Genomic DNA, 57,671 nt, shown 5'->3' with positions numbered 1-57,671 from the left:
CTAAACTCCCTGTAAAACCCATTCGGCCCATACACCCTTAAATGATATCTGCCATTCTCCAGTCCCCACTCATCCTGCAAGGTATCTCCTGCCGCCACCGTATATGCCCATGACTGCGCATCTGCCGGTCTATATACATTAAAAGGTACCCCCACTCCTTTTCCACTGCCAAAGCTAATCTCAAACTTTTGCTTATCCTTACTCAACATCCCATCCACATGCATATCATAAGGCAATGGCGAAGACAATTTCGTTCCCTTCTCCTGCTTCGCCATATATGGGGCATTCACAGGATCTGCATTAATCGCCGCAATTTCCTCCTTCGTCAGCAACTTAAAGCCAGCCGGAATCCCTTTGAATTTCGCCATGTGAATCGTTTGAATATATTCATCACGTACTATCGGCGTTAACCCGGTTGGTTTATCACCCGTAAACGGCTGAAACACGGAAGAAAGGTCTCCACACACCGTACGCCTCCAGTTACTGATATTCGTCTCTATCACCTTCTTCCCCGTCTTATGCGCCAGGAATTTCTCTAAGAACTGCAGGGTAGATGTATGATCAAACACCTGTGAATTCACCACCCCACCCCTGCTCCAGGGCGATGCAACGACCAGGGGTACACGATAACCTAAACCAATTACGCTCTCCCGAATATCATCCTCTTCCCAGCCCTTCTTCTTCATCTCCTGCTCACGGGTCACGAACTCCGCTGCCAGGTCAATTCCCTCAGAAGCCTTACCGTGCCCCTTTCCATGTGGTGGCACAAAGGGTGGTATGTGATCGAAATCGCCATCATTCTCATCATAGGCCAGAATGAAAACCGTCTTCTTCCATACTTCCGGATTCTGTGTCAGTATATCCATCACCTCTGAAATGTACCAGGCTCCATACCATGGTGAACCCGGATGATCTGAAAATGCTTCAGGTGCTACCAACCATGATACTGTCGGTAAAGCCCCTGTTTTCACATCTTCGCGGAACTGGTACAACACATCTCCCTTGGGCACTTTCACTTCTCTTTCTACATTGCCATCATGATACCGCAATGGTGTGAGCTGATGATAATCCGGATCTTTCTTATTCGTTACAAACGCTTTTTCATGCAGGTTCTTCTCGCGTTGTGACAATGCTGCAAATACCTTTTCATTATATTGTTCATGATGTTTTTTCAGCGCTGCCAGTTTCTCTTCGCGATCAGCTCTCTCATCATGTGGCAATGATTTATCTTCTAATTCTTTTTGATAACGTGCTATCTCATGCTGCACATACTTCAAATGCGCTGCTGATAATTGCGGTTTGTATTGAGTAAAGAACTCCAGTGGATTGTCCGTAAAGTTCGCCAGCCAGGCATCTTCCTCCCCATCAAAACCTACGCCCACACTCAGTTCATTCTGATACACTTTCCATGAAATGCCCGCATCTTCCAGTCGCTCAGGATAAGTGGTCCAGCTACCTGGTTGGGGATAATCACATTCATTGTTACGCACCGCCGGAATCCCCTCCTGGTTTCGCAAAGTACCCGTCCAGAAATACAGGCGATTTGGTGTAGTTCCCGTCAATGATGAACAGAAGTTCTGGTCACAAATAGTGAAAGCATCGGCCAGTGCATAATAGAACGGAATATCCTCACGGGTATAATATCCCATCGTCATAGGCAGGTGTGCATATTCCTTATTCCCGGAGCGTTTTACATCCAGCCACCTGTCATACTTTCCACCATTACGCGCATCTACCTGGTTCTCCCAGCTATGCGGCAAAGAGCTCATCCAGGTTGCTTTAGAATCCTTCAGATCCAAACGGAACGGTGCATAAGTCTCTCCTTCTTTATTCGACTGCAACCATACCAGGTTTTTATTCGCCAGCTGAATAGCACGCGGATCATTGAAACCACGTACACCACGCAGTGTACCATAGCAGTGATCAAAGGACCTGTTTTCCTGCATGAGGATCACCACATGCTCAGCATCCAGATAAGTGCTGCCCGGCGCAGGGTCAATGGCCAATGCTCTTTGAATGGCAGGTGGTAATACGCCCGCCAGTCCGGCGCTGCCTGATAATATCGCAGCTTTTTTAAGAAAGTCTCTCCTGGTATCCATATGCTAGACAAGTTATTGTAGAAGTTACAAACTACTAATAGGATTTGAAAAGATTCATACTTTTTTAATACAGGATAATGATGAAAGAGGACCAGCAGTTTATTTACAGGCAAACAGCTGAAAGCCTTTATTCAGCGGGATTATTTCATTACATGCATCTAAACACAAAACACCTCGATATGACATTCTCAATGGAATCTTTCATTGCTTCCTGCTACAGCAGCCTTATTGAGCGATTATAGCAGCACCTGCAGTGCGGTAGCAATTAAAGATTATTATTATCTTTCGTGTGGCAGACTTGTTGTTTGACCAATAAAAATTGTGACTATGCGAAAGAAACTGTTGTTATACCCTGCCATCATCGGCGTATTCGGAGGCCTTACCTGGCTTGTGATCAGACAGGGCAACCATCTGCCCCTGAAAACGGGTGCAGCCCGTATTGTCAGCAACGCTACGGCCCCAGCCGCTCATGGTGCCGTTTCCGGTAGCGGGATTGGCGCTACCTTACTCCACAATATGCAACAGCCTCTTTCCTTATTATTATTCCAGGTACTCATTATCGTACTCGTAGCAAGAATATTTGGATGGCTGGCCAATCGTATCGGCCAACCTTCAGTAGTAGGTGAAATTATAGCAGGTGTTTGCCTGGGCCCCTCCCTCCTGGGCATGCTGTGGCCCGAAGGGAAAGATTTCCTGTTTCCGCCTGACAGTTTTAAAAACCTGCAGTTCCTGAGCCAGATCGGCCTGGCCTTCTTCATGTTTGTAGTGGGTATGGAACTGGATGTAGCCAAGGTAAAAAATAAAGCACACGATGCCGTCATGATCAGTCACGCCAGTATTGTACTGCCTTTCTTCCTGGGTGTATTACTGGCCTATAACCTGTATACACAATTTTCCATGCCGAATGTGAGTTTTCTTTCCTTTGCATTGTTCATGGGTATTGCCATGAGCATCACTGCATTTCCGGTACTCGCCCGTATTGTGCAGGAACGGAAGCTGAGTGGTACTCCACTGGGTATATTAGCTATTACCTGTGCTGCGGCGGACGATGTGACGGCCTGGTGTATACTGGCAGTAGTCATTACTGTAGTAAAAGCCGGTTCTATCTGGAGCGCTTTGATTACACTGGTAATGGCGATGGCATTCCTGGGTGTAATGCTTTATGCAATCAAACCTTTGCTGGCAAAAAAGATCCCACAACTGATGGCAGCAGGAAAAGAAAAAGCAACCGTAGCAGTGGCATTTTTCCTGATGCTGCTGAGTGCATTTGTAGCTGAGACCATTGGCATTCATGCTTTGTTTGGTGCATTCCTGGCTGGTGTGATCATTCCTGCTGAAGCATCGGTACAAAAGCTACTGACTGATAAACTGGAAGATGTAAGTGTACTTTTGTTATTGCCTATTTTCTTTGCTTTTACCGGTTTACGTACACAGATCGGATTGTTAGGTCAGGGCCATCTCTGGGCAGCATTCGGCCTGATCATGCTGGTGGCTGTAGGTGGTAAGCTGGGTGGTAGTGCTTTGACGGCAAAACTGATGGGACAACCCTGGGCAGAGTCACTGGCCATTGGGGCATTAATGAATACAAGAGGATTGATGGAGCTGGTGGTGCTGAATATTGGTTACGACCTGGGCATCCTTTCGCCTGTAGTATTTGCGATGCTGGTATTGATGGCACTGGCTACTACGTTTATGACAGGACCACTGCTGGATCTGGTCAAGAAGATAACAGCCAATAAGTTGCAGGTAAGCAACGCATAATATTGAAAAGGGTTTCTGTTAAACAGAAACCCTTTTTTTATACAACCAATAAGAATAGATCATGGCATAAGCGGTACAGGATAGCGGAATAATGTACAATAAGCGATGTACCCATGAAATAGGAGCTACCATACTCAATACAAAGCCTGTCAATCCTCCTGCAAAAAACCATTTTGAACAGACCCGATGGGTCTTTCTCCACACATCTTCATCAGCCAGCGTCCAGGGAGTACGAATACCTATAAAATGATTAGGTTTTACATTGTGCGTCAGGTTCGAAATAACAGCGATGAAAAGGAAAACAGCCTGTGGTATGGTCCGTTCACTTACCCAGTGCTGGGAAGCAAAGATGCCTAATACCAATGGCAGGGAAGTAATGAAGTGTGTGCCTGCCCAGATGATATTGTAGTATTTTTCGGAGATGGGTTGTTTCCCCAATTTCTTCCCTGCTTTGAAACTCCAGTATACAAATCCATTTATAGTCAGGCAAAGCGCAAACATGGTAAGATTTGAAAAAGTATCTGTCCCCATGTCTATACCGGTGAGTGTAGAGATGACCATGATATCAAAGAAGATAATCAGCGCCAGTTTGAAATAATACAGCCAGGCGAAGGGGGCCTTAGCCACTAATGCGGGCAGGGTCATGACCAAATAGATAAATCCACTCATAAGGGTGAACATAATGACAAAGGCGAGCGGGCTCATATAGCTGTCTATTACCCAGCCGTGGTCAGTAATAGAGTAGTGAGAAGGTACCTGTGCAGGCAAGCTATCACGTAATGTGAAAAATACGATCCAGGGGAGGGCAATGAGCAGCACAAAAGGCAGCTCTTTCCACCAGTTATTTGTTTTCATATGCGGGATTTTGATTGAATGATGGCGTGAATTGCAATACCCATTTCAACAGCTCATCCACAACAGTAGTATTAAGGGAATAATAGATATACTGTCCCTTTTTCTCACTGGTGAGGAGCTCAGCCTGCCTGAGCAGATCCAGGTGGTGCGAAATGGTGGGTTTCGAGAATTGAAAATGATCGGCAATGTCCCCGGCGGTTTTATCCCCGTCTTTGAGGAGTTCAAGAATGTCCCGACGGGTTTTGTCGTTGAGCGCTTTGAAGACGGTATTCATGTGTTAAATATTTAGACAAATATCTAAATACTTAAGGAGAAAACAAAAAAAAGCCGCTCGGTATGAGCGGCTTTTTTTAAAATTAATATCTTATTTCTTGTGCGTTGTCTTCTTTTTTGCGGCAGCGGTCTTTTTAGTAGTTGTTGTTTTCTTAACCGTAGCTTTCTTTTTCGCTGCAACTGATCCTTTCTTAGCAACTGGTCCTTTTGCTTTTGTAGCGGTGCCTGAAGTTGCTTTGGTTTTAGCAGCCTTTGCTTCTGGTGTCGGCACTAATCTGGCCGGCGGTGGAAACTTAGACTTGTCAACCCCTGTTGCTTTATCATCCAGCATGAGGGCCAGCGATTCTTTCAGGATCTCTTCTTTCTCTGCCTGGAACTGCTTCATTTTATCTTTCGGAATACGCAGGTCATAACTGTTTTCCGGCCCTGCCATCATTCTTGCGAAATCAGGGTTCAGGTGTTCCAGTTGTGCCTGTTCGATATTCAGTTTTTTCGCAATTGCTTCGAGGCGATATTTTCCGCTGATGTTGAATTCTACAGTATTGTACATTTCTTCTTCTGACAGTTCAGTTGAAGCGTAGTTTACTGAAGAAGCCGGTACATTGATAGTGGTTACGCCGGGATTGTCATTGGTGACATCATTCCCCACACCGAAGAAGGTATTGAACCTATCGAGGATGTAACCGGTCGCGATGAATTTGTACACATGGTTCCTGGATTCAGCAGGCAGAAAATATTGCATGCCCCAGAAATCGCTGCGACCACTTGCTGCCATAGCGCGTTGAACGCCACCAGGGCCGCAGTTGTAAGCTGCTACAACCAGTAACCAGTCGCCGAACTGGTTGTACAGTTCATTGAGGAACTTGGCTGCTGCTACAGTGGATTTGTAGAAGTCTTTACGCTCATCTACTTTCTTACCTACGCTCAGACCGAAGATGCGTGCAGTACCGGACATGAACTGCCAGGCTCCTACAGCGCCCACGCGGGAACGGGCGTTGGTGTTAAAACTAGACTCAATAACTGCCAGGTATTTCATCTCTTCAGGAATACCATGTTCCCTGAAGATCTTTTCTACCATTACAAAGTAGGGCTGACCTCTGGAGATCATTACCTGCAGGTGTTGACTATACCTGCTGGCAAAGTTATTGATGTATCCAGCTACAATGTTGTTGTTGATCTGTTCATAGACCTTCGGACTGCTGATGCTGGACGGCAGGCTCTGTGCATTTTGACGCACGGCCTGAGAGGTTACGGAAGGAACAACTGTAGTGTCCTTAGGTAACCGAACTTTGTGGTTCAATACCGTAGTATCTGGGCCTCCTATGGGAGTAACCACCTTCTTAGGTACGCCGTTGCCACCAACCGCTTCAAAATGCCATGCACCCAAAGTTGGTAACAGCAGTAGTAAAAAGATTTTCCTCATACACATATTTATTTTAAACAGGAGTGACCTGCCTCAATTGCATGACTTGTGCTGCAATGTCTAACAGGAGCGCTTCGCTAAATTGCTTTGTGATGATCTGTACACCATATGGCATCCCGTTTGAATGCCGTTGCAAAGGTACTGAAATTGCCGGAACTCCGGCCAGATTTGCCAGGACCGTGTAGATATCTGCAAGGTACATAGCAATGGGGTCATCTGTTTTTTCCCCTATTTTAAATGCTGTGGAAGGTGCCGTTGGCATCAAAATCGCATCATAAGTTGATAGGATTTCTGATAATTTGTTAACTACCAGTCTTCTCACTTGCTGCGCTTTCGTGAAGTAAGCATCGTAATATCCTGCGCTTAGCACGAAAGTGCCCAGTAATATACGCCGTTTTACTTCTATACCGAAACCTTCCGATCTGCTTTTCTTATAAAAATCTGTTAAATCTAAATTTTGAAGCGGTGTCCGGTGTCCATATTTGACCCCATCAAAGCGGGAAAGATTGGAGGATGCCTCTGCTGTAGTCAATACATAATATGCTGGAACTACATAGTCAAGGTAAGCGAAATCCACCGCTGTAACTGAATTCCCTGCGGCTTCCAGTTCTTCAAAAAAGATTTGGTACTCATCCTTCATTTCCGGATCCAGGCCCGGGTGAAACAATGCGTCCTTTAAATACGCTATTTTAAAGGATTTATTGTGTGCCCGTGTCTGATAATCAGGAACTTCCTGGGAAGATGCTGTGCTATCGTAGGCATCGGGCCCTGCTATTTGCTGAAGTACTCCAGCCACATCCGCAACATTCCTGCCAAAGACACCGATCTGATCAAAAGAGGACGCATAGGCGATCAGTCCGTAACGGGAGATCCGCCCATAAGTCGGTTTTAAACCAACGATTCCGCAGAAGTCAGCAGGCTGACGTACAGATCCACCGGTATCACTACCCAGGCTCACCATACATAAATCTGCCTGCACAGCTACTGCCGATCCGCCTGATGATCCACCAGGTACACGGCTGGTATCCAATGCATTGAGTACTGGTCCATAGGCCGAATTTTCATTGGTAGACCCCATGGCGAATTCATCGCAATTGAGATTACCGATCAAAATGGCATCTGCCTCCAGTAATCTTTCGACTGCGGTGGCAGAATACATGGATGTAAACCCTCCCAGCATCTTCGATGCCGCACTTATTTTATGGCCTTTGTAGCAGATCACATCTTTGATCCCGATCACAACGCCCCCCAGCGGCCCCAGCTTTTCCCCATTTTGTAGACGGGTATCCAGCTCGCGCGCTTTTTGAAGGGCTTCCTCTTCCCAAACCTCCAGGTACGCATTCAGATGTTTTGTCTTTGCTATACGGTCCAGGTAATATTGCACCACTCCCGTACAGGTTGTTCTGCCGGCGTATAATGCTTCATGAAAAGCCGATATACTGCTGAATTCAGACAAAGCCAAACCAGTTAATTGCTTGAAAAAATAAAATATCAGGTCAAACTTGTAAGCCGGATACAAAAGTGTCGCATCCAGGTTGTGGCATACTTTAGGTTCAATGACGTGGAAATGCTAGTCTATGACTATCATAGGCACACGACTTCTCCTTGCGTTTGAATCTCTTAGTTCGTAATATACAGGGAAGGAATTAAGCTCCTTTCTGATCTGTAGTAGAAGGTGTTTCTTTCATACCTTCTTCGATCTCCTTGCGTACATTGTTTTTGGCATCGTTGAACTCACGGATACCTTTACCCAGTCCGCGCATGAGCTCAGGGATTTTTTTACCACCAAACAACAGTAATACAACCAGGGCGATCAGCAGCAGTTCGCTCATACCCAGATCCTGGAACAATAACAGTGGTGATTTCACAATAACGGCAGTCATTTTCTCTGTTTTAGAATGTTAAGCTAACAAAGATAGGTAATAAAATCCGGGATTCAATTGTACTGCCTGAAGATCGGGGAAACTTTAATTTTATTTTAAGAGGGGGGCAAACGGGGTCGGCAAGGGGCTTTTCCCTGCAGCAGGCACATTATGGTGGGTAGAGGTTGGTAGTATCGGGAAGTGACAAAAAAAACGGGAACCGGAACGGTCCCCGTTATCACTAATTTCCCTGTATTTATACTAAACCCTTTTCTCTTTAATACGAGCAGCTTTACCAGCACGTTCACGCAGGTAGAACAGTCTTGCTCTTCTTACTTTACCAACTTTGTTCAGTACGATACCATCGATGTTTGGTGAGTACAGAGGGAAAACTCTCTCTACACCAACTCCATCGGAGATCTTTCTTACTGTGAATGATGCAGTGAAACCAGTACCCTGGATCTTGATTACATCACCTTTGAAGGACTGGATTCTTTCCTTGTTACCTTCAACAATTTTATAGTTTACAGTGACATTGTCACCGGCTTTAAACTTAGGGTAGTTTTTTGTATTACCTGTCAGTTGCTCGTGAACAAAAGAAATCGCGTTCATCTTTCAAATTTATTTATCGGACTGCAAAGGTAGGTGAGAATTCCACAACTTCCAAATAACAGTGACCTTTATTAAGGAATAATTTTTTAACTAATTGATAATGAAGTTAAATTTTGACTTATTATTTTAATGGATGAAGTTGCCGCAGGTAGCAAATAGTTTTAAATCCTAATGTTTGTCCAGTAAATCCGGCCTGCGCTCCCTGGTTCGCTCAAGCGCCATTTCATGCCGCCAGTTGTCTATCTTCTTATGATCCCCGCTCATGAGTACCTCCGGTACCTTCCAGCCCCTGAACTCTTCAGGACGGGTATACACCGGTGGTGCCAGCAGGTTATCCTGGAATGAATCCAGCAAGGCAGATTGCTCATCATTCAGTACTCCCGGAATCAATCTCCCTATCGCATCTACCAGTACCGCTGCCGCCAACTCGCCGCCGGAGAGTACATAATCACCAATAGAAATCTCTTTCGTTACGAAATGCTGACGAATCCGCTCATCGATACCTTTATAATGTCCACACAACATGAGCAGGTTCCCCTTCAGTGACAGCTGATTGGCAATTCCCTGGTTCAGGGTCTCACCATCCGGTGTCAGGTAAATCACCTCATCGTAGGTGATCTTCTCCTGCAGGGTTTCTATTGCTCTTACTACAGGCTCCAGCATCATAACCATACCTGCCCCTCCCCCAAACTGGTAATCATCTACCTGCTTTTGCTTCTGGGTAGAATAATCCCGGAGATTATGGGTGTGTATTTCCAGCAATCCCTTCGTCTGCGCCCGCTTTAAGATCGAGTGAGAAAAAGGGCTTTCCAGTAACCCTGGCTGTACGGTAATAATATCGATCCTCATGTGTTGTTAATTCTTTGGTTGTGAATTCTTTCTGATTTTTAAAACTGGTAAAATTCAAATTGAATCACGCCCTCATTCATACTACAGATAAATGTCCATCAATCCTTCAGGCAGGTCTACATGGACGATCTGTCCTTTCTTATCCACCTTTACCAGTGATTGTTCATTCAATGGCAACAGTACCTCTGTTTCCTTATACATGATCTTCACCAGCACCTGCATCGGCATTTCGATCACCTCTTCGATCACACCCAGTTCCCCCAGCTCCTTGTCATGCACGGTAAAACCCAGCATGGCCAGTGGAGCTGATGATGCTGCATGTAACTTGAAATCGGCCTCTCCCAGGTAGACCGGTGTTTGCACCAGTTTACGGGCAGCCTCCTTGGTATCAATGCCTTCCAGCTTCACAAAGGTATGTTCATGATCCTTCACACTGGCTTTCTGCACGAAATAAGGGATAAAGCTGTTCTTACGTTCTTCCAGGAAGATGGCTTCCACCCCCTGCAGGGAGGTCCTTTTTCCCAGGCTGTGCTTCAGAACAAACTCGCCCTGTAATCCGAATACAGATACCAGTTTACCTATGCTAAAGTAGTTATTCATTATCTGACGACTAATAAGTAAAAAGGGAAATACCCTTGAGTATTTCCCTTTCAGTATGTTATGTGAAAGCTGGATTAAGCTTCGCCACCTTCCTGAGGAGCAGAAGCGTCTTCAACTCTTCTTACCACCGGAGTAGCAATTCTTGCTTTCTTGTGGCTATCACGACGTGCAGCAACTTTCTGCTCGTGTTCAGCCTGCCATTGTTCGAATTTCTGGAAAGCGGTAGGCTCATCAAACAGACCGAGCTTCACACCTCTCAACAGGTGTTTCAGGTACAGTACACCTTTGAAAGAAAGGATTCTTCTAACGGTATCTGTTGGCTGAGCACCTTTCTGTAACCAACGCAGTGCCTTTTCAGTATCAATGTTGATAGAAGCAGGAACTGTCAGTGGATTGTAAGTACCGATCTTCTGGATGAATTTACCATCTCTTGGCGCGCGAGCATCGGCAACTACGATAAAATAAAAAGGTCTCTTCTTAGCGCCATGACGTTGTAATCTGATCTTGACTGGCATAAATAATTCGAATTATTTTTTTGCGAGTTGTTAAAAAATATTATTCAATTGGGGCAGCAAAAGTAATCTTAAAAAGAATTAGTTCAAAATATTTTCTGTTAAAAATTTCCTTTGCTGCAAAATCTTTGTTTTCCAGTTTATCTGGCTTTGTATTGAAAGCTGGTTTTTACAGGCTAAAATGAGCGTTCCTGCTATAGAAAACGCCACTTTTCCTATCTGCCCATTGCTCTCAGTCCTCTGCCTCCTGCGCCAAATTTATTCATTTGTTTCATCATCTGACGCATTTGTTCAAATTGTTTCATAAACTGATTCACATCCTGGATGTCCTTACCGGCACCTTTCGCAATACGGCGACGGCGGCTGCCATCAATCAGGTCTGGATTGCTACGTTCCGCAGGAGTCATAGAGCCTATGATCGCTTCTATACCCTTGAATGCGTCGTCGCTGATATCAATATCCTTGATAGCCTTTCCGATACCCGGGATCATACCCATCAGGTCCTTCAGGTTACCCATTTTCTTAATCTGGTTCAGCTGCTCACGGAAGTCATCAAAATCAAACTGGTTCTGACGGATCTTCTTTTCCAGCTTTTTCGCCTGCTCCTCGTTGAACTGTGCCTGTGCACGTTCTACCAGGGTAGTGATATCACCCATACCCAGGATACGCTGTGCCATACGCTCAGGGTAGAACACATCCAGGGTATCCAGCTTTTCACCCATGCTCACGAACTTGATGGGCTTCTCAACTGTGTATTTGATAGTTAAGGCAGCACCACCACGGGTATCACCATCCAGTTTTGTGAGTACTACCCCACTGAAGTCCAGCCGCTCATTGAACGCTTTGGCAGTGTTCACAGCATCCTGCCCCGTCATGGAGTCCACAACAAAGAGGATTTCGTTTGGTTTTACAGCAGCCTTTACATTGGCTACCTCGGTCATCATGGCTTCATCGACTGCCAGACGACCGGCGGTATCGATGATCACGACTGTATTACCATTCTGTTTAGCCTGTGCAATCGCATTCTGGGCGATTTTTACAGCATCCTTGTTCTCAGGTTCGCTATACACTTCTACACCAATCTGCTCACCCAGTACTTTCAACTGATCGATCGCCGCAGGGCGGTAGATGTCAGCTGCCACCAGCAGGGGCTTTTTACCCTTTTTAGTTTTGAGGAAGTTGGCCAGTTTACCGGAGAAAGTGGTTTTACCGGAACCCTGCAGACCCGCTATCAGGATGACAGAAGGGTTCGCCTTAATATCCAGTTCTGCTTCGGTACCACCCATCAGTTCCGCCAGCTCGTCCTTTACGATTTTCACCATGAGCTGACCGGGAGAAATGGCAGTGATCACCTTTTCGCCCAGCGCTTTTTCCCTTACCCTGTCGGTAAAGTCCTTCGCGATTTTGTAGTTAACGTCCGCGTCTACCAGTGCACGGCGGATTTCCTTTACAGTACTGGCAACATTTATTTCACTGATACGGCCTTCACCTTTCAATTGCTTGAAGGCGGAGTCGAGCCGCTCTGATAATGATTCAAACATCAGAAACCTGTTTTTAATTAAGCCGGGAAATAGCTTAAGGGTTGCAAAAATAATAAAAAGGTAGCGAAAAGAAATGGGTGTAAGCCTTCCGGTAGAGGAAAAATAGTCTGCCAGGGATACAAAGATTGGAATAACCCCTGGGTATTCCGAACATAAGCCGCCAATATCCCGCCTCTTTTAGAATACGGCTTATGGGCGGATTACATGCGGGTTATCTGCGGGTTATCTGCGGAATATCTCCCTTAGAAGCCAGGCGGAGCCATGATTTCAGGTGCCAAATACAACCTGATTTGATAGGCGGACGCTTACATTTGCAGGCTGCCGGCCAAAAAGACCCATACTGGCATAAAAAAAGGATAATACCAGGCGGTATTATCCTTTTTTCAATATGATGAAGGGAAAATCTTAGTTACCCAAATAGTTCCTTAACAGTTTGCTACGGCTGGTAGTTCTCAGTTTGGTAATCGCCTTATCCTTGATCTGGCGAACCCTTTCGCGGGTCAGACCGAACTTCTCCCCTATATCTTCCAGGGACATCGGATGCTCTACTGCGATACCGAAGTACAGCATGATCACATCTTTCTGACGATCTGTGAGAGTGGATAAGGAACGTTCTATTTCGCGACGCAGTGAATCGTGGTGATCCAGTTCCTCATCTGCGCTGCTTGCATTTGGATTCTCCAGTACATCCAGGAGAGAGTTGTCTTCTCCGTCGATGAAAGGCGCATCCATAGATACGTGACGTGCTGCAACACCTAAAGTGGCTTCTACTTCCTCTGTATTGATTTCGAGAATAGTCGCCAGTTCGTCGGGCGATGGCTCTCTTTCAAATTCCTGTTCGAGTTGGGAGTATGCTTTACTGATCTTATTGCTCAAACCTACTTTGTTCAGCGGGAGACGAACGATGCGGCTTTGTTCTGCCAATGCCTGCAGAATAGATTGACGAATCCACCATACGGCATAAGAGATAAATTTAAAACCACGTGTTTCATCGAAACGCTGTGCAGCCTTGATAAGACCGAGGTTGCCCTCATTAATCAGATCACTGAGGGATAAACCCTGATTCTGATATTGCTTGGCAACAGATACCACGAAGCGCAGGTTGGCTTTTGTAAGCTTTTCCAGTGCTCTCTGATCTCCTTGCTTAATGCGGATAGCCAGGTTCACTTCTTCCTCCGGCGTGATTAAGTCTACTTTCCCAATTTCCTGCAAATATTTTTCCAGTGATTGGGACTCACGGTTAGTGATGGACTTAGTGATTTTGAGTTGGCGCATTGACATAAAGACTCGGAACAGTTACAGGTGAATAAAACGTTACCTTTTTGATGAATGCCAGACAAAAATAAGTTTTTTTAGATAGTAGCCAAAATAAATGTTTACTTATTGAATCATTTTTAAGCAAAAACGTTTCACCATTCACAACGTACATATCAAAAGGCTGAAATGCTCATCTGACAATAAATTGCTGTGAAAGAAGTGCTGCGAAACGCTAATGTATCGTTAATTTTCATAATAGAATTGTTATTTATAAAGTGTGAAAAGATTTGGGCAATTATTAAAAAAAAATGCAAAATAATTTTGACAGAATAAATATTTTTCTATAATTGCAGCCAGATGATATTGATTTACTAATTACTTTGAGCGATGTCTAAGAAAGTGCAATATGAGTTGGAATACCCCGTACGGTGCTCACCCAGTATCTTATATGAATTCCTATCTACACCTGCAGGATTACAGGAGTGGTTTGCGGATAAAGTAGATTACAGGGACAACGTATTTTCCTTCTCCTGGAATGGATCTGTTGAAGAAGCAGAAGTGCTGGAACAGGAAGAAGATGAATTTATCCGTTTACATTGGAAACATGCGCCCAAAGAAGAATTCTTTGAATTTCGCATTGCCATTTCCGAAGTGACAAACGAAACAATCCTGGTTGTAAAGGATTTTGCTGAGAAAAAAGAAATAGCTGATCAGAGCCAACTTTGGGACTACCAGGTGAAAGACCTGTTCCACCGCATTGGCAACTAAACACACCAACCGTTTCAAAAGCCGCACAATAACTGTAGTAGTCGTGTGTAATCTTCCACTACGCCAGGTATTAGTCCTTCCCAATCCTCCAATGGCCAGGGCTTTGCGATCTTAATAAATGGAAGCCGGTGTATAAGCATTTCAAATTCCGATGCCGGCAAAGCTGATATTAATCTGAAATTCCCGTTTTCAAAGTCGTGATGCCAGGGATCGTCCTCTCGTACATAGATCTGAAACTGTGCGGCAGCTAGTGCCTCCCAGCCAGCAATGATTGTCTGCGAATACCGCTGCTTCAACTCTCCTCCGAGATGCAGCGTGGCGATAAAATAATGCCCCCACCAGAACATGGTCCGGAATGCAAAAATATCATCACGGTTGAAGTAGCGTGGATAATCCAGCATGATATAAGGCAAATCTTTGTAACGCTCTCCCTTGCTTAGCTTACCTGACCCATCTCCGGGAAATGAAATTTCCTGAAGAGGAAGTGCTGCCCCTAAGGCAGTATGCAGGTCTCCCAGCAGGCTCATCACCTTCTGCAAAATATTGTTTTTAAGATATATCCAGTCAGGATTGGTTACAAGTGCCTGTTCCTCAACAGTCAGGATTGCTTTGTTCATAGGTACAAAGATAAATTTAACCTTATTTTATACGCTGATATTCGGCGCTTTCATAAATCATGTTAAATTTGCCAATCCTATAGGCCTGCCTGGTAATTACAAATTATTGAGCAGGTTCATTTTAGCAGTGAAAAAGGAGGATTTCCCTTTCACTGTATGGCATAAAAAAGCAGGAACAGTACTAATAAACAGCACCTTAACGTTAGAGCAGGAGTGAAAAAACTGGATAAGCTAATTATAAAAACCTTTCTGGGGCCCTTCGTGGCTACCTTCTTTGTCACCTTGTTCGTGCTGGTCATGCAATTCCTCTGGAAGTATATTGATGACCTGGTGGGCAAGGGACTGGATACACCCGTGATCATCGAACTGATCACTTATACCAGCGCCAACCTGGTATCACTGGCTCTCCCGCTGGCGGTACTCCTGTCTTCCATCATGACCTTCGGTAACCTGGGCGAAAGCTTCGAACTCGTTGCCATCAAATCGTCCGGGATCTCCCTCCTCCGCTTCATGCGCCCCGTACTCTACTGCTGTATTACCATTGCCGTACTGGCTTTCCTCTTTAACAACTACGTGATGCCGGTAGCGAACCTTCGCGCCAAATCACTCCTCTACGATATTACGAACTCAAAACCTGCCTTCAATATCAAGGCTGGCGTGTTCTATACAGATATTCCTGATTATACCATCAAAGTAGCCGAGAAGGAAAAGGATAACAAAACCATCCACCAGGTTATGATCGTCGATCATAGCCCCGGCGGTGGTGACAAACTGATCCTTGCCAAAAAAGGTGAAATGATCCTGTCTAACGACAAACGCTTCTTATATTTCATCCTGGAAGATGGCTGGCGCTATGAAGAACGTGGCAACCGCAACTTTAACCAACCAGGAGACCTGATCAGACTAGGTTTCAGCCAGTATAAGAAAGCCTTTGACCTCAGCTCTTTCGCCTTCAGCCGCCTGGATATGGGCCTCTTTGCCTCTAATCAGCAGATGCTGAACGTAAGACAACTGGATAAAGCCATCGATTCACTGCGGGAACAGGAAAAACTCTTTTCCCGTACCGTAAATGTATATATCACCAGCCGCTTCCCGTTCGGACAATGGAAAGATACCGGCTGGCTGGCCACTGCACCTCCTGCCAAAGTACAGCACTTCAAAGACATGATTCCTGAAGATGCCAAACGCTTTGTGATTGAGAGGACCGAACAGAGCATCCGCGATGGACAGAGCAACCTGGAAGGCCCCTCCAAAGAGTTCCAGGATAAACACAATACCCTGATCCTGCACAAGGTGGAATGGCAGCGTAAATTTACCCTCGCTTTCTCCTGTATTGTCATGTTCCTGATCGGGGCACCGCTGGGTTCCATCATCCGTAAGGGCGGTCTGGGCACCCCGCTCATCTTTGCCGTAGCATTCTTTGTGATCTTCAATATATTCTTTATGACGGGCGAGAAAATGGCCCGCAAGGACGTAATGGCCACCTGGAGTGGCATGTGGCTGTCAAACATCGTGTTGATGCCTATTGCCGTATTCCTGATCGTAAAAGCTATGAACGACTCCAACCTGTTCAATAAGGAATTCTATGTGAGGATCTTCAACAGAATAAAAAAGTTCTTTCAGAGATATATAATCAAACCTACAACCTGAGTAGTTACACTTTCCCGTAGCCTGCGAACTATAGGTATCCAATGCCAGCTGACAAGATGAGCATATGAATAAACATATGCCAACAGGTGTCGTGGGGATACTATGTCAAAAAGCAATCGCAGGCTGCTACATGCTGCACCTACTCAGCATACCTACAACGTTAAAATCACGAAAATTGAAAACGATTGTTACACTGTCCGGCAAGAACGCATGGTTCTTTGTGCCATTCCTGTTATGGGTTATAACAGGCGCTATCCTACAAGTATTTTTCTTCTCCCATGAAGAACTCTTTCTGGCCATCAATAGCTTTCACGCTCCCTGGGCGGATGTTATTATGACCGGCCTCACCTATGTCGGCGATGGTATCACCTTCGGCATTATGCTGGCCGTGATCCTGGCCATGCGTAAGTACCGGATGTTCCTGAATGCAGGATGTATTCTCCTGCTGGTAACCATCCTGGTGCAAACAGCTAAACATTTTTTCAACGCTCCCAGACCTATTAAATACTTCGAAAATCCAGCCATCATCCACACCGTAAAATGGGTAACCGTTCACGGAGGATGCAGCTTCCCTTCCGGTCATACGACAACTGCCTTTGCTATGTTCTGTTTCCTGGCCCTCATCACCCGCAATAAGATGATGGGACTGGTATACGTTCTGCTGGCATTTGTGGCAGCCTGGTCCAGGATTTACCTGGCGCAGCACTTCTTTATTGATGTGTATGTAGGAAGTATTATTGGCACATCCAGCAGCCTGCTACTTTACATGGTATTCGACAAAAGAAAGAGAAGTACACCTGCCGAAATTATTCCCGAAGCGGCTATTGGTCTAAGTTGATTTAGTTATTTTTGTTGATTTGTTAATCAGGGAGAATAAAGGAATCTCAACAGATCAATCTAAATTACGGAATGAAATACCTGCTTATCGCCATTGCGGCCGCTATCCTGTTCGTCCCGTTTCTGGGGCATGTGCACCTGTTTGATTGGGACGAGATCAACTTTGCGGAAGCAGCAAGGGAGATGCTGGTAACACATAACTACTCTCAGGTACAGATCGACTTTGCCCCTTTCTGGCAAAAGCCGCCTTTATTCATATGGCTGCAGGCTATTAGTATGGCCATCTTTGGGATCAATGAATTTGCTGCACGTTTTCCTAATGCTATCATTGGTATCGCTACACTCGTGACCCTTTTCGGAATCGGGAAAAAGTTGGCTGATGAGAAGCTGGGATTATGGTGGGCACTGGCATATGCCGGCTCCTGGTTACCACATTTCTATTTCAAGTCAGGAATTATTGACCCGACTTTCAACTATTTTATATTCCTGGCTATCTATTGCGTGTTTCGCATACCTTATGCTGCGAAACCAAACCGGGTGGCCATCCTGGCGGGTATATGCCTGGGATTGGCAGTGCTGACCAAAGGCCCGGTAGCCATATTGGTGAGTTTGCTCAGCTTTATAGTGTATTGGGTAGTGAAGAAAGGGAAAACAGGGATCAAATTGCCACAGCTGGGACTAATCACCTTGTTTGCCTTTATTACCACCGCCCTGTGGTTTGGATATGAAGTGCTGGCCCATGGCTGGTGGTTCTTCAATGAATTTGTCACTTATCAGATCCGTTTGCTCACCACGCCTGATGCAGGGCATGGGGGCAATTTCTTTTATCACTGGATCGTACTGCTGGTAGGTTGCTTTCCTGCCAGTATCTTCCTGTTTGCGTATTTCAGGGGCAGGAAGGAGCGATCTATTTATGGGGGTGCACAGGGTGCTGAGGTAAAGGATTTCAGGATCTGGATGTGGGTATTGTTTGGGGTAGTATTGATCCTGTTCTCAATTGTGGAAACCAAGATTGTTCATTACTCTTCCCTGTGTTACTTCCCGCTGAGCTTTTTGGCTGCCTGGCAGATCTATAGAGTGGCGGAGGCTAAGGTGGTCCTAAGGGCATGGAATATTGTGCTGATGCTGCTGATTGGAATGCTGATCGCTACGGCGATTATGCTATTGCCTGTGGTAGGTGTGTATAAACAACAGTTGATTGCTGCTATCGGAGATAAATTTGCAAAGGCGAATTTGCAGGCGGATATACCGTTTTCATTGTGGGAGAGTGCGTATGGAGCAACGTATTTGTTGCTCGTGATAATGAGTGCAATCTTGCTGTTTAATAAGAAGGTGAAGGCCGGGATGGTGATGTTGTTTGTGAGTACCATCTGTGCGATACAGATTACGGTTGTACATTTTACGCCGAAAATTGAAGGGTTTTCACAGCGGGCGGCGATTGAGTTTTTTGAGTCGTTTCAGGGGAAGGATGATTATGTGCAGGTGCTAAGTTATCATAGCTATGCGCATTTGTTTTATACAAGGAAATTGCCGGCGGCTAATAAGAATTATTATAACCAGGAGTGGTTGTTGAATGGCCCGGTGGATAAGCCGACGTATTTTGTTTGCAGGATTACGGATAGTGAGAAGTGGAGAGCGAATCCGCATTTGGAGGTGATTGGAGAGAAAAATGGATTTGTCTTTTTTAAGAGAAAATAATAAGCAACATAAAAGGGTCTGCCTCCGGCAGACCCTTTTATGTTGCGGCCAATGATTGAGGCGGACAATTGTCCGCCTCAATCATGGGCAGGTGTATGTAGTTATTTTATTGCCGCAGCATACAATTTATCCACTTCATTCCAGTTGATCACATTCCAGAAAGCAGCGATATAATCAGGACGTACGTTATGATACTTCAGGTAGTATGCATGCTCCCATACATCCAGCGCCAGCACCGGCTTACCTGTTTCCTTCACAATCCCTTTCATTAACGGGTTGTCCTGATTGGGTGTCGATATTACCTGCAGCTTCCCGGCAGGTGTAACAATGAGCCATGCCCAACCGGAACCGAATACTGTTTTTGCAGCAGTATTAAACGCATCCTGGAATTTCTCCCATGATCCGAAAGATGCAGTCACTGCAGCTTTCAGCTTGTCGGACGGAGTTGTTTTGGTCGGTGACAGCAGTGTCCAGAACAGTGAGTGGTTATAGTGTCCACCACCATTGTTACGGATCGCTTTATCATCTGCTTTTACTGAAGCCAGGATCTCATCCAGCGTCAGGCTTTCGTACTTAGTACCTTTTACAGCATCGTTCAGATTTTTCACATAGGCACCATGGTGTTTGTCATGGTGGATCTCCATTGTTGTCTTGTCAATGTGTGGTTCAAGCGCATCAAAAGCATAAGGCAACGCAGGCACAGTAAAAGGAGCTTTTGGACTATTTCCGTTCGTATCGTTTTTCCCTTTCAATGAAGCAGCACTCACCATGCCGGCAGGATTCCCTACAGCAGCAGCTACGCTGGCAAGGCCGGCTAACTTAATAAATTCTCTTTTATTCATATACCAGGTATTAAAAATTATGATGAAGAATGAATTCAATTTACGAAGACATTGGGGAATGCCACAAATACTACACCAATTATTAAAATTTTTTAATTAATGACTGCGTACTGGCAACTACGTATTTCACGGTTTATTCCTAAAATAACGGCTATAAATCACATTCTTTTGAAATTAATTGTTATTTTACCATAGCTTTCATGTGAAACTTTAACAAATTTTTTTATTTGAACATAAAAACTATTTGTCCCGAAACTACATGATGACGAACTAATATATGTAGTGCGCTAACTAACTTGGCCTTTAAAGGGCTTCAACCTTATGCCGATACATATCTCTACACTAAGGGGCGGGTGCTGATACAGTATTATATTTTTTAATTATACAATTAATATTCCAATTTACCATTCATTGTTCATACATTTTTTTTATGCCAGGCAAAATGAGAGAATTAGAAGAACATATTAAAAAACAACAACCAGAAACAAACAACTATACACCATCCTTCTACAGGCTGGAAAAAGCAGAAGAGTATAAAGCCCTTACCAGCTTATTAAGCAGCAACCCGCATATACGCATTCATGATCACATCGAATCCCAGTTAAAAGAACTCATCAAAATCAGTAACCCGACCAGGCGTTTGACTCCCGAAGAATATGAGCAGCATTTAGCCGCTTACGTTGGAGATAAAGCGCTGGAAGAAATCGGAGTATGGGTTTACTATCCATGGGCTGACAGAGTTGTGCATATTGTGGATGAGGAAGATTTTATTGCATTGCGCACAAGCCGCAACCAGCATAAGATCATGAAGGATGAAATTGAAAAACTGCGTACAAAGAAGATCGGTATTATTGGTCTCTCAGTGGGTGGTAGTATAGCACTGACCATTGCAATGGAAAGAGTATGTGGAGAGTTGAGACTGGCCGACTTTGACAAAATTGAACTAACCAATATGAACCGTATTCGTACGGGGATACATAATATACAGGTATCCAAGGCTGTGGTAGCAGCCAGGGAAATAGCAGAACTGGATCCTTTCATCAAAGTAAAATGTTACCTGGATGGTGCTACAGAGCAGAATCTGGACGACTTCTTTACTGGTGGGGGTAACCTGGATGTGCTGGTAGAAGAATGTGATGGCATAGATATCAAAATACTAAGCCGGGTAAAGGCAAAAGCTTTACAGATCCCGGTAGTAATGGACACCAATGACAGAGGGATGGTAGATGTAGAGCGTTTTGACCTCGAACCTGAAAGGCCCCTGCTGCATGGTTTTATCCCTGCCGACCTGGATCTGGAAAAGTTAAAAGGGCTGACTGACGCTGAGAAACTCCCTATCTTCCGCCCCATGGTTGCCCTGGATGATATGTCTGCCAGGATGAAATACTCCCTGAGCGAAATTGGTAAAACAATTACCACCTGGCCCCAGCTTGCTTCCTCTGTCGTACTCGGAGGTGCTGCTGTCACTGACACCTGCAGGCGTATATTGCTGGATCAATACAAGAGCTCCGGCAGGTATTATGTAGACTTCGAGCAGATATTTGTTTAAATCAAGCTGGTTAGAACTGGCTTACACCACATTCTTTGCAACCGAATGCGATGCCGGTCTGTTCATACCACTCCCCCGTACCAATGCTATTATTAAAGAGTATCCACATGCAAAATCATGATTACAGTAAGGGCATTTAGAGCACCAGACGATCCTGAAGCCTGCCTGAGGTTTTACAACGGCCACCTTAGGTTGTTGGAGATCTATTTTGGGATCGCCAAGATCACGTCCGGCAACGCGGACTGGATGCAACATGAGAATAGTATTGTAATTATTGTTGAAGATGAATCCCGCACCAAAACTTATGGGGGAGCCAGAGTACAGCTGGCAGACGGTGTCATCCCTCTGCCTATTGAAACGGCGATCGGTAAGTACGACAGCAAAATCTACGACATGGTAAAACCCGGCAGTGCTGAGATTTGCGCCATGTGGAACTCTAAAGAAGTAGCTGGTATGGGTATCGGCAGCCAGGTACTGGCCAGGGCTGGTGTAGTACTTGCCGCACAACTGCCCATCGACAATTTCCACGTTTTATGCGCCCCCATTACCACCCGTATCGGGAAGCGGGTAGGATTTATGATTGACGAATCCCTCGGCGATAAAGGCACCTTTTTCTATCCTAAAGACGATTTCGTAGCCACTGCTATGGTGATCAACGATGTCAATTCCCTGGAATATGCGGATCCAAAAGAACGGGAGCTCATCTATGATCTGAGGGAAACACTCATTCAAACTAAAACAGAAGTTGGTCCTAAAGGTTCCTACGAAGTCAGCTATCACCTGGAAATACCCGATTACCAATATACCAAAGTGCAGAGTGAACGGTGAATTTTCTCTAAATTTATCGCATGTTCCGGATCATTACCTTATGGTTACTCGCCCTATTATGCTATGTGCATACACAGGCTGCAGCTCCCTTTGTATATGAGGAGGGTATGCCCCTCACACGCATTGGCAGGTACCTTGAATTATTTACTGACAAGTCAAACAAGCTTGGCATAAAAGAAATACAAAACGTTTCTTTCACCTCTCCAGGCGAAAATGTACCTAACCTGCAGATCACGCCTTATACCCACTGGGCAAGGTTTAGCATCGAAAATCCCGGTGCTGCCCGCAAACTGCTACTGGAAGTAGAATATCCCACTATCGACGATATTACCCTCTTTGAACTCTTGCCCGATGGCACATTCAAAGAAACCAGGCTGGGGGAATTCACCCAGTACCACAACAGGATTTTCGATCATCAGAACTATATCTTCCCCCTCGTATTCCAGGCACACAGTACTCATCTGTACTACCTGCGCATCAAGGCCGGGGAACAATTGCAACTACCTATTTATGTGGGCACCAAAGAGCAGGTAACGACCAAGAACAGCTCCCGGGGCCTCATCTTCGGACTGTATGTGGGGGTTATCCTCGCCATGTCCTTTTACAACCTCTTTATCTTCCTGTCTACAAAGGATAACAGTTACCTGATCTACGTATCGTACAACATCTTTGTAGGGCTTACACAGGCGACCCTGCAGGGCTTTGCCTTCCGCTTCCTATGGCCATCCTGGCCATGGCTGGCCATGCATGCCTCCGTGCTGGTACCTATCTTCAACGGGCTAACAGCTTTGATGTTTGTACAGCAATTCCTGCAGACGAAGCAACATTATCAGCTTGGACACCGCCTCATCAACTATCTCATTTATGCATACCTGGTAGCCTTTATTCCTGCCCTGCTGAACTGGTATACCATTGCCCAGATCTGGGTACAGCTGGTAGTGAGTGCTGCAGCTGTGATCGTATTCATTGTACCGCTGAAAATGAGCCGGATGGGTTATAGCTCTGCCCGTTTCTTCCTGCTGGCATGGTCCGTATTCCTGCTCAGTGTGATCGTATTTGTAATGCGCAATATGAACCTGCTGCCATACAATGATTTTACCTATTACGCTTTGCAGATAGGATCAGGTATGGAAGCCCTGCTCCTCTCCTTCGCACTGGCACATAAGATCAATGTATTCAGAGCCGAGGCCCTGCAGGCATCACAGGAGAATGAACGCCTGGTGAGAGAGCAGAATATCATCCTGGAAGACAAAGTGCATAAACGTACTGAAGAGCTGCAAACCACCAACGAAGAGCTGAACATAGCCATGAAGAACCTGAAGGATGCACAGACCCAGCTGGTAGAAAGAGAGAAGATGGCTTCTCTCGGTCAGCTCACGGCAGGTATCGCTCATGAGATCAATAACCCGATCAACTTTGTCACTTCCAATATTAAGCCACTCAAACTGGATATTGCAGATATCAGAACCCTGCTCAATAAGTACGATGGACTGGCAACAGCGACCGATGTGAAGTCGGAACTGCAGGAAATCGCTGCTTACAAACAGGAGATAGACATCGATTATATACACGAAGAAATCGCTTCCCTGATCAAAGGTATTGAAGATGGTGCCTCCCGTACAGCAGAGATTGTCAAAGGATTGCGTACCTTCAGCCGCCTGGATGAAAGTGATGTGAAATCCGTAGACCTGCACGAAGGGCTGGATAGTACACTCGTACTGCTTAAGAATAGTATTCCGCCAAATGTAAAAGTGGAGAAACACTATGGCACCCTGCCCAAGATTGAATGCTATGCCGGTAAGATGAACCAGGTATTCATGAACATCCTGACCAATGCCTTCAATGCAATTAAAACCCATTCTGATGGCCGCGAAGAACGTGTTATCATCAGTACCTGGCAGGAAGATGAAATGGCAGTGATCAGTATCAAAGATACCGGCCCGGGCATGACTGAAAAGGTAAAAGAAAAGATCTTTGATCCGTTTTTTACCACCAAGGACGTTGGCGAAGGTACTGGTCTGGGCCTTTCTATCGTATTCAGTATCATAGAAAAGCATCAGGGACGCATATTGGTAAATACTGCCCCGGGGGAAGGTGCAGAATTTATTATATATTTACCATTGAAGATAGCCGTTATGGCCTAGTGCCATACTCCAATCGTGGCCCCAGACAGGAACAGCGCCCTACAAAATGAACATTATCGTTTTTTGTATAAAACATTAGTGAATGAAAGAAAACCGTATCAGGATTCTCTACATTGACGACGAAGTACACAACCTAAATGCTTTTAAAGCCAGCTTCCGCCGCAGTTATGAAATTTATACTGCAAACTCCGCCCAGGAAGGAAAGCAGTTACTAAAGAGCATCGATGTACATATTATCATTGCAGACCAGAAGATGCCCGTATCAACCGGTGTTGAATTCTTTAATGAGATTAAAGATACCCTGCCGGACCCTATGCGTATCCTGCTCACCGGCTATACCGATGTAGAAGACATTATAGACGCTATTAACAAGGGGCACATCTTTTCATATATCAAGAAGCCATGGGATGAGCATGAACTGCACAGAACCATTCAGAATGCTTACGAAATATATGCTACCCGCAAACAGCTGAAGGAAAAGATCGTCGAACTGGAAAAGATTAATGACGAACTGAATCGCTTTATCTATTCCACTTCCCATGACCTTCGCTCTCCACTCATGTCTGTACTGGGCATCATTAACCTGAGCAGGCTGGATAACTCTGTGACTGACCCTAATGGCTACCTGAATATGATCGAAGTATGTATTCAGAAACTGGATGGCTTTATCCAGAAGATTATTGAATACTACCGTAATTCAAGATTGGACGTGGAGTATGAGAAGATTAACTTTGACCACCTGCTGAATGAATGTATCTCACAGTTCAAGCACCAGAATACAGCAATTGAATTCCAGGTAACGGTAGATCAGCCGGTGGATTTCAAAGGCGATACTTTCCGTATCAGTGTCATACTGAACAACCTTATATCAAACGCTGTTAAATACCAGAAGCCCGATGAAGTACATCCAAAAGTAAACATGGCGGTGAAAGTAGAGCCGCACAAGGCAACACTGTTGATATCGGATAATGGTATTGGTATATTGAGTGAACACCTGAACAACATCTTCAAGATGTTCTTCAGATCTAAGAATAACAACAAGCCGGGTAGTGGTATTGGCCTTTATATAGTGAAAGAAGCGCTGAATAAAATTGGCGGTACAATCAATGTAGAATCCAAGTATGGAGAAGGTACACAATTTGAAATAAGCATTCCGAACAGAAATGATTTCGATTCCTGATTTACGTGTGATTTTGATAGATGACAATGAAGTGGACCTTCTATTGCACGAAAAGCTGATTGCAATACAGCAAATCAGCCGGACTGTGCTTGCTTTTAATAATGCCAATAAAGCGCTTGAGTTTCTATCGTCGAATATAACCTTACCTCGTATACCTCCTACCGTTATCCTGCTGGATATACAGATGCCGGAGATGGATGGATTTGATTTCCTGGAAGCCTTTGACAGCTATCCTGCCAGGATTAAATCGCAGTGCCATGTAATCATGGTATCCTCTTCGCTTGATTATAGTGATATTAGCCGTACCTATGCTAATCCAATGGTTGTGAAACTGCTGAAAAAGCCTTTGCTGGCCAAGGAGCTGACAGCAGCGGTGACTGAGATTTTCAGGGATTTTTCCTGAGCCCGGGTCTTACTTATCCATTATCAATTTCCTATGGGCGCGGCCCCAGTTACCCAGCTCCGAAATCACAGCAAACAGTGACTCTCCATGTGGCGTAATCTTGTATTCTACCACCGGTGGAAAGGCATCGTATTCGGTGCGGGTAATCACCTTGTTGGCTTCCAGGCTTTTGAGTTCCCTGGAAAGGGTTCTGTCTGTAATAGGACTCAGCTCTTTTGCAAGCTGGCTGAAACGGCGTGGACCAAAGGAAAGATGAATCAGGAGCTGGAGTTTCCACCTGCCGCCTAATACCTCAAGCGCATCCCTGACAGGGATGATGTGTTTATTGCATGTTTCTTTGGTTCTTACACTCATGGTACAAAAATACGACATATTACTATCCTGAAGGATAGCGCTATCCGGGAATATAGTATCGCCAGCTGCGTGGGTATTCTGGATAATTTTGGGCTAAAACTTAAAATAAGCATCATGAGAATATTGCATTTGATCACCAGCCCAAGAAGATCCCAGTCGTATAGCGCACAATTAGGAAATGCCATTGTAGATAAACTGACCGCTGCTCACCCCGGTAGTACAGTGGTAGTTCGTGACCTGGCAGCAGCTCCCTTCCCTCACCTGGAAGAAGCGCATATCCAATCTTTCTTTACTCCCGATGAAAACAGATCTCCTGAGCAGGTAAGTGCAATCGCACACTCTGACGAGGCTATTGCAGAACTGCAGGCTGCCGATGTGATCGTAATCGGTGCGCCCATGTATAATTTTGGTATCACGTCTAACCTGAAGTCATGGCTGGACCATATTGCGCGGAGAGGAAAGACTTTCAGTTATGGTGCAAACGGTCCTGAAGGCCTGATCAAAGGGAAGAAAGTATACCTGGCTATTTCCACAGGAGGTATTTACTCCGAAGGGGCCATGAAGATCTATGACTATACAGAAAATTATATGAGGGCCGTATTAGGCTTTATGGGTATGACTGATGTGACCGTCGTAAGAGCAGAAGGACTGGCCGTACCAGGTGTACAGGATACAGCCATGGAAAAAGCATATGAATCGATTACAGTGTAATTCATCCTCTCAACTATATTTTTGCCAACCGCACTCCTTTTAGGGTGCGGTTGCTTTTTTTTCAGTCAAAATACGAAATACGGTAAATTATCGATTCCCTGGAACCTAGTCAACTAATTGATTTTCAAATACTTTAAAGAGCGGCATACAGATTGGCAATCCTGTGAAAAAACGTCACAACATGAAACCATCCTCCAATCTGCTCGCACCTGACAACCACGCCCTCGTCCTCATCGACTTCGAAGGACAAATGGGATTCGCTACCAAAAGCATTGCCCTGAGCGAATTAAGAACCAATACTGCCATCGTGGCCGGTGCATCTAAAATTTTCAATGTACCAACGATCGTAACCACCGTTGCCGAGAACTCCTTCTCCGGTCCCGTATTTCCTGAAATAGAACAATTCTATCCACAGGCAAGCAGCGGCTATATAGATCGTACCAGCATGAATACCTGGGAGGATGCTGCTGCCTACAAAGCCATCAAAGCTACCCAACAGCAAAAAATCGTTCTCGCCGGCCTCTGGACCAGCGTATGTATCGTAGGCCCTGCCCTCTCTGCGCTGGAAGAAGGTCACATTGTATACGTCATCACTGATGCCTGTGGCGATGTAAGCAGCGAAGCACATGAACGCGCTATTCAAAGAATGGTGCATGCCGGTGTAAAACCTATCACTTCTATTCAATACCTGCTTGAACTGCAACGTGACTGGGCAAGACAGGAAACCTACGGACCTGTTACTGACCTCATGAAAAAATATGGTGGTGCTTACGGCATCGGTATTCAATATGCCCACAATATGCTCCACAATCACTAAGATGCTACAATTCCTGAAAGTCTGTATCACCGCTGTCATCGCAGCCATCCTGCTGCTGATCACGACTATTGCCTGCGGGCAGGGGTTTAAGCTCATGCGATTTGACGAGAAGTACGATTCTTCCAGCAAGGGAATCAAGTACATCCCGCTGGGCCGTGATAACAGTTACCTCTCCTTCGGCGGCGAAGCCCGCGTGGAATACGTAGACTTCCACAACGAAGACTGGGGCCAACAGGGCATTGGTCATAATTCGTTTTGGCTTCAGCGTTATGATGTGCATGCAGATCTTCACCTCACTGCTTATGTCAGGCTGTTCTCACAGCTCCGCAGTGGCTGGGAAGGGGGCCGTAAAAATGGCCCCCGCCCTATCGATGAGGATAAGCTGAATGTGCAGAACCTCTTTGTAGATGTGATGCCGCTCAAAGGCTTCACCATCCGCATCGGCCGGCAGGAGCTGGATTATGGCAGTGGCCGGCTGATCTCTGTACGTGAAGGACCTAACCTGCGCCAGTACTTTACAGGAGGCAAAATCATGTATGCCGATGCCCGCTTATCGCTGGATGCCTTTGTAATGGCTACTGATGTTGTCAATACAGGTGTGTTTGACAATACGCTCAGCAGGCAGCTAAGCTTCTGGGGAGTATATGGCAAATACATCATTCCTCATGCAGGAAACGTAGACGCTTACTACCTGGGCATCCGCCGCGACTCAGCCAGATTTGAAGAAGGCATTGGCAGGGAAACCCGGCATACCATCGGTGGCCGTTTCTGGAAGTACGGCGGAGGATTCATCTATAACCTGGAAGCCGCTTACCAGTTTGGCACATTTGGAACAGGTGAGATCCGTGCATGGACAGCAAGCGCAGACCTCGGGTATATGTTTGAATCCGTAAAGGGGCATCCTACCATCAACCTGCGTCATGATTACATATCAGGCGACCATAAGCAGGGCGATGGGGCTTTGCAAACCTTCAATCCACTTTTTCCCAAAGGGGGCTACTTTGGTTTTAGTCCGCAGATAGGACCTGTGAACCTGATAGATCTGCATCCTTACAGCAACATGGCGCTGGGTGAGCATTTTACTGTACAGGCAGATGCTGTATTCAACTGGCGTTATTCCCTGCAGGATGGCATTTATCGTCCCAGTGGCAGTTATAAGATGGCAGGCCTTCCTTCTACGAAGCGGTACATTGGTACGGCATGGCTGGCAAGCGTAGTGTATACACTCAATAAAAATTTCTCCGTCAACACTGGTATCCAATATTTCAAAACCGGCACACTGGTCGAAGACCTGATTCCTGATCACAAGGACGGGATCTTCATCAATACACGGGTGGCCTTTAAATTTTAAAAAACATGAAACGCACAATAGTTGTAACCGCATTATTACTTGCACACATTTTTGTACATGCACAGCAAACGACTGCTGTAGGTACCACCAAAGCCTGGGGCAAAGTCGATGGGGTAAGCATCGAAGGACTGGTACAGGGCCCATCGGCAGCAGTAGCAGACCTGCAGGTAGCCTGTGTATTTGAATATACGGAAGGTGATATTTTCAACGCCCCTCCTGCCCTGCCAGCAGCACTGAATGGCATGGTACACCTGGATGAAGCGACGAATGGTCTCATCACCGAAATCCGCAAATCCGGGCAGTTTGCAGGTCATGCACTGGAAACCATCCTCATCACCCCACCGGCTGGTAAGATCAAAGCAAAGAAACTCCTCTTGATCGGGCTGGGCGATCGTAATCAATTCAGCCCTGAGCTGATGACGAAAGTAGGTAGTGTAGCGATGCGCGAAGCACTGTCACTAAATGTAACAACCCTTTCCTTCGCCAGCGACCTGAAAGACGCAGGGATCGATTCACCTACTGCACTGGTAGCAGAAAATGTAACTAAAGGCATGCTGCAGGCGTACAAGGTAGCTGAATACCTGAAAGGGAAACACTATGCCAGTTTCAAACCATTGAGTAAGGTAATACTGCTGGCTGGTCCTGCATTTTTCACTGTAGCCGGACAAGGTATCCAGGAGGCTATTCAATCATTCCAGTAATATGAAGGCAGATCTCATTTTATATAACGGGAAGATTCATGCCGGCGACCACACCGCTGTTGCTATCCTGGATGGAAAGTTCGTAGCGGTAGGCAAGGATGCCGACATCCTGAACAAGTACAGTGGTACGGCCATCAACCTGAAACAGAAGCGGGTGATACCGGGTTTGATCGATTCACACATTCACCTGATCAGGGGTGGATTGAATTACAACCTGGAACTGAGATGGGATGGCGTTCCTTCTCTGGCAGATGCACTCCGTATGCTGAAACAACAGGTAGCTGTCACTCCTACTCCACAATGGGTAAGGGTTGTAGGCGGATGGACCGAGCAGCAGTTCGCCGAGAAGAGAATGCCTACTCTTGCTGAAATCAATGCCATTGCACCTGATACGCCTGTATTCATCCTGCATTTGTACGATCGTGCATTGCTGAATGCAGCGGCATTGAGAGCAGTAGGTTTTACCAAAGATACGCAGGCACCTCCCGGCGGACAGATTGAAAAAGATGGCAATGGCAATCCTACCGGGATGATCCTCGCTACACCGAATGCACTGATCCTCTATGCTACACTTGGTAAGGGGCCTAAGCTCTCTTACGAATATCAGCTGAACAGCACCCGCCATTTTATGACGGAGCTGAATCGTTTTGGGATCACAAGTGTAATTGATGCCGGTGGTGGCTCACAGAATTATCCCGAGGATTACCAGGTGATAGAGGAACTACATGCAAAAGATCAGCTCACACTCCGCATTGCCTACAACCTGTTTACACAGCGTCCGGGTAAGGAGTATGAAGACTTTGAGCATTGGTCAACACTCGTCAAACCACACCAGGGCGATAATATGTATCGTCATAATGGTGCAGGCGAAATGCTGGTATTCTCTGCGGCTGATTTTGAGAATTTTTTAGCCCCAAGGCCTACACTGCCTTCGGATATGGAGGCGGACCTGGAAAAAGTAGTAAGACTGCTCGTTGAAAAACGCTGGCCATTCAGAATACATGCTACCTACAATGAAAGCATCTCACGCTTTCTGGATGTATTTGAAAAGGTGAACAGGGACATGCCTTTTGACGGGCTCCCCTGGATCTTTGACCATGCAGAAACCATTGATGTCCGGAATATAGAGCGTGTGAAAGCACTGGGTGGCGGTATTGCAATCCAGAGCCGCATGGCATTCCAGGGTGAATACTTTGTGGACCGCTATGGTAAGGAAGCTGGTGCACATACACCGCCCATCCGCAAAATGCTGGAACTGGACGTGCCTGTAGGTGCAGGTACTGATGCCACGAGAGTAAGCAGTTACAATCCATGGATAGCGCTGTACTGGCTGGTGACGGGCAATACCGTAGGTGGTTTACGACTGAATGAAGGCTTATCCCGCACTACTGCCTTAGAGCTGTATACACGGGGCAGTGCATGGTTCAGCAGTGAGCAGCACATCAAAGGCAGTATACAGGTAGGTATGCTGGCGGATATTGCCGTGCTGGATCAGGACTTCTTTACTATCCCGGAACCTGCGATTAAGCATATTGAATCTGTGCTCACTATTGTGGGAGGAAAGATTGTGTATGCGCAGGATGATTTTGGCAGTCTGGCTCCCCCAAAGATTCCTGTATTGCCTGACTGGTCGCCGGTGAACACGTTTGGTGGCTATGTCAAAAGCGATCTGCATATATGTGCAGGAACCTGTAATGTACATGGTCATGACCACGACGTAGCACGTAAAAGTAATGTACCTGTTGATAACTACACCGCATTCTGGGGAGTGCTGGGATGTTCCTGTTTTGCATTTTAAATCATCACATATGCTTCGTTACATATTATACTCAGACCTGGGCAGTACGCTTAACAATGCAGCCATGCTGGGTTTCCGGGTATTGCTCGCATTAGAGCTGTTCAGGGTACATGGCATGAAAAAGTTCAGGGTGGAAAACGGGCAGCGTGAGCATGTACCGAATCCACTCGGACTGCCTGACAAATTAAATGGGCTGGTAGCCACATTTGCGGATACCGTAGTGCCTTTCTTACTCATGCTGGGAGTAGCTACCAGACTGGTGATTTTACCTACTATCGGGGTGACAGCTATCGGTTATTTCGTTGTACACAGAAAGGATAGCCTGGAAGTAAGGGATGTTCCTTATGTCTACACACTATGTCTGCTGTTTATCCTGCTGATAGGTGCCGGCCGTTTCTCCATTGACTCTTTATTATTCTTAAAATTACAATAACATGAAAGCATCCATCGGGATTAAAGAAAATTATTTGGCTGAGGTAGCCCATTCATTAGGTAAAATCTTAGCTGATGAATTTGTATTGTACACAAAGACCCGCAAGGCACACTGGTGTGTAACCGGGGCTGACTTTCACAGCAAGCATCTCTTTTTCGAAGCACAATACGGGCAGCTGGAAGAGATCGTAGACACTGTAGCAGAAAGAATCAGAAGCCTTGGTCACTTCCCGCCTGCTACACTGAAAGAATACCTGGTACTGACACACCTTACAGAACAAAGCAGGGAGAAAAATGACAGTATAGGTTTCATCAAAGAACTGCTGGCTGATCATGAGAGCATCCTAATTCACCTGAGAGAAAACATCAACGGGTATGCACAGGCATTTCGCGATGCAGGTACCAGTGATTATATTACAGGATTGATGGAAACACATGAGAAAATGGCCTGGATGCTGAGAGCACACCTGGAACAATAGTATAATATGGAAGAACCAAAACATAATATTCACTGGGTTTCTTTCCTGCTGGCATGGGTAGCAGGTTTTTGTGACACCGTTACTTTTGTATCGGGAGGTGCTATTTTCTCGGCACACGTCACGGGCAACTTTATCACCTTTGCCGCACAGATGGTATCCTCCGGCGGTAAGAGCAGTGACTGGATCAAGCTCATTACCTTTCCGACCTTTGTAGTGGCGGTAATGGTGGGTGGCTGGCTGGCCAGGGTACTGGTCAGAAAGTACAGGATCCTGATGGTGGAAAGTATGTTGCTGATAGGTACGGGGGTCGCAGCGATGTTCCTGCCCCTGATGAGTTCCTTTATGCTATATTTGCTGGTGTTCTTAGTAGTAGTGGCGATGGGCCTGCAGAATGCATTTGGGAAACTCTTTGCCAAAGAAACGCATGGTCCGACCACGATGATGACAGGAAATGTCACGCAGGCAGCCCTTGACCTGGGCAACCTGATACGTACAGGCTTCAGGGAGCCGGCAGCCTTGCAGAGTCTGCGAAATATATCTGTATTAATCGGAGGCTTTTTGCTGGGTTGCCTGATGGGGGGCATTATGGCCAGATACCTGGGATTAACGTCTATAATTGGACCAGGTGTCGCCATCTGTATCTGTTATCTGATGAGGGAAGCCCTGCCACGCAAACAGCTGGTATAATATGATGCATGATCTTCAAATAAAGGGAGTGGCCACTTTGGTGGCCCTCCTGTTTTTTATTTCTTCATTTGGACAGGATACGGCAAAGATAGCCCGACTGTACCGGGAAGGGCAACGCCTGCTCCTGAAAACGGGTTATGAGAAGGAAGATATGGATTCTGCCTGGGCTATAGCCAGACAGATAGATACCTATAGCCGTAGTACAAATTACCACCAAGGCATTGGCATGGGCAGACTCCTGACTGCCAAAATCCTCAACGAATCGCACAGAGACGATGGCCGCCGCGAAGCCAGCCTGGAAGCCCTGTCTATCCTGAATCAATATGGCACCCCAACCCTGCAGGCGGAAGCACTTATAGAAGTAGGCGGAACTTATAAGAATAAGCCTGCTGACATGGAGAAGAAAATATTTTACTACAAAGCAGGTGCGCAACGTTACCTCGACATAAAAAATTATTTTTCCGCAGGGAGCATGCTGGAATATACCGGAGAATTATATAACATCAATAGCGAATACAAGCAGGCTTTGAAGACAATGGATTCTGCGCTGATATTATATAAATTAACTGGTTATACCCGCCTGCATGGAATTTATAGCCTGATGGGATCCACGTATATGTTCATGAATGATTTCCAGAATGCACTCCGGTATAATATCATGGCGATTGAAACGGGCGAAAAGCTTCATGAAACCGGGATTATAATGAGCCCCATTTATAACAGGCTGGGTATGATCTATTTCTCTATCGAGGATTATTCCCCTGCCCTGGATTACTTTAACCGCGGGCTCAAAATAGCTTATCTTAATCATGATACACCCAGCATTCAAACCATACAAATGAACATAGCCTACATCTACAGAAAGACAGGCCAGTTTTCTGCTGCACTTGATACCATTCGTGCAGCAGAAAAATACTATATGCACCCGGACAACGATGACTCTGCAGAAGTAGCAACAAGATATTTGTATATCTATCTCGACAAACAAGACTTTAAAGGAGCAGCCCCATACTTTCAGCGATTGCTTTCTTTATATAACCGTCACCCCAACTCTCCATCTTCGGCACAGTTCTCAAGACTGGCACTTGCTTCGTACCTGCAACGTACAGGTCGTATGAAGGAAAGCATGCCCTTCCTGATTGCGGCGGAACAGGAGACCAGGAACCGGCAGGAACAGATTAACAGGAAAGTGATATTATACCAGTTATTCTATCGTGCTGATTCTGCGATGGGCAATGTGCAGGCAGAACTGGTCCACTTTAAACAATATAAAGCATTATCTGATTCCCTGACAAGCATCCAGAAATCCAGGCAGCTGGCTAGTTTGCAGTTACAGTTTGAAGGTGCTAAAAAAGATAAGGACATCCTGTTGCTGACACAGAAAAGTGCATTGCAGGAAGCATCTTTACAAAAAGAAAAGATTTTCAGGAATGTGATCTTTGCAGGGGTATGTACTCTCCTGTTCATCCTCGCGCTGACGTATAACCGTAGCCGGTTGAAACAACGCAGCAACCTGCAATTACAACAGAAGCAGGAGGAGATCAATCACCAGAATGAATTGCTGAAAAAGCTGCTGGTAGAAAAAGAATGGCTGCTGAAAGAGATCCACCACAGGGTGAAGAATAACCTCCAAATCGTAATCAGTCTGCTGAATTCACAATCTATTTACCTCGACAACCAGGATGCCATCGATGCGATCAGGAATAGCCAGCATCGTATGCATGCCATGTCGCTGATTCACCAGAAGCTGTACCAGACAGATAACCTGGCGACTATTGACATGAACTGGTACATCAAGGAACTGGTGGCTTATATGAGGGAAAGTTTTCCAACGGAAACCAGCATCACGTTTCAGCTGCAAATAGCGCCTTTAGAGCTCGATGTTGCCCAGGCGGTACCATTGGGTCTCATATTGAACGAGGCGGTCAGCAATGCCATTAAATATGCCTTTAAAGACAGGCAACAGGGTATCATCAGTATTACCCTGGTCACAAAAGGCGATTCATACAGGGAACTATGTATTTTTGACAATGGAAGTGGATTACCCCAACAATGGAACCTGGAGGAAACTACCACACTGGGCATGAGCCTGATGCGGGGACTGAGTGAGCAGCTGGACGGGACTTTTGAAGTAAAGAGCCGGCAGGGTACGATCATCAGGGTAGTGTTTCCTGCTACGCAAAAAGAAATGATATGAAGATCCTGATTGTAGAAGATGAGTTTATAGTTGCCAATGATCTGCGGCTGATGCTGGAGAAAGCGGGTTATACGGTAGTAGGCATCGCCTCCGGCGTAGTGCAGGCACGCAAGCTGATTGAAAGCAAACAACCTGACTGGATCCTGATAGACATTATCCTTAAGGGAGCCCTGACGGGCATTGACCTGGCGAGGGAACTGCTGACACAGCACATACCTTTCCTGTTTATATCTGCCAATACGAACCAGGAGATCCTGGAGGCGGCGAAGACGACCAATCCATATGGATTCCTGGTAAAGCCATTCAGGGAAAAAGACCTGCTGGTAATGCTGGACATTGCTTTCTTCAGGCATGAGATGGAGACGAAGCAGCAACAGCAGGCGGTGCTGCAGGACACGGGGATGGTAGGCAGAAGTGCAGCTTTTGCCAACGTGCTGGATCATATCAGCAAGGTAGCACATAGCAATACTTCTGTGCTCATTACCGGCGAAAGCGGTACGGGCAAGGAGAGGGTGGCAGCGGCCATCCACAGGGCATCGGCCAGGAGCCATCAGCCTATGGTCACGGTGAACTGTGCGGCACTCCCACTTTCACTGGTAGAGTCGGAGTTGTTTGGTTATGAAAGAGGGGCTTTTACAGGTGCGAACCAGCAAAGGATCGGGAAGTTTGAACAGGCAAATGGAGGTACTGTTTTCCTGGATGAAATAGGAGAATTGCCCCTGGAGGCACAGGTAAAACTGCTGCGGGTATTGCAGCAGCGCGAAGTAGAACGCCTAGGTGGACAAGCTATCATTCCGATTGATGTAAGAATAATTACAGCGACCAATAGAAATTTAGAGAAAGAGGTAGCGGAGGGAAGGTTCAGGCTGGACCTGTATTACAGGCTGAATGTATTTCCCATAGAAGTGCCCCCGCTGCGGGAAAGGAAAGATGATATAGAGCCGCTGGCCTATTATTTCCTGGAGAAATTTGGGAAGACGGTGAATAGGATCAGCCCCGCTGTATTGCGGCAGATGAAGGAATATCCATGGCCGGGCAATATCAGGGAACTGGAGCACCTGATAGAACGGCAGGTATTGCTGGCAGAGGGCCAGGAGATTACTTCGATTGATCTGCGTGCACAGCCGGACATTACACCTGTAGCATCTTCGGAGGCGATTAAGACTATGGAAGAGATGGAGAAGGAGCATATTATCAGGGCGCTGAAGGCAAGCCAGGGTAAGGTAAGTGGAGCAGGAGGCGCTGCAGCAGCGTTGGGAATAGCTGCACAGACCCTGTTTGCAAAGATGAAGAAGTTTGGTATTAAGCAAACATATCAATGATGCTACATATAACCTTGCCTTTATAGCACGATGAAAAATTGAGTCCCGCCAGTATAAATTTTATGTTAGCATACCCATGCACGTTTGTAAAAGCACCTATGAATCCCTATATTTGTAACAGTGGAAATTGTGAACAACTTAAGAAACTCGTCGTTAAAGGGGATAATATGGTTGCTGCTGGTTACAGTATTTACTGTCGGCGTATGCGATTATTTGTACACTTATTACAAATCCTATATTATCGAGAATGCCAGTGATGAAGCGCCTTTTGGCGACTTCGGGGACAGCTGTGTAAAAAAAGGCGGTAAAAAGCTCTTCTCTTTTTATGAGGACGGGCTCAGCTTTTGCATTCCTACCCGCACATTCCCGCTCTCCGTTCATTGGGGTACCTATAGTTTTAGCATTTTCAAAGAACCTCTCAGGGATGTATTGACTCCCCCTCCACTTTTATTCATTTAAATCCAGAACAGGCTTCGTTATCATCATAGCACACCAGTGTATATAGTAATACTACATCATCATCAATTCATTACTAGAATAAACTGTGTTTATGAAGAAGAAGAAGCATGCGGATGCGCCATCGCCCTGGCAAAGGCTGGTGAGATTGTTATATCACGAACGATCCTCTATTAATTACATTTTTATTTATGCCGTATTAATCGGCATTATCGGGCTTACACTGCCCCTGGGTACCACAGCGGTCTATAACCTGCTGTCCAACGGGTCTATGTATAGTTCTACCTATATCTTAATTGGAGTAGTACTGACAGGTATCGTAATCGGGGGCGCATTATTAATCGGGCAACTGACGCTGGTAGAATTTCTTGAACAGAAGATCTTCGCCAAAGCGGCTGTGGAGTTCGCGTATCGCCTGCCCCGTATTAAGAAGGAGGAAATAATTGGTGAACATCCACCTGAACTGGTGAACCGTTTCTTTGATATTCTGACTATTCAGAAAGGCCTGACCAAACTGCTGGTGGACATTGTAGCTGCGTCCGTCCAGATCTTTTTCAGTGCTATACTGCTCTCCTTTTATCACCCGGTATTTATGGCCGTAGGGCTCTTTGCCATCTTCGCCATTGCACTGGTGCTGGTACTTTATTTCAGACATGGTGTCAATACCAGTATTGAAGAATCGGGCTATAAATATGAGTTGGTAGCCCACCTGGAAGAGGTGGCATCTGACCTGGACAAATACCGTGGGCATCCTGAAAAAATGGACCAGGTATGTAAAACCACAGATGAAATTACCGCTAAATATCTCATGGCCCGTAATGATCACTTCAATGTACTGAAGAAATTCTTTGCCAGCTCCGTAGCGCTGCGCACGATACTGATGGGTGCTTTGCTGCTCATGGGTTCATTCTTCGTAGTTGAAAGAGAAATGACTTTCGGTCAGTTTGTGGCTGCGGAGGTGATCGTGGTTCAGATCAGTTATGCTATTGAAAAACTGATGACAAGTCTGAATACGGTATTTGACATGGTGACCGGCGCTGAAAAGCTGGCCGTAGTTACTGATCTTGAAATAGAAGAGGGCAAATAAAAATGGCACATTTAACACACAATAAATCCCATCATAAGCATATGGAGTCGTTAACGGGTCAGTCACAGGCTGAACTCATTAAAGTCAATGGCTCCCGTACACTGGGCAAGATCATCAGCATCTGCCTCGTTATATTCTTTATCATCCTCTTAATGCCCTGGCGACAGACGATTCCGGGCAGGGGAACTGTTACGGCACTCACTCCTGAAGACCGGCCGCAGACGGTGCAAAACCAGATCGGTGGTCGTATAGAGCACTGGGCGGTGCGTGAAGGGCAGGAAGTAAAAAAAGGTGATACCATCCTGGTGATTTCTGAAACCAGCCAATCGTACTTTGATCCGGAATTGCCAATGAGACTGGAAGAACAGCTGGAAGCAAAGCGGAACAGTGAAAGCGCTGCTGTACAGAAGATGGAAGCAACGACGGCACAGATTGAAGCCATGAAACGTGGCCTGCAGTACCAGTTGTCTGCCGCAGAAAACAAAGTACGTCAGTCCGAAAACTATGTAAGGAGTGACAGTGCTGACCTGGTAGCTGTACAGAACTATTATGAAACATCGAAGGCACGCCTGGCGCGTTACGAATCAGGTTATAAAAACGGGCTGTTCTCACTGACGGACATTGAAACCCGCCGCTTGAAACTGCAGGAAGACAATGCCAAGGTAATCGGGCAACAGAATAAACTGAATACCTCCAAACAGGCTTTGCTGAATGCACTGATCGACCTGGATAATATCAGGGCTAAGTACCAGGAATCACTGGCCAAGGCGCAGTCAGACATGAGTTCTGCCATATCCAGCCGGGCCAGCGTAAAAGGAGACATTGCCAAACTGCGGAATGACATTTCAAATATCAGTATACGCCGTGGCCTATACGTAGTACGTGCCCCGCAGGACGGGTATGTGGTAAAGACGCTGAAAGCAGGTATTGGCGAGAACATCAAGGAAGGAGAATCCATTGCCACCTTACAACCACTGCATCCACAGGTAGCGGCGGAACTGTATGTGAATGCAATGGATGTACCGCTGATCCTGGATACAAGTGATGTACGTTTACAGTTTGAAGGATGGCCTTCCGTACAGTTCTCCGGCTGGCCGTCTGTAGCAGTGGGCACCTTTGCCGGTAAGGTATGGGCGATTGACAGGGTAAGCAGCAATGGGGGTAAATATCGCCTGCTGATAAAACCAACTACCCCGGTGCCTGAAAATGATGAAGCCTGGCCGGTGCAACTCAGGCAGGGTTCTGGTGTATATGGGCGTATTATTCTCAGGTCTGTACCGCTGTGGTATGAGATCTGGAGACAGTTGAACGGCTTCCCGCCCAGCCTGGAAAAAGAGCCTTCTACAAAGGAATCAAATAGTAAGAAATGATGATGAAGAAACTAAGCTATTATTTGATTGCCGGTCTGCTGCTGTTTTCGTGGTCTGCTATCCATGCGCAATCCATTGATACAGCAAGGATCTTTTCGCTGGAGGACCTGGAAGATATCGTCTTCCTGCATCATCCCGTGGTGAAGCAGGCTTCCTTGCTGAGCGATGCGGCAAAAGCCAGCGTACTGCAATCAAAAGGAGAATTTGACCCGACATTGAAGTCCGCATTCGGACGTAAATTATTTGGTCACACGGAATATTATAATAACTGGCATAATGAACTGAAGGTACCCCTCTATATAGCAGGTGCTGATTTGAAAGTAGGATATGACCGTAATGTAGGGACGTATACCAACCCCGAAACTCATACTACTGATGCGGGTCTTATGGCAGTAGGGCTGAACATTCCATTGGGTGCCGGCTTACTGATTGATGCGAGACGTAGTACCCTCTGGCAGGCGAAAGCTATGCTGAACTACGCGGAAGCAGACAAGGTAAAACAGATCAACAGTGTATGGTTTGGCGCGGTCAAAGATTACTGGAACTGGTACTACGCCTACAGGGAATACACCCTGATCAAAGAAGGTTTGGAACTTGCAGCAAAACGCTTCAGGGCACTGACCAACCAGGCATTGCTGGGAGATAAACCGGGCCTGGATACCATCGAGGCAAGCATCACTGTGCAGGACAGGGAGATCCAGCTGGCAAAGAGTGAGATAGAAGTAAAGAATGCAATGCTGGTACTCTCTAATCATTTATGGAATGAGAAAGGAACACCCCTGGAATTGCCCCAGGATGCGATTCCACAGGAGGCCAGTCAGCAACTGCAGATTCCGGACAGGGTATTGCTGGACTCTTTGTTAGGACTGGCAGATATGCATCCGGAGCTGGTAAAGCTAAGGGCGAAGGGCGAACAGCTGGATGTGGAACGTCGTTTTGCACAGGAGAAACTAAAGCCGAAGGTGAATATCAGTGGTGCCTTGCTGAGCAGACGTACTGATTTTGGTTCTTATGTACCCGACTATTATGACTTCAACTGGAACAATTACAAGATAGGTGTTGATTTCGCCTTCCCGATCTTCCTGCGTGCAGAACGAGGAAAGCTGAAACAGGTAAGGTTCAAGCAGCAGCAGGTCACCTATGACCTGATGCAATCGGGGCGTGAGATTAACAATAATATCACCGCTTCTTTCAATAGTCTGACGGCTTATCAGTCACAGCTTGCGGTACAGATTCAGAGTATTAACAACCAGCAGGCATTGCTGGCGGGCGAACTACAGAAGTTTGACCTGGGAGAAAGTACCCTGTTCCTGATCAATAGCAGGGAGACGAAGCTGATAGATATGAAGATTAAGCGCGAGAGTATCATATCGGGCTATCAAAAGAAACTGGCCGAGTTGTATTATAAGGCTGGAACCAGACAGCAGTTATAAGATAAAAAAGGTTGTATCAAAAAGAAATACTCAATCACTTCAATTTACTTTTGATACAACCTTTTTATTTGTGCCTGATGCAGATCATAATTGGAGCAAAAGGCATGGTGTAATTTTGGGTGAAATCCCTATAAATGAAGTTTAAACTTTGGGTTACACTAACAATCTTATTTTTTATCTATTCGTTTTACGTTTACATCTACAGCAGTTCTGAAAAGACACCTGTTCAGCCAACGGCCAGCGTCCTCTCCGGATGGCAGGTATGGCAGAACAAAAATTGCCACACCTGTCACCAGCTCTATGGTCTTGGCGGGTATATGGGGCCCGACCTCACTAATATCGCTTCTGATCCCACCAGGGGGAGCGATGCTTACATGAAGGCTTTTATGAAAAATGGTACTGACAAAATGCCTGACCTGCACCTGACTGAGGAGGAAATGAACTCCCTGGTATCGTTTCTACGATGGGTGGACAAAAGCGGCAAAAGCCGTGTAGGCAAGGAATCAGTACACTGGACAGGAACCTATATTTTTTAGAATCTATGATGGACTTACAACGATTATTTATCCGGTTTGCGCTGGCGCTGCTGCTGCTGACCGTTATCGCAGGTGTGCTTGCGTCTTTTGCATTTTTATTCCCTGCCAACTTTAATACGATCCTACCTTTTCATGAATTGCGGCCGGTGCATGCATCTGCTGCATTGTTCTGGATTATTACAGGAGCCGCCTGCTGCGTCAGTTATTTTAGCGGAAGGCAGAGTAAGGCTTTCATGGTGTTATGGATGCTGACCATTGTGGTAATTTTTGTCAACTACGGTTTTCAGAACTACGGCGGCCGGGAATACTGGGAGTTCCCTGCTTACCTGAATTTGCCACTGCTGGCAGCATGGCTGTTTTTCATGGCGGTGTTCATGAAGCGCCTGCCCAAGGGTGCACCTGTTTATTACTGGATGTGGACAACGGGGATCCTGTTTTTCCTGATCACTTTCCTGGAGCAAAACCTCTGGCACATACCCTGGTTCAGGCAATCCTTTTTAAGAGAAGTAACTATACAATGGAAAGCGAATGGCTCGATGGTGGGGGCCTGGAACCAGATGATCAACGGGCTGTCAGTATACCTGCTGGTAGCAATCAGTGGCAATGCTGGCCTGGCCCGGCAAAAAAAGCCCTGGTTCCTGTTCTTCCTGGGCTTATTTAACCTGATGTTCAACTGGGGGCATCATGTATACAACGTGCCTAACAGCAACTGGATGCGTGGAGTAGCATATGGGGTGAGTATGACTGAATGGGTGATTATCATCCTCATAATCAGGGATTTCAGGCATACGCTAACAGCCGCCCGAAAATTCAGGCACCTGGTGGTTTACCGCTTTATAAGCGCTGCTGAATTATGGGTAGCAGCCAATCTGCTGCTGGCATTGATGATGAGTATTCCTGCCATCAATCGTTATACCCATGGTACACATATTACGGTGGCCCATGCGATGGGAACTACCATTGGGATCAATACCATGTTGCTGCTGGCGGCTTTCGGGTATATACTGGATGTAGACAACCTGGCAGACCGCACCCGTAAATGGTTACAGATATCAATAAGAGTCAATACGTTAAGTCTGGGAATATTCTGGGTGTCTTTGATAATTGCAGGCCTGGTAAAAGGCATTCTTACAGTAGACCATCCTGAAAACAGCTTTTTTGAGGTGATGGCGGCGGTAAGACCTTACCTGGAGGCATTTACAGCGGCAGGTCTGGGAGTGATGATAGCGCTGGGCGTAATTTGTGTGATTTATTTGAAGCACTCGCAGCGGAAACAAACCGTTTAAGTATTTAATAGATAAACCAGCTCAAATCAATTGGTTATCGAAATGAAAAATCGATAACGGGATCTTTTTTGCCCTGCACTAACGTGTTATCTTCTCATCAGCACTGTGTAATATTATTGACATTAGTTACCTTTGTGCCTCGCATTTAAAAAGAAAATTGTTATGAGTCGTTATAATGAATATCTCAGGGAGATAGAAGAAAGAAAAGGTCTGGGACTACATCCGAAGCCGATTGATGGAGCCGAATTACTAAGTGAAATCATCGCACAAATTAAAGATCTCGGAAATGTAAACAGAAAGGATTCCCTAAATTTCTTCATTTATAACGTGTTGCCGGGGACTACCAGCGCAGCTGGGGTGAAAGCTCAATTTTTAAAGGAAATCATCCTGGGTACATCTAAAGTAGAAGAGATTACTCCTGCTTTTGCTTTTGAACTGTTGTCTCATATGAAGGGTGGTCCTTCTATTGAAGTGTTGCTGGATCTGGCGTTGGGAGCTGATGCTGCTATTGCTAAAGATGCTGCAGAAGTGCTGAAAACACAGGTTTTCCTTTACGATGCGGACACTGACCGTCTGAAAGAAGCATTCAAAAATGAAAATCCCATTGCCAGGGAGATTCTTGAAAGTTACGCTAAGGCGGAATTCTTCACTAAGCTTGCTGATGTACCGGAAGAAATCAAGATAGTAACTTTCATTGCCGGTGAAGGTGATATTTCTACTGACTTACTCTCTCCTGGTAATCAGGCACACTCCAGGTCTGACCGTGAGCTGCATGGTTTATGCATGATCACTCCCCAGGCACAGGCTGAAATCAGAGCCCTGCAGGCACAACACCCTGACAAGAGTGTGATGCTGATTGCTGATAAAGGTACCATGGGTGTAGGTTCATCCAGAATGTCCGGCGTAAATAACGTGGCTCTCTGGACAGGTAAACAGGCAAGTCCTTATGTACCATTCGTAAATATTGCACCGATTGTAGGTGGTACAAACGGGATCTCTCCTATCTTCCTCACTACAGTTGATGTAACTGGTGGTATTGGTATTGACCTGAAAAACTGGGTGAAGAAGCTGGACGAAAATGGTAAACTCGTTCGTAACGAACAGGGTGAACATATCCTGGAGGAAGTATACTCCGTAGCTACCGGCACCGTGCTGACAATCAACACAAAAACGAAAAAGCTCTACAATGGCGATAAAGAACTGATTGACATTTCAAAGGCTCTCACGCCTCAAAAAATGGAATTCATCAAGGCCGGCGGATCATATGCCATCGTATTCGGTAAAAAGATCCAGACTGTAGCGGCTAAGATCCTCGGTATAGAGCCAACTCCTGTATTTGCACTGCCTAAAGAAGTTTCTGTTGAAGGTCAGGGTCTGACAGCAGTAGAAAAGATCTTTAACAAAAATGCAGTGGGTATCGCTCCAGGTAAAGTATTACATGCCGGTTCAGATGTTCGCGTAGAAGTAAACATTGTAGGTTCCCAGGATACGACTGGTCTGATGACTGCCCAGGAACTGGAATCAATGGCAGCTACCACGATTTCTCCAATCGTAGATGGTGCTTACCAGTCTGGTTGTCATACCGCATCTGTATGGGATAAGAAAGCGCAGGCAAACATTCCAAAACTCATGAAGTTCATGAATGATTTTGGTTTGATCACTGCACGTGACCCGAAAGGCGAATATCACTCCATGACGGATGTAATTCACAAAGTACTGAATGATATTACGATAGATGAGTGGGCCATCATCATTGGCGGTGACTCTCACACAAGGATGTCCAAAGGCGTTGCATTTGGTGCTGACTCAGGTACCGTTGCGCTGGCACTGGCTACAGGTGAGGCTTCTATGCCAATCCCTGAATCAGTGAAAGTAACCTTCAAAGGCCAGATGAAGGAGCACATGGACTTCCGCGATGTAGTACATGCCACACAGGCACAGATGCTCCAGAAATTCGCTGGTGAGAACGTGTTCCAGGGTAGAGTAATTGAAGTACACATCGGTACACTTCCTGCTGACCAGGCATTCACCTTCACTGACTGGACTGCAGAAATGAAAGCGAAAGCCTCCATCTGTATCTCTGAAGATGATACCCTGATTAAATCACTGGAAATTGCGAAAGGCAGGATCCAGATCATGATTGAAAAAGGTATGGATAACAGCAAACAGGTGCTGCAGGGACTGATCAATAAGGCTGATAAGAGAATCGCGGAGATTAAGTCAGGTGAAAAACCAGCTTTGGCTCCTGATGCGAATGCTAAATATTATGCTGAGGTAGTAGTGGACCTGGATGTGATCGTTGAACCAATGATCGCGGATCCGGATGTAAACAACGACGACGTTTCCAAGAGATATACCCACGATACTATCCGCGGCCTGTCTTACTATGGTGATGCAAAGAAAGTGGATCTTGGTTTCGTAGGATCCTGCATGGTGCACAAGGGTGACCTGAAAATCGTTTCCCAGATGCTTAAGAACCTGGAAAAACAGCAGGGTAAGGTAGAGTTCCATGCACCACTGGTAGTAGCCGCTCCTACTTATAACATCATTGATGAACTGAAGGCAGAGGGTGACTGGGAAATCCTGCAGAAGTATTCCGGCTTTGAATTCAACGATGCGGCTCCGAAAGGCACTGCACGTACAGAATATGAGAACATGATGTACCTGGAGCGTCCGGGTTGTAACCTGTGTATGGGTAACCAGGAAAAAGCGGCGAAAGGTGATACGGTGATGGCGACATCCACCCGCCTGTTCCAGGGTAGAGTGGTAGAAGATTCTGACCGTAAGAAAGGTGAGTCTCTGCTGGCATCTACACCGGTAGTAGTGCTTTCAGCGATATTGGGAAGAATTCCTAATATGGAAGAGTACAAAGCAGCTGTGGAAGGTATTGACCTGACTAAGTTTGCGCCTCCGCTGAAAAACCTGGCTGCAGTAGCTAAAGATAGCCTGGCTTACTAAGATTTGTAAAAAGATATAAAAGGAGGTGTCTCAGGTAATGAGACACCTCCTTTTTTTATTCCTTCACATCCCACCATAACAATGTTGAGGCATTGTCAGGGCCTTTTAACAAGGTCGTTGCTTTCTCCACAGCAGCGCCATTGGTTTGTTTTTCCAGCTCTATAAACGGAATGCGGTGTATGGCAGTACCAGCAGGAATATCTGCATTATCAATCTGCACTACCTCGTACAGGTGAGGATAACCACTACGCCTTACCTCGGCCCAGGCTTCAAATCCATCCGGATAGAGTGCCAGCCATTTCTGTGTGCCGATCTGCTCACGCTGTAGCTCTTCTGATGCCGCCCATTTGATGAGTGCTTTGGTAACAGCAGGAGAATGCTGCTGGTCTCCGGGAGCAATGGCAGTGTCGGTACTGCTTACGTATGCTGCTATAGCTGCTTCGTCCGTGATACCCCATTGTCTCATAGACATGGCAATACCGGTTTCATACAGCTGCCGGGCATCATCGCCCATATCCCAGCCATTCAGCGCACCTTCTGCACGCAGGAAGTAGGCTTCTGCGCAATGCAGGATATTTTGGGAGGTACCATAAATATTCACCCATTTATTATCAGCAGCACTCCAGCCCATCCAGCGGGTGCCTACATTGGAATTGTAGTCGTTGGTGTTCTGCTGGATATTCAGCTGAGCAGCAGTGAGCCCGTTGCGTACACCATGGTATTCGCCGGTTTTGATGGCAGGCTGGAAATAGACAGGCATGCGCGGGTCTTTGTACCCCCTGAGCATGGATTCCATGGCAGCACTCATGCGAAACTCGTTCCAGCCGGCAATGGTAGAAAGGCCATTTCCATCAGTAGTGACGGTAGCTGATTTTTTCATGAGGGCATCGTCAGCAGTGGTCGTCATTACTCCTGCAGCAACGGCCTTTTCAGCTTCTGTTTTGCCCCGTGAAGGGTCTACCATAGAAACTCTCAGTGCAAGTCGTAAACGCAGCGTATTGGCAAATTTGAGCCATTTAGCGGCATCCCCGCCATAGATCAGGTCAAAGGAGCCAAATGGCTTGGCACTGGTGTTGGCAGCCAGGATTGTAACGGCGGTATCCAGGTGTTTGAAAAGATCATCGTAGATCTCATCCTGCGGATCGTATGGGATAGAAGTAAGGGGCTGACCTGCCTGAAAATAAGGGACAGGGCCGTAGTAGTCTGTCAACCTTTGAAAGGCGAAGGCCCAGATGATATGAGCCAGTGCCTGTTCCGGAGAATCCTTGTCTGTATATGCAAAGATAGTTTGCAGCTGGGGCACTGTTTGGGTATAATGATTTGTCCAGTGGGTCCTGACCCAGTCAAAGCGCATCACGTACCTGTCCGAGGGGAAGTAAGTGGCAGTGGTAGCAAAGTACTGGGCGTACAAATCTGCGAAGAGATTCTGCGCTACCTGGTAATCGCCACCGGTGTAGGAAGCGGCTGCTTCTGCTTTTGAGAAGAGGAAAGGTAGTTCCTGCGGCGTGATTTCCACCACCTTTACCGGGTTGATATTCTTGCTGTCAAAGTCTTTTGTACAGGCACTCAGCAGTACTATGGCAAGCAGCAGGCGAAATATATGTGATTGATGAAATTGCATGGATTCAATTTTTAGAATGAGAGCTTAAGGTTCAGGCCAAGGCTGCGGGTGGTGGGTAGGTTACCAAACTCAATACCCTGGAAATTACCTGCACCCAGATTCACGTCAGGGTCAAAGTTCATCTTACGCTTGCCAATACCGGGAATGTCCAGCTTAGCGGATCCTCTATACAGGAACAATACATTTCTGCCTACGAATGAAACTTTTGCTGCCTTGAAGATGCCATTGGGCTTCAGCCTGAAATGATAACCAAGAGAGAGCTCCCTGATACGGAAGTTGGTAGCATCGTATACAAAGAATTCACCCCAGCTGTAACGGCCTCCTGATACGGTTGTCCAGAAGTTTTCTGCATCAATTGCTTTTTCATTGACTTCTTTGGACGACTGTACGACAGCAGGGAGTACCCAGGCACCATCACGATATTTTGTGGTGTAAGCGGCGGTGCCGTCAAAGGCCATAGTGGCTTCTGTACCTGAAGTCATCACACCTCCCACTTTTCCATCGATCAGGAAGCTGAGCGACCAGTTTTTATAAGTGAAAGTATTTGTGAGACCCAGTGTATACTTTGGATTATAGTTGCCAATGTATGCTGTAGTGGAGGTGCCAATAGGTTTTCCATTATCATCCACCAGGAAATTGCCATTCGCATCTCTAGCCCAACGGGTGGCATAAAGATCGCCATAAGCACCTCCTTCCTTCACGATAGGGGTAGCTGTACGGCCAAAGCTGTTACCACCCAGCACAGCCTGTTTAATATCGGGACTCAGGCTGATCACCTTGTTGGTATTGACAGCATAGTTCAGTGTTACATCCCACTGGAAATGTTCTTTTTTGATGGGTGTACCATTGAGTGTAAGTTCTATTCCTTTGTTCTGGATGTTACCGGCATTGATGTACTGATCATCAAAACCTGATGCAGGGGCCAATGCCAGGCGTAAGAGCTGATTGACAGAGTTGGTTTTGTAAAGGGTCACATCCAGGCCGATACGGCTATTGAAGAAGCGCCATTCCAGGCCAGCTTCCCATGCAGTAGTTTGTTCCGGTTTCAGATCACCGATTGCCTTGGTAGCGTCTCTGCGGATGTAGCCACTGCTGCCTCCTTCTTCATAAGTATAGGTTTGTAATAATAAGTAAGGATCCGCGTCATTACCTACACGCGTATAAGAAGCACGTACTTTACCGAAAGTAACCCATGATGGAAGGGTGGCAATATCAGAGATGATTGCGGACAAGCCTACTGAAGGATAGAAGAAGGAATAAGGCTTAGGCAGTGTGGAAGACCAGTCATTTCTACCACTCACATCGAGGAAGAGGTAGTCTTTGAATGCGATATTCGCACTTCCGTATATTGACTGCAGGTCCCTGTCTACAGAAGAAGTAGTGACACTTCTGGCGCTTGCATACAGCAGGTCGAATTTATTAGCAATGTTTAAACCATTGGCAGTAGTTGCTGAATAGCTGTTCTTTCTGACCAGGTCACTGGCACCCAGGTTGTAGGTAATGGTCAGTTGCCTGCCGAGATTATTATGCCCGGAGAGGAGCACATCCGCATTACGCTCTGTGACATCTCTGAAACCCACGGTCATAGAGCCGCCAGGCTGCGCGAAGAGCAGTGTTCCATTGTTATAGGTATTCAGGATCTTATCGGCGTATCTATCCAGGGTATAACGTCCCTGGAGGCTGAGCCAGGGTGTGATTTCGTATCTGGCGGAACCCAGGGCCATAATGCGGTTGCGCGTTTCATCGTAAGATGTACGGTTAGCCATCCAGTAAGGGTTCATATAGATAGATGAAGAAGGGATCCAGTACAGGGGCACGGGTTGTCCTGTACTGGCATTGGTGGTTTCATAGTTTTTCAACTGATCTGCACTTACGCTGCGGGGCACTTTGTACAGGTCAATGATTAAGCCATTCTCTTCGCCACCACGGGGCTTATTGTCGATCTCCTGGTTTACATAAGTGAGTTTAGCATCGGTAGAGAAGCGTTTGGATAACTGGGTATTCAGGCGCAGGTTGACTGTATGTCTTTTCAGATCATTGCCGGGGACAATACCTTCGATGCGGTTATTAGCATAAGAAATATAGCCCTGCGTTTTCTCATTTCCTCCGGTTACAGCCACTGCATTATTGAGGGTGAGTGCGCTACGGAAAAAACTTTTCACATTGTCAGCATAGGTAGTAGTATCTGAGCCCCAGCTACCGCTGGCATTGGCAGCATATACGCCACCATTTCCCTGTCCATAGGTATTCTGAAACTTAGGCAGGACAAACGGATTCTCTACGGCTACACCACCATTGTATTCAAGTGAAGTACTGCCTGATTTACCTTTTTTGGTTGTGATGATGATGGCCCCGTTGGCAGCACGACTACCGTACAATGCGGCTGCAGCAGCGCCTTTCATGATATTGACAGATTCGATATCATCAGGGTTGATGTTCGCAGCACCATCACTCCCATTGTAACCACCAAAGTCGCTACCCAGCTGGTCGGGGGTGGAGTTGTCAATGGCCACGCCATCTACTACAAACAGGGCGTTGTTATTGCCCTGTATAGAGCGGTTACCACGGAGTACAACGCGCGAAGCGCCACCGGGTCCGGATGCGGATTGGGTGATGGCAACACCGGCTACTTTACCGGAAAGGCTGTTGACGAAGTTGGCATCCCTGGCTTCATTGAGTTTAGCGCCGTCCAGTTTCTGTGCGGAGAAGGTAAGTGTTTTTGCTTCCCGACGTATGCCCAGTGCCGTTACTACCACTTCATTGAGGCCTTTTGTGGCGGCTTCCAGTGTTACACTGAGGGATGTACGGCCGGCTACTGCTTCGTATACAGTATTAAGACCTACCTGGGAAAATTCCAGCGTGGCATTACTTTTTACAGTAATGGTAAAGACACCTTCGCCATCGGTGATTACGCCTTTGTTGGTGCCCTTTTCACGCACGGTGACACCGGGTAAGGGTGACTGGCCATCTGTTACACGGCCTTTGACGGTAATGCGGGGAGCACTGGTGTCCTGAAAGCAGGAATTGTTTTTCAGCGTACGGTTTGTAGCGCGTGCCTGGGTACAAAGGCCGGCAGTGAGTACCAGCGAAAGCGGAATAACGCCGCGTCGCAAAAGGTTAACCAGCTGTTGAGTTGACATTGTCATGGGTGCTATAGGTTATTGTTACAAAAGCGATTTTGGACATAGCACAGCCTTATCGCGATAGTGTATGAGCACTATGCGTCAATATCTATAACCGCAGCAGAGCAATAACATAGACCATGAATACATGATCAATTTCCTGTAACAAAAAGAGTGTGGAATCTATTGGGCATTCCAGGCATGGGCCGGGAAGATAAAAGAGTGAAACACAGGTTATACGTCTTGTTAGAAATGGTTATGAAGGTCAGGATAACAAGTGCTTTAGATCTTGGTTTTTATATACTTGAGACAAAAATAGAAAAATAGATGAGATATCAAAATAAAAACGGGATTTCTGAACTTAGTCAAAAATCCCGTTTTAGTGGAGAATACCGGAGTCGAACCGGTGACCTCTTGCATGCCATGCAAGCGCTCTAGCCAACTGAGCTGCGCTAGAACCTTTTACCAGAAAAGGATTGCTTGAAATAGCTGCTGTTATAAGATGAAGATTCATTGATTCCTGACCAAAACCTGACCAATAATATTGTTTTACTGATGGCGAAGTAGGTTATAACCTACCTGTGCATCTAATATAAAGGTAACACTGAAACACTAGAAAAGCTATATAAATGGACGAGTATTTTATTCAAAAATGCTATATTCTGTAATACATTAATCAATTGTAAAACAGTGATTAGATGCACTTTTTAGACGATTTCAGACCACCTCTCAAAAAGCAAATACATTCTTCTTTGAGAATCTGAAATTTTAAAGAGGGGGGGATACCGGGGGGAATCAATAAAGTGGGGGATTGAGTCGGGGCTGGGTCTATGAAAGGAGATACTTGAAGAATAAGATACTGGAAAGGTTAATAATAATCGACCTATACCTTCTTCGTCAGTATCATTTTAAATGATGATAATTCTACAATTTCTCACAAAGCCTTGTGAAGAATCTTCATAATTATTTGTGACAATCTTAGCGATCATTCCAAATTAGCAACTTCACTCCTATAATCTTCAATTGCGCCTATTTAACTTCTATAAAATTTAATACGAAAAAACAGTTAAAGTTATGTTATTCATCATTTAACATGCTGATAAAAACGGAAATATGCTTATATTTTTGTATGTTTGTAAATAGATGTCTCCTACAAGAGAGTAAGATACGTAGCCCTAAATCATAAAGGATTTTCGGCACGCTACTACGTCTAGGCATATGTTGTATGCAAATCCCCTTCGATGAAAAGGGGCTGATTGCTAGTAATAGTAATTGCAAAACATGATCACTCGCGGTTGCGGGTTTTGGGATCATTAATTTGCGGGTTAAAACCAACTTTTAACTCTTTTAGGGGCTTGGAGTAGGCGGGTAAAAAACATCGATTCATCAGCACTAGTGTCTTTCGCAAGCCACTCATCAATCGCCCCTCCCTTTTACCAAAGCATCAGTCAAATGATCTCCCTTTCTCATCAATCTATCGGGTACTAGGATAGAAAATTTCAAATTCAGCTAGTCGGCCCCTTACAACTGCTGCAATTGACTTTCTTACAGTAGGATTATGCTGCTTAATCTCCCACAGATCAATCCTTTCATTAAGCAACCAATCAATATCATCTACTAGAGTCGATGGTGGTTGCAATGTTTGCTGAATGGCCGCTAATTGGAAATGTAATCTTCGAATTCCACGAAGTAGTAGGTCATTAACCAGTCTATACTAAGGATTGATGCCGGAAATTTTGATTGAATGATCTTACCTAATCGATAAAGGAAATCAATGTCTCTCCCAGACAAAAGGCAAATCATAATTATATGGCGAGCTAGAGGCATATCCCCTAATGAATATACACTATCTAAATCTACAACCATAACCCCGTATGCTACTGATTCATCAATATATAAAACGACTTCTTGATTTTCTATTGTTAATCTCATTATCAATTAATCATTATTGGGTAAAAGGAATTTATTTGCTTTTCATGGTACTTAATAGGTATCGAATACATTCAATTAACTCCGCATCAGTAACCAATAGCTTACCGTATATCCTGCTTTCATCGTAGATATAATGCATTTGAAGGTATACATACACTCATCTCCGTTTTGTAGTCCTGGAAGGCGGGGAAAAATACTGTTTCCATTAGCTTCAATTCCTTGGAAAGTAAAAATGAGTCTATAGTCTTGCTCGGCTTGTATTACCCTCATTACCTGCACAACATATTTTCTTTGTCTACGTATCCTGGATTTCATCTAAAGTTGTTGTGTTAATTAAGAACTATCGAAAATTTATAGCCGGACTAGACAATCCAGCCATCATATATCAGCTATTTGTCCTCAAAAAAGCTCATTATACTCTTCCTTGCATAAAATTATCTTTGATATAGTTAACTGCTTTGACCAGCTCCATGTAGGCCAAAGACACTACGATTTCAATTTTCTTCTGGTCAATCCTTGATGATTTAGATAATCCTTTGTTATCCTTATCACTTTCCCTCATCGTGCGGTAATAAGTCGGAATAGAAAAGTCCAGTTCCTTACATACATCCTCTCGAAATTGAAGGGGGAGCTTTAATAATGTCTCATAAATAGAGGCTAAGACGGGCTGCATTTCAAATGGCCCTCCGTTATGGTTATTTTGATCCATACAATTGTGATTATAGTGATTTGATTGAAAGTATACGGTCTATTTCAGCATGCACGCCAATATCCTTGGCTATTTTATAAATTCGGAGAAGAGTAAATCTCACAGCCATAGCTATAGGCATTTTTCCATAAGGAGCGATAAGAACTGTCAGGTTAATTGTGTCCCAGTCATTATTGGCAATCCTATCACTAATCTCTTCTTTGACATAGTGGGCTAGAAGAATTAAGTCTACAAATAAATCTTCAGAATCCTCTACAGTTCTTCTCCGATGGCGTTCTTCAGCCTGAATGAGGTCAGCATGGAGTTTTAGGAATGCAGCTTTTAGCTTTTGCTGCACCAAATGGCGGCGAAAGAATAATTTGAACATGGGTAACGGTTTAGTGGGAGTTGAATGTTTGAATTAGTAATAGAGGCGGGAATTTGCTTGGCTAACCTAAATAAATACGGTGTAGGTTAGCTTTTACCCGTTACCCGAAGGGCTGCAACGCCCAAGTTCACGAAAATAAAAGCGCCTACACCGCGATGCAAGTATAGGCGATTTACCTCATTCTCTCGTGAACTTTCAAAAGGTTGCAGTATTTCGGGTTCGAGAGTAAAGCAAACGCGCTTAAAAATATCCTTATGTCAATCTTTTTACGGTGATGTGTAATTCATTAAAAAAAATTTAGTCAATATAAAGATAAGTAAAACTTAAATAATAATAAGTATTACGTATTAATTAATACGCAGAATTAAATATTAATACCTAAAACTTATTGATTAATAATAACTTGGAATTTAGATTTTGTATTTTTTAGGCTAGATTTGGATAGATTTAATAGCTATGGCTGAAAAATTTAAAATAAATAGAATTAAAGCTGTACTCGCCGAGAAAGACATTAAGCACAAAGATTTGGCAGAAATGGTAGGGAAGACACCTAGCGCAATTACCCGCATTTGCAATAATGACTTCCAGCCTACATTAAAGTTGCTCAGGGATATTGCAGTAGCTATTGATGTAGACATTAGAGAGCTTCTAATACCTACTAAAAATAAAGCATAAAAATTTAACCTATATTTTGAGGGACCACATAACTTAATAACTGAAAACTTTCACGTTAAACCTCACGTTCTTACCCCTATGATCGAATTAAAATACAGGGACTTATTAAAAGAAGTAAGTAATAATGGCTGCTCCTGCCCTCCTGATGATGCTACGTCATTAATTACAGTGGCTTATAGATTTGTATTTGAAGAGGATACCAAAAAGATAAATCATCTTCCTAATAAGATTATTAGTCCTAAACGAAAGCTAAGAGATACCGTAGAAGAATGTTCCGCTTGTGGCCTTTCATGCTATCTTACTGAAGAAAACGCTTCTACAAAATATAACTATCTAATAGAAGCGCATCAAAATATTTACAAAAACATTGGTGATAGTTTATCAGTAGGCACTATAAATGCCGAAGATGGCCAAGTGACAACCGTCGATCATGAAGGACATTATGATTTTTACGAATTCGCTACCTTTAATCCTCATAATTGTTTTACTTTCTTAAAACGCTTATTATAATGGAACAATTAAATGGTATCATATCAGATGGGGTTCCATTAAATGGATTAAGAAAGGTCAGTGACCTAATTTATTATGAAGGGCCGTTATTAAGCCATTTCAAAAACAAATACGGCGATAACTATTTATTTTATTGGGTAGATAATAACGATAACTTTAACCGATGGTTGGTATTTAGAGTTTATGAAAGATTTATCAATTCATATATTGAAAGATCAATCACTCTCAAAGAATTAATATTAAGCACATTAGACGAATTCCTATATTCTATCGACATAGATAACAATCTCGATTATAAAAATATACAATTAGTTAAAATAAATGATCTACCTGCTTCATACTTACCTAAACCAGATAGTAAATATAATTTTAAGCCAATACCTTCGGATTCATTGATAGAAGGCATGTTATCAGTTAACTCTTCGGGCTTATTAGAGGCGTCTTTTAGCAAATCCTCAATTGTTGGATATGGAACAATGCATCTGGAAGCGTTTTCTCCATTAATATATCACATGAACGAAATTTCAAATGGGTTAGGAGAAAGTTACTATAAGTTAAAATCCGATAATGTAGTACCAAATGAAAAACATGGCAAAAAGAAGAAGTTACTGAAGAATGAAGTTTTGTCTAATACTATGTTTGAATTAATTGGATTTATGCCAGGTTCCTTTAAACTTATACTAAAACCCATTAACACTCAATCCGTTTTACCCGGTGAAAAGACCGAAGTTGATAATTACTGCGACTTCTTTTTAAAGTTTATTCAAGCTAGTTATGAGTATTCTACACTTATAGAATATATTAATCTAATAAACAAAGATGTTATTACTCATTACGAAAAGTTTCTAAAAAACATCCAGCTCTTCAAGCTAGAGTTCAAATTAGCATGGGTGAATAATTCCTCAATGACTCGTCTTGAGCAAGTTATCAACTATAAATCTGCGCCTAAAATAATTGATAATATCAATAGACTCGAATATCAAAACTCCTCAGAATTCAACATGATAGGTAGATTTTTAGAAATAAATTTAAAAACAAAACATTATACCTTTCAGTCAATTGCTGATGACAAAGCAGAAAGTAAGGGTTACTTTGACGATTTGCTAAAAGAGGGGTTAATATTAATAAAATTCAACCAATATTATGAAGTAAAGATCATTCGTCTTGAGAGTAAAGAAGCAGGAAATAAGGAACCTAAGACCCAAGATAAATTAACAGCATTTTATGATTTCAAGGATGGTAAATGAAAACAGTTATTAATAGTTTGATCAGTTTTGTAAAAAAGCATTGGGCCGAAATTTTGGTAACTATCTGCATTTTAGCTTGCATTATTACAATTCTTGCCTATTGGATTAATTTTCGCCATGAAAAAATTTCAAATTTAACAGCCAATTGGGGTACGTTCGGTGATTACACCGGTGGAATTATGGGTACTATTATATCTTTTTTCTCTATAGTTCTAATTTATGCGACTTATAAAAATCAAGTAGATAACTCCCTTTTACAACAATTTGAAACAACATTTTTCAATCTTTTAAATAATCAGAGAGCAATTTTAACCTCGCTAAAAGGTGAGTTTCGGCAAGATATTCTCTTAGATGATAGTATTGAGGCGAATGGTGAAGATTACATGGTTAATATTGGAAGGTTAATAAATAGGTATTTTGATGGTGGTCATAACTATATATTTACAGAGAATAATATTGAAGTAAAAAGAGATAGTGATGACATTCTGGAATTAGAGCAAATAGTTAACGGTCGATATAAGTCTGTATTTAAAGGTAGAGAAGGTGAGCTAGGTCATTATTTCAGGCATTTATACCACATATTTAAATACGTCCATGAAAGCAAAATTACAGACAAAAAGAAATATATTGATTTAATTCAAGCCCAAATGAGTGATTATGAATTATATGTATTACTATACAATTCTCTAAGTGATTATGGCAAAACGAAATTTAAACCGATGCTAATAGAATACGTTTTCTTTGAAAATGTGCGAAGCAGAGGCCCGTTATTTGATAAACATAAAAGGGCTTTCTTTCCACAGATAGAATTTAAATTCAATGCAGAGTAGGCAACTTACACCTATTGAAGTCTGAGGTATAGGAAATTTACTTAAAGAAGCTCAAACCCCGCTCTGTTCTATTAAAAATATAATATTCGCCCCAGTTAAGTTCATACCATACCTAGTCATTTCATCATCCACTTTTTGCGGAATCGGCCCCTGTCCATGTCCACCTAGTTTATTTCTAATTGTTGGAATACCACTTTCCAGGAGATTTTGAAGAGAGGTAAACTGGTTCTGAGTGAACGTAGGTACCAGTTCGTTTTGAAAACAGATTTTTATTAACTTTTTTGCTGGGTCGTGTTGATCATACTCCCATCCTTTCTCTTTGCAAATTATCTTCATAGTACTTTCAAATGCTTTAAGACATTCAGTTAATGCTTCCTTATTTCTCCCATGCCGATAATGTTCATGAGCCTTCAAAAATTCCTCATTAGCACCTTTAAATTTATTATTGTCTAAAACGGAGATCATTGGGCCACCCTTAACGGAGCATACCGGGCCAGTCAAAACGGTGGTATAGGGCCAAAAG

Annotated in this window: 51 protein-coding genes and 1 tRNA gene (1 of these 52 running past the window's edge); 31 read left to right on the top strand and 21 right to left on the bottom strand. The window is 44.8% G+C overall.

Going from position 1 to position 57,671, the window contains the following annotated elements; translation table 11 throughout:
- Positions 1 to 2,099, bottom strand: the 5' portion of a protein-coding gene (locus DXN04_RS29545) for a phosphocholine-specific phospholipase C (RefSeq protein WP_116857026.1). The gene continues 313 nt to the left of window position 1, outside the view; only the first 2,099 of its 2,412 coding nucleotides appear in the window; its start codon is at positions 2,097 to 2,099; its stop codon lies off the left edge, out of view.
- A gap of 327 nt (positions 2,100 to 2,426) precedes the next feature.
- Here DXN04_RS29545 and DXN04_RS29540 point away from each other — a divergent pair, with 327 nt between their 5' ends.
- Complete coding sequence (locus tag DXN04_RS29540; RefSeq protein ID WP_116857025.1) at positions 2,427 to 3,860, top strand: cation:proton antiporter domain-containing protein; 1,434 nt, start codon at positions 2,427 to 2,429, stop codon at positions 3,858 to 3,860.
- 18 nt (positions 3,861 to 3,878) lie between these two features.
- On the opposite strand, the gene DXN04_RS29535 is transcribed toward DXN04_RS29540, so the two are convergent.
- The 11 genes from DXN04_RS29535 to DXN04_RS29485 form a co-directional block, all read right to left on the bottom strand.
- Complete coding sequence (locus DXN04_RS29535) at positions 3,879 to 4,715, bottom strand: SdpI family protein (protein ID WP_116857024.1); 837 nt, start codon at positions 4,713 to 4,715, stop codon at positions 3,879 to 3,881.
- On the bottom strand, positions 4,702 to 4,989 hold the full coding sequence (locus DXN04_RS29530; RefSeq protein WP_116857023.1) for an autorepressor SdpR family transcription factor: 288 nt from the start codon (positions 4,987 to 4,989) through the stop codon (positions 4,702 to 4,704). The genes DXN04_RS29535 and DXN04_RS29530 overlap by 14 nt, the downstream gene beginning before the upstream one ends.
- 90 nt (positions 4,990 to 5,079) lie before the next feature.
- On the bottom strand, positions 5,080 to 6,411 hold the full coding sequence (locus DXN04_RS29525) for a lytic transglycosylase domain-containing protein (protein WP_158569230.1): 1,332 nt from the start codon (positions 6,409 to 6,411) through the stop codon (positions 5,080 to 5,082).
- A gap of 13 nt (positions 6,412 to 6,424) precedes the next feature.
- Positions 6,425 to 7,867, bottom strand: coding sequence for an Asp-tRNA(Asn)/Glu-tRNA(Gln) amidotransferase subunit GatA (gene gatA, locus DXN04_RS29520; protein ID WP_116857101.1), 1,443 nt, complete (start codon positions 7,865 to 7,867; stop codon positions 6,425 to 6,427).
- Between the two features lie 190 nt (positions 7,868 to 8,057).
- On the bottom strand, positions 8,058 to 8,294 hold the full coding sequence (locus DXN04_RS29515) for a Sec-independent protein translocase subunit TatA/TatB (RefSeq protein ID WP_116857021.1): 237 nt from the start codon (positions 8,292 to 8,294) through the stop codon (positions 8,058 to 8,060).
- A 240-nt stretch (positions 8,295 to 8,534) separates the two neighbouring features.
- On the bottom strand, positions 8,535 to 8,885 hold the full coding sequence (gene rplS / locus DXN04_RS29510) for a 50S ribosomal protein L19 (protein ID WP_116857020.1): 351 nt from the start codon (positions 8,883 to 8,885) through the stop codon (positions 8,535 to 8,537).
- 168 nt (positions 8,886 to 9,053) lie between these two features.
- Positions 9,054 to 9,734, bottom strand: a complete 681-nt coding sequence (gene trmD / locus DXN04_RS29505) for a tRNA (guanosine(37)-N1)-methyltransferase TrmD (RefSeq protein WP_116857019.1) — start codon at positions 9,732 to 9,734, stop codon at positions 9,054 to 9,056.
- Between the two features lie 81 nt (positions 9,735 to 9,815).
- A complete protein-coding gene (gene rimM / locus DXN04_RS29500) occupies positions 9,816 to 10,334 on the bottom strand; it encodes a ribosome maturation factor RimM (RefSeq protein ID WP_116857018.1) in 519 nt (172 codons plus the stop codon).
- A gap of 74 nt (positions 10,335 to 10,408) precedes the next feature.
- Entirely contained in the window at positions 10,409 to 10,849 is a 441-nt protein-coding gene (gene rpsP / locus DXN04_RS35925; RefSeq protein WP_116857017.1) for a 30S ribosomal protein S16, read from the bottom strand.
- A gap of 212 nt (positions 10,850 to 11,061) precedes the next feature.
- Positions 11,062 to 12,387 (bottom strand): signal recognition particle protein, encoded by a 1,326-nt coding sequence (ffh, locus tag DXN04_RS29490; RefSeq protein ID WP_116857016.1) that lies wholly within the window; start codon positions 12,385 to 12,387, stop codon positions 11,062 to 11,064.
- Between the two features lie 405 nt (positions 12,388 to 12,792).
- Entirely contained in the window at positions 12,793 to 13,662 is an 870-nt protein-coding gene (locus tag DXN04_RS29485) for a sigma-70 family RNA polymerase sigma factor (protein ID WP_116857015.1), read from the bottom strand.
- Positions 13,663 to 14,031: 369 nt separating this feature from the next.
- On the opposite strand from DXN04_RS29485, the gene DXN04_RS29480 reads away from it, so the two are divergent.
- Complete coding sequence (locus DXN04_RS29480) at positions 14,032 to 14,412, top strand: START-like domain-containing protein (RefSeq protein ID WP_116857014.1); 381 nt, start codon at positions 14,032 to 14,034, stop codon at positions 14,410 to 14,412.
- Positions 14,413 to 14,426: 14 nt separating this feature from the next.
- On the opposite strand, the gene DXN04_RS29475 is transcribed toward DXN04_RS29480, so the two are convergent.
- Complete coding sequence (locus tag DXN04_RS29475) at positions 14,427 to 15,029, bottom strand: hypothetical protein (protein WP_116857013.1); 603 nt, start codon at positions 15,027 to 15,029, stop codon at positions 14,427 to 14,429.
- A 213-nt stretch (positions 15,030 to 15,242) separates the two neighbouring features.
- Here DXN04_RS29475 and DXN04_RS29465 point away from each other — a divergent pair, with 213 nt between their 5' ends.
- The 3 genes from DXN04_RS29465 (at position 15,243) to DXN04_RS29455 (ending at position 19,214) form a co-directional block, all read left to right on the top strand.
- Positions 15,243 to 16,679 (top strand): LptF/LptG family permease, encoded by a 1,437-nt coding sequence (locus DXN04_RS29465; protein WP_116857011.1) that lies wholly within the window; start codon positions 15,243 to 15,245, stop codon positions 16,677 to 16,679.
- Positions 16,680 to 16,854: 175 nt separating this feature from the next.
- Positions 16,855 to 17,517 (top strand): phosphatase PAP2 family protein, encoded by a 663-nt coding sequence (locus tag DXN04_RS29460; RefSeq protein ID WP_158569228.1) that lies wholly within the window; start codon positions 16,855 to 16,857, stop codon positions 17,515 to 17,517.
- A gap of 71 nt (positions 17,518 to 17,588) precedes the next feature.
- Entirely contained in the window at positions 17,589 to 19,214 is a 1,626-nt protein-coding gene (locus tag DXN04_RS29455; protein ID WP_116857009.1) for an ArnT family glycosyltransferase, read from the top strand.
- Positions 19,215 to 19,315: 101 nt separating this feature from the next.
- Here DXN04_RS29455 and DXN04_RS29450 read toward each other — a convergent pair whose 3' ends face one another.
- Positions 19,316 to 20,056 carry a superoxide dismutase gene (locus tag DXN04_RS29450; protein WP_116857100.1) on the bottom strand — a complete coding sequence of 247 codons (741 nt, stop codon included), beginning with the start codon at positions 20,054 to 20,056 and terminating at the stop codon, positions 19,316 to 19,318.
- 442 nt (positions 20,057 to 20,498) lie between these two features.
- Here DXN04_RS29450 and DXN04_RS29445 point away from each other — a divergent pair, with 442 nt between their 5' ends.
- The 5 genes from DXN04_RS29445 to DXN04_RS29425 all read left to right on the top strand — a co-directional run bounded on the left by DXN04_RS29445 (position 20,499) and on the right by DXN04_RS29425 (position 26,160).
- Positions 20,499 to 21,605: an Rv1355c family protein gene (locus DXN04_RS29445; RefSeq protein WP_233525719.1), complete on the top strand. Its 1,107-nt coding sequence runs from the start codon at positions 20,499 to 20,501 to the stop codon at positions 21,603 to 21,605.
- 117 nt (positions 21,606 to 21,722) lie between these two features.
- On the top strand, positions 21,723 to 22,433 hold the full coding sequence (locus DXN04_RS29440) for a hypothetical protein (RefSeq protein ID WP_116857007.1): 711 nt from the start codon (positions 21,723 to 21,725) through the stop codon (positions 22,431 to 22,433).
- A 20-nt stretch (positions 22,434 to 22,453) separates the two neighbouring features.
- Positions 22,454 to 24,577: a sensor histidine kinase gene (locus DXN04_RS29435; protein ID WP_116857006.1), complete on the top strand. Its 2,124-nt coding sequence runs from the start codon at positions 22,454 to 22,456 to the stop codon at positions 24,575 to 24,577.
- Between the two features lie 82 nt (positions 24,578 to 24,659).
- Positions 24,660 to 25,757: a sensor histidine kinase gene (locus tag DXN04_RS29430; protein WP_116857005.1), complete on the top strand. Its 1,098-nt coding sequence runs from the start codon at positions 24,660 to 24,662 to the stop codon at positions 25,755 to 25,757.
- Positions 25,741 to 26,160, top strand: coding sequence for a response regulator (locus tag DXN04_RS29425; protein WP_116857004.1), 420 nt, complete (start codon positions 25,741 to 25,743; stop codon positions 26,158 to 26,160). The genes DXN04_RS29430 and DXN04_RS29425 overlap by 17 nt, the downstream gene beginning before the upstream one ends.
- A gap of 9 nt (positions 26,161 to 26,169) precedes the next feature.
- On the opposite strand, the gene DXN04_RS29420 is transcribed toward DXN04_RS29425, so the two are convergent.
- Entirely contained in the window at positions 26,170 to 26,514 is a 345-nt protein-coding gene (locus DXN04_RS29420; protein WP_116857003.1) for a winged helix-turn-helix transcriptional regulator, read from the bottom strand.
- Positions 26,515 to 26,628: 114 nt separating this feature from the next.
- Between DXN04_RS29420 and DXN04_RS29415 the strand changes: the two genes are divergently transcribed.
- The 17 genes from DXN04_RS29415 to DXN04_RS29335 all read left to right on the top strand — a co-directional run bounded on the left by DXN04_RS29415 (position 26,629) and on the right by DXN04_RS29335 (position 46,135).
- Positions 26,629 to 27,225 (top strand): FMN-dependent NADH-azoreductase, encoded by a 597-nt coding sequence (locus DXN04_RS29415; protein WP_233525718.1) that lies wholly within the window; start codon positions 26,629 to 26,631, stop codon positions 27,223 to 27,225.
- 181 nt (positions 27,226 to 27,406) lie between these two features.
- On the top strand, positions 27,407 to 28,042 hold the full coding sequence (locus DXN04_RS29410; RefSeq protein WP_116857098.1) for a hydrolase: 636 nt from the start codon (positions 27,407 to 27,409) through the stop codon (positions 28,040 to 28,042).
- Between the two features lies 1 nt (position 28,043).
- Entirely contained in the window at positions 28,044 to 29,393 is a 1,350-nt protein-coding gene (locus tag DXN04_RS29405) for an alginate export family protein (protein WP_116857002.1), read from the top strand.
- Between the two features lie 5 nt (positions 29,394 to 29,398).
- A complete protein-coding gene (locus DXN04_RS29400) occupies positions 29,399 to 30,094 on the top strand; it encodes a M17 family peptidase N-terminal domain-containing protein (RefSeq protein WP_116857001.1) in 696 nt (231 codons plus the stop codon).
- A 1-nt stretch (position 30,095) separates the two neighbouring features.
- The gene (locus tag DXN04_RS29395; protein ID WP_116857000.1) at positions 30,096 to 31,892 is read left to right on the top strand and encodes an amidohydrolase; all 1,797 of its coding nucleotides are present in this window, start codon (positions 30,096 to 30,098) and stop codon (positions 31,890 to 31,892) included.
- A 10-nt stretch (positions 31,893 to 31,902) separates the two neighbouring features.
- A complete protein-coding gene (locus DXN04_RS29390; RefSeq protein ID WP_233525717.1) occupies positions 31,903 to 32,325 on the top strand; it encodes a DoxX family protein in 423 nt (140 codons plus the stop codon).
- 1 nt (position 32,326) lies between these two features.
- Entirely contained in the window at positions 32,327 to 32,803 is a 477-nt protein-coding gene (locus DXN04_RS29385) for a Dps family protein (protein ID WP_116856998.1), read from the top strand.
- A gap of 6 nt (positions 32,804 to 32,809) precedes the next feature.
- A complete protein-coding gene (locus DXN04_RS29380) occupies positions 32,810 to 33,490 on the top strand; it encodes a YoaK family protein (RefSeq protein WP_116856997.1) in 681 nt (226 codons plus the stop codon).
- Position 33,491: 1 nt separating this feature from the next.
- Positions 33,492 to 35,687, top strand: a complete 2,196-nt coding sequence (locus DXN04_RS29375; RefSeq protein ID WP_116856996.1) for a histidine kinase dimerization/phosphoacceptor domain -containing protein — start codon at positions 33,492 to 33,494, stop codon at positions 35,685 to 35,687.
- The gene (locus tag DXN04_RS29370) at positions 35,684 to 37,009 is read left to right on the top strand and encodes a sigma-54-dependent transcriptional regulator (protein WP_116856995.1); all 1,326 of its coding nucleotides are present in this window, start codon (positions 35,684 to 35,686) and stop codon (positions 37,007 to 37,009) included. The genes DXN04_RS29375 and DXN04_RS29370 overlap by 4 nt, the downstream gene beginning before the upstream one ends.
- 129 nt (positions 37,010 to 37,138) lie before the next feature.
- Positions 37,139 to 37,468 (top strand): hypothetical protein, encoded by a 330-nt coding sequence (locus DXN04_RS34655; protein WP_147320096.1) that lies wholly within the window; start codon positions 37,139 to 37,141, stop codon positions 37,466 to 37,468.
- Positions 37,469 to 37,559: 91 nt separating this feature from the next.
- Complete coding sequence (locus DXN04_RS29360) at positions 37,560 to 38,552, top strand: ATP-binding cassette domain-containing protein (protein WP_116856993.1); 993 nt, start codon at positions 37,560 to 37,562, stop codon at positions 38,550 to 38,552.
- 41 nt (positions 38,553 to 38,593) lie between these two features.
- On the top strand, positions 38,594 to 39,922 hold the full coding sequence (locus DXN04_RS29355) for an HlyD family secretion protein (RefSeq protein WP_233525716.1): 1,329 nt from the start codon (positions 38,594 to 38,596) through the stop codon (positions 39,920 to 39,922).
- Positions 39,919 to 41,355 carry a TolC family protein gene (locus tag DXN04_RS29350; protein ID WP_233525715.1) on the top strand — a complete coding sequence of 479 codons (1,437 nt, stop codon included), beginning with the start codon at positions 39,919 to 39,921 and terminating at the stop codon, positions 41,353 to 41,355. Before DXN04_RS29355 ends, DXN04_RS29350 begins: the two co-directional genes overlap by 4 nt.
- Before the next feature lie 134 nt (positions 41,356 to 41,489).
- On the top strand, positions 41,490 to 41,891 hold the full coding sequence (locus tag DXN04_RS29345; protein ID WP_116856991.1) for a c-type cytochrome: 402 nt from the start codon (positions 41,490 to 41,492) through the stop codon (positions 41,889 to 41,891).
- A gap of 5 nt (positions 41,892 to 41,896) precedes the next feature.
- Positions 41,897 to 43,177: a cbb3-type cytochrome c oxidase subunit I gene (locus DXN04_RS29340; protein WP_116856990.1), complete on the top strand. Its 1,281-nt coding sequence runs from the start codon at positions 41,897 to 41,899 to the stop codon at positions 43,175 to 43,177.
- Positions 43,178 to 43,339: 162 nt separating this feature from the next.
- Entirely contained in the window at positions 43,340 to 46,135 is a 2,796-nt protein-coding gene (locus DXN04_RS29335; protein WP_116856989.1) for a bifunctional aconitate hydratase 2/2-methylisocitrate dehydratase, read from the top strand.
- A 55-nt stretch (positions 46,136 to 46,190) separates the two neighbouring features.
- Here DXN04_RS29335 and DXN04_RS29330 read toward each other — a convergent pair whose 3' ends face one another.
- The 5 genes from DXN04_RS29330 to DXN04_RS29300 all read right to left on the bottom strand — a co-directional run bounded on the left by DXN04_RS29330 (position 46,191) and on the right by DXN04_RS29300 (position 53,886).
- On the bottom strand, positions 46,191 to 47,756 hold the full coding sequence (locus tag DXN04_RS29330; RefSeq protein WP_116856988.1) for a SusD/RagB family nutrient-binding outer membrane lipoprotein: 1,566 nt from the start codon (positions 47,754 to 47,756) through the stop codon (positions 46,191 to 46,193).
- 11 nt (positions 47,757 to 47,767) lie between these two features.
- The gene (locus tag DXN04_RS29325) at positions 47,768 to 50,902 is read right to left on the bottom strand and encodes a SusC/RagA family TonB-linked outer membrane protein (RefSeq protein WP_199415167.1); all 3,135 of its coding nucleotides are present in this window, start codon (positions 50,900 to 50,902) and stop codon (positions 47,768 to 47,770) included.
- 359 nt (positions 50,903 to 51,261) lie between these two features.
- Positions 51,262 to 51,327: transfer RNA gene (locus tag DXN04_RS29320), tRNA-Ala, on the bottom strand.
- Between the two features lie 1,895 nt (positions 51,328 to 53,222).
- Entirely contained in the window at positions 53,223 to 53,519 is a 297-nt protein-coding gene (locus DXN04_RS29305; RefSeq protein WP_116856984.1) for a hypothetical protein, read from the bottom strand.
- Positions 53,520 to 53,529: 10 nt separating this feature from the next.
- Positions 53,530 to 53,886, bottom strand: coding sequence for a hypothetical protein (locus DXN04_RS29300; RefSeq protein WP_116856983.1), 357 nt, complete (start codon positions 53,884 to 53,886; stop codon positions 53,530 to 53,532).
- A gap of 456 nt (positions 53,887 to 54,342) precedes the next feature.
- Between DXN04_RS29300 and DXN04_RS29295 the strand changes: the two genes are divergently transcribed.
- The 4 genes from DXN04_RS29295 (at position 54,343) to DXN04_RS29280 (ending at position 57,148) form a co-directional block, all read left to right on the top strand.
- On the top strand, positions 54,343 to 54,561 hold the full coding sequence (locus DXN04_RS29295; protein WP_116856982.1) for a helix-turn-helix transcriptional regulator: 219 nt from the start codon (positions 54,343 to 54,345) through the stop codon (positions 54,559 to 54,561).
- A gap of 78 nt (positions 54,562 to 54,639) precedes the next feature.
- A complete protein-coding gene (locus DXN04_RS29290; RefSeq protein WP_116856981.1) occupies positions 54,640 to 55,071 on the top strand; it encodes a hypothetical protein in 432 nt (143 codons plus the stop codon).
- Positions 55,071 to 56,318 carry a DUF6575 domain-containing protein gene (locus tag DXN04_RS29285; RefSeq protein WP_116856980.1) on the top strand — a complete coding sequence of 416 codons (1,248 nt, stop codon included), beginning with the start codon at positions 55,071 to 55,073 and terminating at the stop codon, positions 56,316 to 56,318. The genes DXN04_RS29290 and DXN04_RS29285 overlap by 1 nt, the downstream gene beginning before the upstream one ends.
- The gene (locus DXN04_RS29280) at positions 56,315 to 57,148 is read left to right on the top strand and encodes a putative phage abortive infection protein (protein WP_116856979.1); all 834 of its coding nucleotides are present in this window, start codon (positions 56,315 to 56,317) and stop codon (positions 57,146 to 57,148) included. Before DXN04_RS29285 ends, DXN04_RS29280 begins: the two co-directional genes overlap by 4 nt.
- A gap of 51 nt (positions 57,149 to 57,199) precedes the next feature.
- Here DXN04_RS29280 and DXN04_RS34965 read toward each other — a convergent pair.
- Positions 57,200 to 57,671 (bottom strand): STM4504/CBY_0614 family protein (locus DXN04_RS34965; RefSeq protein WP_199415166.1); only part of this gene is annotated, 472 nt, incomplete at its 5' end.

The sequence above is a fragment of the Chitinophaga silvisoli genome (genome assembly GCF_003412465.1).
GTDB classification, from domain to species: domain Bacteria; phylum Bacteroidota; class Bacteroidia; order Chitinophagales; family Chitinophagaceae; genus Chitinophaga; species Chitinophaga silvisoli.
This window is presented reverse-complemented; position numbering and strand designations above follow the sequence as displayed.

What these genes read in the sequence shown, in the direction of transcription:
- DXN04_RS29405 (WP_116857002.1), top strand. Translation starts at nt 28,044, where the DNA reads ATGCTACAATTCCTGAAAGTCTGTATCACCGCTGTCATCGCAGCCATC.
- DXN04_RS29425 (WP_116857004.1), top strand. Translation starts at nt 25,741, where the DNA reads ATGATTTCGATTCCTGATTTACGTGTGATTTTGATAGATGACAATGAA.
- DXN04_RS29335 (WP_116856989.1), top strand. Translation starts at nt 43,340, where the DNA reads ATGAGTCGTTATAATGAATATCTCAGGGAGATAGAAGAAAGAAAAGGT.
- DXN04_RS29445 (WP_233525719.1), top strand. Translation starts at nt 20,499, where the DNA reads ATGAGAGAATTAGAAGAACATATTAAAAAACAACAACCAGAAACAAAC.
- DXN04_RS29395 (WP_116857000.1), top strand. Translation starts at nt 30,096, where the DNA reads ATGAAGGCAGATCTCATTTTATATAACGGGAAGATTCATGCCGGCGAC.
- ffh (WP_116857016.1), bottom strand. Translation starts at nt 12,387, where the DNA reads ATGTTTGAATCATTATCAGAGCGGCTCGACTCCGCCTTCAAGCAATTG.
- DXN04_RS29485 (WP_116857015.1), bottom strand. Translation starts at nt 13,662, where the DNA reads ATGCGCCAACTCAAAATCACTAAGTCCATCACTAACCGTGAGTCCCAA.
- DXN04_RS29375 (WP_116856996.1), top strand. Translation starts at nt 33,492, where the DNA reads ATGATGCATGATCTTCAAATAAAGGGAGTGGCCACTTTGGTGGCCCTC.
- DXN04_RS29475 (WP_116857013.1), bottom strand. Translation starts at nt 15,029, where the DNA reads ATGAACAAAGCAATCCTGACTGTTGAGGAACAGGCACTTGTAACCAAT.
- DXN04_RS29525 (WP_158569230.1), bottom strand. Translation starts at nt 6,411, where the DNA reads ATGAGGAAAATCTTTTTACTACTGCTGTTACCAACTTTGGGTGCATGG.
- DXN04_RS29455 (WP_116857009.1), top strand. Translation starts at nt 17,589, where the DNA reads ATGAAATACCTGCTTATCGCCATTGCGGCCGCTATCCTGTTCGTCCCG.
- DXN04_RS29290 (WP_116856981.1), top strand. Translation starts at nt 54,640, where the DNA reads ATGATCGAATTAAAATACAGGGACTTATTAAAAGAAGTAAGTAATAAT.
- DXN04_RS29435 (WP_116857006.1), top strand. Translation starts at nt 22,454, where the DNA reads ATGTTCCGGATCATTACCTTATGGTTACTCGCCCTATTATGCTATGTG.
- DXN04_RS29385 (WP_116856998.1), top strand. Translation starts at nt 32,327, where the DNA reads ATGAAAGCATCCATCGGGATTAAAGAAAATTATTTGGCTGAGGTAGCC.
- DXN04_RS29415 (WP_233525718.1), top strand. Translation starts at nt 26,629, where the DNA reads ATGAGAATATTGCATTTGATCACCAGCCCAAGAAGATCCCAGTCGTAT.
- DXN04_RS29440 (WP_116857007.1), top strand. Translation starts at nt 21,723, where the DNA reads ATGATTACAGTAAGGGCATTTAGAGCACCAGACGATCCTGAAGCCTGC.
- DXN04_RS29360 (WP_116856993.1), top strand. Translation starts at nt 37,560, where the DNA reads ATGAAGAAGAAGAAGCATGCGGATGCGCCATCGCCCTGGCAAAGGCTG.
- rimM (WP_116857018.1), bottom strand. Translation starts at nt 10,334, where the DNA reads ATGAATAACTACTTTAGCATAGGTAAACTGGTATCTGTATTCGGATTA.
- DXN04_RS29450 (WP_116857100.1), bottom strand. Translation starts at nt 20,056, where the DNA reads ATGAATAAAAGAGAATTTATTAAGTTAGCCGGCCTTGCCAGCGTAGCT.
- DXN04_RS29515 (WP_116857021.1), bottom strand. Translation starts at nt 8,294, where the DNA reads ATGACTGCCGTTATTGTGAAATCACCACTGTTATTGTTCCAGGATCTG.
- DXN04_RS29540 (WP_116857025.1), top strand. Translation starts at nt 2,427, where the DNA reads ATGCGAAAGAAACTGTTGTTATACCCTGCCATCATCGGCGTATTCGGA.
- DXN04_RS29535 (WP_116857024.1), bottom strand. Translation starts at nt 4,715, where the DNA reads ATGAAAACAAATAACTGGTGGAAAGAGCTGCCTTTTGTGCTGCTCATT.
- DXN04_RS29400 (WP_116857001.1), top strand. Translation starts at nt 29,399, where the DNA reads ATGAAACGCACAATAGTTGTAACCGCATTATTACTTGCACACATTTTT.
- rpsP (WP_116857017.1), bottom strand. Translation starts at nt 10,849, where the DNA reads ATGCCAGTCAAGATCAGATTACAACGTCATGGCGCTAAGAAGAGACCT.
- DXN04_RS29295 (WP_116856982.1), top strand. Translation starts at nt 54,343, where the DNA reads ATGGCTGAAAAATTTAAAATAAATAGAATTAAAGCTGTACTCGCCGAG.
- DXN04_RS29325 (WP_199415167.1), bottom strand. Translation starts at nt 50,902, where the DNA reads ATGACAATGTCAACTCAACAGCTGGTTAACCTTTTGCGACGCGGCGTT.
- DXN04_RS29305 (WP_116856984.1), bottom strand. Translation starts at nt 53,519, where the DNA reads ATGGATCAAAATAACCATAACGGAGGGCCATTTGAAATGCAGCCCGTC.
- DXN04_RS29350 (WP_233525715.1), top strand. Translation starts at nt 39,919, where the DNA reads ATGATGATGAAGAAACTAAGCTATTATTTGATTGCCGGTCTGCTGCTG.
- DXN04_RS29390 (WP_233525717.1), top strand. Translation starts at nt 31,903, where the DNA reads ATGCTTCGTTACATATTATACTCAGACCTGGGCAGTACGCTTAACAAT.
- DXN04_RS29355 (WP_233525716.1), top strand. Translation starts at nt 38,594, where the DNA reads ATGGAGTCGTTAACGGGTCAGTCACAGGCTGAACTCATTAAAGTCAAT.
- DXN04_RS29410 (WP_116857098.1), top strand. Translation starts at nt 27,407, where the DNA reads ATGAAACCATCCTCCAATCTGCTCGCACCTGACAACCACGCCCTCGTC.
- DXN04_RS29380 (WP_116856997.1), top strand. Translation starts at nt 32,810, where the DNA reads ATGGAAGAACCAAAACATAATATTCACTGGGTTTCTTTCCTGCTGGCA.
- trmD (WP_116857019.1), bottom strand. Translation starts at nt 9,734, where the DNA reads ATGAGGATCGATATTATTACCGTACAGCCAGGGTTACTGGAAAGCCCT.
- DXN04_RS29430 (WP_116857005.1), top strand. Translation starts at nt 24,660, where the DNA reads ATGAAAGAAAACCGTATCAGGATTCTCTACATTGACGACGAAGTACAC.
- DXN04_RS29300 (WP_116856983.1), bottom strand. Translation starts at nt 53,886, where the DNA reads ATGTTCAAATTATTCTTTCGCCGCCATTTGGTGCAGCAAAAGCTAAAA.
- DXN04_RS29330 (WP_116856988.1), bottom strand. Translation starts at nt 47,756, where the DNA reads ATGCAATTTCATCAATCACATATATTTCGCCTGCTGCTTGCCATAGTA.
- DXN04_RS29345 (WP_116856991.1), top strand. Translation starts at nt 41,490, where the DNA reads ATGAAGTTTAAACTTTGGGTTACACTAACAATCTTATTTTTTATCTAT.
- DXN04_RS29280 (WP_116856979.1), top strand. Translation starts at nt 56,315, where the DNA reads ATGAAAACAGTTATTAATAGTTTGATCAGTTTTGTAAAAAAGCATTGG.
- rplS (WP_116857020.1), bottom strand. Translation starts at nt 8,885, where the DNA reads ATGAACGCGATTTCTTTTGTTCACGAGCAACTGACAGGTAATACAAAA.
- DXN04_RS29340 (WP_116856990.1), top strand. Translation starts at nt 41,897, where the DNA reads ATGATGGACTTACAACGATTATTTATCCGGTTTGCGCTGGCGCTGCTG.
- DXN04_RS29370 (WP_116856995.1), top strand. Translation starts at nt 35,684, where the DNA reads ATGAAGATCCTGATTGTAGAAGATGAGTTTATAGTTGCCAATGATCTG.
- DXN04_RS29480 (WP_116857014.1), top strand. Translation starts at nt 14,032, where the DNA reads ATGTCTAAGAAAGTGCAATATGAGTTGGAATACCCCGTACGGTGCTCA.
- DXN04_RS29285 (WP_116856980.1), top strand. Translation starts at nt 55,071, where the DNA reads ATGGAACAATTAAATGGTATCATATCAGATGGGGTTCCATTAAATGGA.
- DXN04_RS29420 (WP_116857003.1), bottom strand. Translation starts at nt 26,514, where the DNA reads ATGAGTGTAAGAACCAAAGAAACATGCAATAAACACATCATCCCTGTC.
- DXN04_RS29530 (WP_116857023.1), bottom strand. Translation starts at nt 4,989, where the DNA reads ATGAATACCGTCTTCAAAGCGCTCAACGACAAAACCCGTCGGGACATT.